Source organism: Pseudomonas sp. App30, from assembly GCF_047947025.1.
Classification (GTDB): Bacteria; Pseudomonadota; Gammaproteobacteria; order Pseudomonadales; family Pseudomonadaceae; genus Aquipseudomonas.
In genome coordinates this window covers 5,527,858-5,584,326 of sequence record NZ_CP133165.1, presented here as the reverse complement: position 1 = coordinate 5,584,326, position 56,469 = coordinate 5,527,858, and the positions used below count along the sequence as shown (strand labels likewise).

Here is a 56,469-nt window from a genome sequence, read left to right as displayed (position 1 = left end):
GCCTGGTAAATCCGCAGCTGGCTATCGGCCGGGCGTTGCCAGGGCTTTAGCAGGACGATAGCCAATATCGCCAGCATCACCAGCAAGCCTGCCGGCAATATCGAGCTGGCCAGGTCCTTGAACCAGCGGTTGAGAAAGTCCAACTGCTGCGCCGCCTGGTAGCCCAGCACCCAGCGCTGCCAGCCATAGTTGAGATTATCCCAGCCCAGGCGCAGCTCGTTGACCCAGGCAAATCGCCGCAGGCGCAGGGGCGAGAACGGTGCATCGCCAAGAAACTCCTCGTCCGCCGCCAGGGCATCCTCGGGGCCCGACTCGATGCGCAGTGGCGACACCGCCGCCGTGGGGTCCACGCTGCGCCAGCCGCGCCCGGCCTGCCAGTACTCGACCCAGGCATGGGCGTCGTACTGGCGCAACGTCAGGTAATGCCCGGCGGGGTTCAGCTCGCCGCCCTGGTAGCCCACCACCATGCGCGCCGGGATGCCAGCGGCGCGCAGCACGAAGGTCATGGCCCCGGCGTAGTGGGCGCAGAAGCCACGGCGGCTGTCGAACAGGAAGCTGTCGATGCTGTCGGCGCCCAGCGCAGGTGGCTTGAGGGTGTAATGATAGTCCTCGTCGCGAAAGCGTTGCAGCATGGCCTGCACCAGTGCGTCGGGCTGGGCGTAGCGAGCCTGCAGTTCATGGGCCCACTGGCGGCTGCGCGGGTCGCCGCCGTTGGGCAGGCGCAGGTCCTGGCGGCGCATGGACTCGCTCAGTTGCAGGTCGCGGATGGCCTGCGGCGACGAGGTCACCTCGTACAGCAGCGGGCGGTCCTGGGGCTGCACCCGCTGCAGGCGGAAGTCGGCCATTTGCCGCGCGCCGGGCAGGTCGGTGCGAGCTACGTCCAGCCCATACAACCAGCGCCCGCCCAGCGGTTGTTGAATGATGCGGTAGCGATATTGCGCGCCACTGGGCTGCCAGGGCGCCACCGGCAGCCCGCGCGACAGCTCCGACTGGCTCCAGCGCGCGCCGTCGAAGCGCTCCAGGGTGAAGGCGCGCCAATACAGCGCCTGGCGTGGCGGCATCGGCCCGTCAAAGCTGACCTGCATCACCAGTTGCGGCGAGCGGCCCAGTTCGGCCACGTCGCCCGGGGTCATGCTTTCCGCCAGGCCCGTCTGCGATTTGTTGCTGGGAATGGGCAACGACCACAGGGGCTCCATGCGCGGGAAGAACACGAAGAACAGCAGCATCAGCGGCAGCGCCTGGGCGAGGATGGTCAGCGCCAGGCGCAGGGTGGCCAGCGGTCGCGCCACCAGGCGCGTCTGCTGCAGGCCGATCATGGCCGTGAGCAGCGCCGTCACCGGCAGCACGCTGTACAGCGCCCACGGCAGGCTGGCGTCGTACAAGTAGGCCACCACCACGCAGAAGAAGCCCAGGTAGATCAACACCCGCGCGTCGCGCGAGCTGCGCATCTCCACCACTTTCAGCATGAAAGTCGCAACCAGCAGGCTGGCCGCCGCGTCCAGGCCAATCAACACGCCGCGGGACAAGAACACCCCGCCGGCAGTGGCCACCACCATGCCCACCTTCAGCAACAAACCCGGGAAGGCGGCACGCATGCGGAAAATTTGCACGCGCCACAGGGTGCAGCCCAGCCACAGGCCAATCATCCAGGGCGGTACGTGGGGCCAGAACGGCACGATCACCAGGCACTGCGCCAGCAGCAGCCACACCAGGCTGATGCGTGGAATGGCCGGCGCCTGGCTCATGGCTTTTGCCCGTACAGCGCCAGCGCCCGCAGGCAGGCCTCGCGGTGGCCGTCGCTGCACTCCACCGGCAGGTACAGGCCGGGCAGGCGCAGGGCGAACGGCCGCTGCTCGCGGGACAGGGCCAGCACCCAGTGGCACAGCCGCGACAGGCGCTGTTCGACGTCGCCGCCCAGGGCCATGAAATCCAGGCACAGGTCGCGGCCACGCAGGTCGGCGAATTCCTTGACCAACAGCTGTGCGCCACGCGAATAGGCCTTCCAGTGCAACCGCCGCCAGGAGTCCCCGGGCTGATAGGCCTTGAGCCCCTGGTAGTCATCCACGCCCTGCCCGGCCACGCGCTGGCCTTCGCCTTCGACGTCCTGCAGGTCGCTGGCCATCACCGGCAGCTCGCCCTCCAGCGGCCGTGGGTAGACCAGCACCTGCTGGCCCAGGTTGCAATAACTCCAGGCGCGCAGCACGCCCAGGGGGAAGGTACTTTGCAGGCGAATGCGCGGCGCCGGCAACCAGCCGCGCGCCAGGGTGGGCAGGTTCAATTCCAGCTCCAGGGCGCTGCGCGCCGCGATGTCGACGCTTTGCAGCTGGTTGGCCGACCAGCCCACGCCGATGGCCTGGTGCTCGCGGTTGACGCTTTCCAGGCGCAGCACGAAGCGTGCGTGCTCACCGGCAAACACCGCTGGCGTGCCGGCGCCGCTGATGCGCAGGCCGCTGAGGTTGCGAAAGGTGTGCAGGATCGCCACCACGAACACCGAGCCCAGCAGGAACACCAACGCGTAGGCCATGCTGTTCTGGTAATTGATGGCCGCCAGCAGGATCAGCAACAGCACCACGCCGAACGCGGCACCGCTGCGGTCGGGCATGATGTAGATCTGCCGCTGCCCCAATTGCACCTGCGCCGCCACCGGCGAGCGGCGTGCCTGCCACCGGACCAGGCCCTGGCGCAGGCGCGCGATCACAGCGCCGCCACCTCTTTGAGCAGCCACTGCACCAGCGCGCCGCCCCCTTGGCCGGTGGGGTCGGCGCGTTCGCGCAGGCGGTGGCTGACCACCGACGGCAGCACCGCCTGCACGTCCTCGGGAATCACGTAGTCGCGGCCCAGCAGCAACGCCCAGGCGCGCGCCGCCGCCAGCAGCGCCAGGCTCGCCCGCGGCGACAGGCCCCAGGCGAACTGCGGCTGGGTGCGGGTGGCTTCCACCAGGCGCAGCACGTAATCCACCAGCGCGTCGCTGACCCGCACCTCGCGGGCCTGCTGCTGCAGCACGGCCAATTCTTCATGGTCGAGTACCGCGGCCATGCGCGGCAGCAGCTCGCGGCGCGACTCGCCCAGCAGCAGGGCCTTTTCCGCCGCCTTGGCCGGGTAGCCCAGGGACAGGCGCATCAGGAAGCGGTCCAGCTGCGACTCGGGCAAGGCAAAGGTGCCGCCCTGGCTGGTGGGGTTCTGGGTGGCAATGACGAAAAAGGGTTGCGGCAGCGGCCGAGTGGCGCCCTCGATGGTCACCTGGCCCTCTTCCATGGCCTCCAGCAACGCGCTCTGGCTCTTGGGCGTGGCGCGGTTGATCTCGTCGGCCAGCACCAGCTCGGCGAAGATAGGCCCGGGGTGGAAGACGAACTGGCCACTGTCCTTGTCAAACACCGAGGTGCCGAGGATGTCACTGGGCAGCAGGTCGGAGGTGAATTGAATGCGCTGGAAGCGCAGGCCCATGACCTTGGCCAGGGTGTGGCTGAGGGTGGTCTTGCCCATGCCGGGCAAGTCCTCGATCAGCAGGTGCCCCCCGGCAATCAGGCAGGTCAGGGCCAGGCGCACCTGGTGCTGCTTGCCCAGCAGCACCTCGTTCACGGCTTCCAGGCAGGCGGATAACTGGCTGTGCATCATGCAACCCCTCCGTATCGAACCGGCCGAAGCCTGCGGCTAACGCACCGGTCAGCGCCCCGCGCGCGACTCGCGAATGTAGAACCGCGCCTTCTCGGCCTTCTCGGTGCAGCCGTCAAAGGCCTCGAACTGCTGCTGGGTCTTGGCGCCGGTCAACAGCGACAGCGCCTTGGAATAACTCACGGTGCCGGCGAAACCTTCGGCCTTGGCCAGGTCCAGCTCGTGCCAGGCGGCATCCAGCTGCGTGGCGCAGGTGTCGCGGTAGGCGGTCTTGCCGGCACAACCTGTCAGAGCCAAGGCAAACAACGGCACGCAGATCCAGGCTTTCATGGAGTGACACCTCAAAAAAATACGGTATTGGATGCTGGCTCAGACGCTGGGCCAGGGAAAAAGTGCCGTGAAAGTAGCGTAGCAGGGCCTTGGAAGCCAGCGTGGTGTTGAGGGTGGGGAAGGTACCGTTCTGATGTCGAACGCCAAAGGCTGGCAACGCCTATCCATCAGGCCATGGCACGTTGCAACAAATGTAGATGCTGCCGCCAGGCTGCGTCGCGCCGCGCGGGCGGCGCTCGATCTGAAGAGCCATGGAAAAACCAAGGCATGCACCTTTGAGCCATGACGCGGTTTCACGGCAGGCGCACCGGGCGTTCTTCGAAGATTCCTATTGGCGACCGCGCCACGGCCTCCAGGTGCCCGCCAATGCTGCGTTGCCGCTCTTGAGATCGAGCGCCGCCTACGCGGCGCGACGCAGCCTTCGGCAGCTGCTACGTTTGGTGGAACGCGGCATGGCCTGAAAGGCTTGCACCGTAGCCGCTGCTGGAGGCTGCGCTGGCCCTGTGCCCCGCTGAAGATCTCCAGCGCACATGAAGGCCAGCGCAGCCAGCTTAGTGCTCGGCGCCAGAGCGGTGTGCGAGCAGGCCTTGAATGGAGGCGTCGACCAGCGCTGCGCTCCACTCCCCAAGGCGCACAGCCGCCCAGCGCAGGCGCCGGTCATCGTGGAAGTCGCCCAAGGCCAACTCCTCGTTGATGGCCGTGGCGCATTGCATGGCCAGGGCGGCTTGCTCCAGCGCTTCCAGCAAGGGGATACCCGCCTGGATGGCGAACAGGTAGTGGCCCTCCTGTTCGGATTTGCCGAAGGGGACGTGTTCGGTGCATGGGGTGTCGTGGTTGTTCATTTAAATCTCCATGTAGAAATGGAGCTGTACGCAGCGTGACGGACCGGCTCCTGAAGAAAACCCGGCGCACGTAAACGTGCCTCGCGCACAGCAACCATTGTGGTTTGCCCAGGCGAACGGATTCGCTGGCAAGCAACAGGTGTTACTGCTTTTCTTCAGAAGGATGAACAGGCCGTCAAACCCGGCCGCAATGCGTTGCGGCGCAGAGAAGATTAGAGACGGTAATCACGCCATACAACCCCTACATTTCATGGCTTGGCTACCCATGCATGCCTAAAGGCCCCGCATTCATTGGCCTGCAGCCATCCCGGAGGAACCACCTCCCTGACTTCTCGGACATTTCCGCCCACCAAAAGCGAATCACCCTACATCCATCCCCACTGCCCCCTTCCATCATCTCCCTCTGCCATTTGCCAGAGGTCACGTCGTGTCCCAGCCCTACGCCTACATCAACGAACCCCTGCAGACCTTCAGTGAACTCAAGCAAAGATTGGGACTGTCCCCCAGCAGCGCCATCAAGTTCGACCAACTCAACAACCACATCCGCAACACAATGGTACTGCCCGGCCAATTGATCATCGTGCCCGACACCACCAGCCTTGCGTGCACAGTAGAAGAGGGGTGGCTGATGCAAAGCGCGCGGGACGTGAAGCAGGCGATGATTGCCAATCAGCTGGGTGGCGATGGTTTCGTGCTGAAGAACTATGATTTTTTGCAGAGTTTGCTCGGCTACTCAGCACTCGGGGTAGGAGCTTCAACCGCTGCCTGGAGCAAACACTTGGCTGAAATCGAGAAAACCCTGAAGGAAGTCGAACGGTTGCACGCGCGGTATCTGCGCGGTGGGGCAACTGAAAGCAGAAACAGATTCATTGCCGAGCGAACCATTCTGTTCAGGAAGCTGGATGGCCAACTGGACGGCATGGCCCGCTACGGGGCTGGAATGAAGAACAGCGGCTCGATTAAAAAGATGCTCAATATCTCCACGCGACGATACAGGCAAAGCGGGGAAATCAAGCAATACGCCCAACGAATGGCGAAAGTTGCCAACGCGGCCAGGCTGTTGAAAAAAGGTACTTATGTGGGATGGTTCCTGGATAGCACATCTACCGCATTGGAAATTCAAGAGGTTTGCAACGCGGGCCGCGAAACCGAGTGTACGGAGGCACAGTTTGTCGAGGCCGGAAAGCTCGGCGCCGGAATTTTGGGTTCGCACTTCGGCGGTACCGTTGGAGCGGTCATGGCCACTGCGGCCTGTGCAGTCGCACTGGGCCTGACCACGGGCCCTGGGGCGCTGGCCTGTGCTGTCATCGGTGGCGCGGGCGGTGGCTTTGCAGGAGGCATGCTAGGCCAGGCTGGCGGCGAGCACGCAGGGCGCTTTTTATACAGGCAGGCAGCGCAATGACCCTGGCCACAATCGAGACGGTGTATTGCATATTCACCCTGTGGCTGCTCATTCACGCCGCTTGCCTATATACCTTCAGCTACAAAAACGTTGTTGCACTGGAGAAGATTTTGGAAACTTCGCAATGGGTGCAGGAAAACAAGCGACACTGGCCCAGCAATGGATTCTTCGACCTGACCTTCAGGGTCGGCTGCATCAATACGCTGTTGTGTTTTCCAAAAAGATGCCATGCACAGGGCATGGTCAACGTCGCGGACCTTGTAAAGATCCCGCGCCGGCAGCGGCTGGTTCTAATGACGATTTTCAACACAGGTTACCTGGGCCTCCTGGCAATGGGCTGCTGGGCTATTTTTGTGCATTACGCAAATTAGCCCTGCCTTACAGATCGCCGCCCAACAAAAAACCAAAACACCCCCGCCCCACCCTTGTCCCGCCCCCACCCAATGGCGCATTGTGAAGCCACCAAGCAACGCCACGCTCCGGGGGGCTCCAGCATGAAGAAACGCGTCGCACTGGTACTGGGCTCGGGCGGCGCCCGGGGGTATGCGCACATTGGCGTGATCGAGGAAATCGAGCGCCGGGGCTATGAGATCGGCTGCGTGGCCGGCTGTTCCATGGGCGCGGTGGTGGGTGGCATCTATGCCGCCGGCAAGCTGGACGAATACCGCAACTGGATCGAGAGCCTGGACTACCTCGACGTGTTGCGCCTGGTGGACGTGAGCTTTCGCCTGGGGGCCATTCGCGGCGAGAAGGTGTTCGGGCAGATTCGCAAGATCGTCGGCGAGCTGAACATCGAGGACCTGCGCATTCCCTACACGGCAGTGGCCACCGACCTCACCAACCAGCAGGAGATCTGGTTCCAGGAAGGCTGCCTGCACCAGGCCATGCGCGCCTCGGCGGCGATTCCCAGCCTGTTCACGCCGGTGATCCAGGGCAACCGCATGCTGGTGGACGGCGGCATCCTCAACCCGCTGCCCATCGTGCCGGTGGTGTCCAGCCACTGCGACCTGATCATTGCCGTGAACCTCAACTCCACCAACCAGAAGCAATACCAGTTGCCGGTGATCGAACGGCCCGCGGCGTTCAAGCAGCGTTTCAACGCGCTGCTCAGCTCCCTGGGCTCGCACCTGCCGTTCCGGCGCAAGCAGGCCGAGGCCTTGCTGCAGCTGGAGCAGGAAACCCTGAAGCCCGCCGCGGCTATCCTGCCCAACCCGTGGCTGGCCGACGCGGCGTCGCCCAACGCCCAGCAGCCAGCCGCCGCGCCCGAGGAAGACGGCGCGCCCAGCTCTGCCACGGGGTCGATCATCGTCGATAACGTCGGCCCGGCGTCGCTGCTGGACCTGATCAACCAGAGCTTCGAGGTGATGCAGACCTCGCTGGCGCAGTATAAGATCGCCGGCTACCCGCCGGACATCCTCATCAACGTGCCCAAGCGCGTGTGCCGGTTCTTCGAGTTCTACAAGGCGCCGGAGCTGATCGAGCTGGGCCGGCTGATTGCCAGCGATACGCTGGACAATTACGAGCGCGAGCGCCATTGACCCGGCCCGTGGGAGCGGGTTCTACCCGCGAAAAGACCGCTGCGTAATTCCTGATGCCACGCGGTGCCCTCTTCGTGGGCAGAGCCCACTCCCACGGAAACACCCGGGCGCACAAAGATTTTACCGCCAGCGTTAGTCCTGCAAGGCCCGGATAGATTAAAGTAATGCCCCCGGCCCGGGCGTTATCTTGACGCACCGGTCACCTTCTCCAGGAACCTTCATCGATGGAACATCGTGAAGCGCTGATCGCGCTGCGAACCTTTCTCTCCACCCAGATCCTCGGCCAGGAAAAACTGATCGACCGCCTGCTGATCGTGCTGCTGGCTGACGGCCACATGCTGGTCGAGGGCGCGCCTGGGCTGGCCAAGACCAAGGCCATCAAGGAACTGGCGGAAGGCATCGAGGCGCAGTTCCACCGCATCCAGTTCACCCCCGACCTGCTGCCCGCCGACATCACCGGCACCGAGATCTACCGCCCGGAAACCGGCAGCTTCGTGTTCCAGCAGGGGCCGATCTTCCACAACCTGGTGCTGGCCGACGAAATCAACCGTGCCCCGGCCAAGGTGCAGTCGGCGCTGCTGGAGGCCATGGCCGAGCGCCAGGTCAGCGTGGGCCGCAGCACCTACGAGCTGTCGCCGCTGTTCCTGGTGATGGCCACGCAGAACCCCATCGAGCAGGAAGGCACCTACCCGCTGCCCGAGGCCCAGCTCGACCGTTTCCTGATGCACGTGAAAATCGGCTTTCCTGACGCCGCCGTCGAACGCCGCATCCTCCAGCAGGCCCGCGGCGAAGCGCTGAACGGCGAGACCAAGCCCGAGCGGCGGGTCAGCCAGCAGGCCATCTTTGCCGCGCGCAAGGAAATCCTCGGGCTGTACATGGCCGACGCCGTGGAGGAATACCTGGTGCAGCTGGTGATGGCTACGCGCACCCCGAGCAAGTTCGACGCCGAAATGGCCGAATGGATCGCCTACGGCGCCAGCCCGCGCGGCTCCATCGCCCTGGACCGCTGCGCGCGGGCCCACGCCTGGCTGGCGGGGCGCGACTTCGTCAGCCCCGAGGACATCCAGGCGGTGCTGTTCGACGTGCTGCGCCACCGCATCATCCTGTCGTTCGAGGCCGAAGCCGCCGGCATCGACCAGGACCGGGTGATACAGCGCATCCTCGACGTCGTCGCCGTCGCTTGACCAACATGTCCGTGCCCGCGCCTACCGCACCCGGCACTCGCATCAGCCTCGCCGAGCTGATCGAGATGCGCCACCGCGTGCGCGAGGTGCAGCTGTTCTCCACCCCCGGCCAGCGCAGCCCGCTGATCGGCCTGCATCATTCCAAGCTGCGCGGCCGCGGCGTGGACTTCGACCAGGTGCGCGTGTACCAGGCCGGCGACGACGTGCGCAGCATCGACTGGCGGGTGACCGCACGCACCCAGGAGCCGCACACCAAGCTGTTCCATGAAGAGCGCGAGCGGCCCATCTACATCCTGGTGGAACAGAGCCAGCGGCTGTTCTTCGGCTCGGGGTTGATGTTCAAGTCGGTGCTGGCCGCCCAGGCCGCTGCGCTGATCGGCTGGGCAGCGCTGGGCCACAACGATCGCATCGGCGGCCTGGTGTACGGCGACGGCGAGTATTACGAGGTGAAGCCGCGGCGCAGCAAGCAGAGCCTGCTGCAACTGCTCAACCGCCTGGTGCGGGTCAACCAGTCGCTGCACACCGACAGCCGCCATGACGACGAAGCCCTGAGCATGGCCCTGCGCCGCGCCCGCGAGGTGCTGCGCCCCGGCAGCCTGGCCTTCATCATCTGTGACGAGCGCGCCCTGAGCAGCGCCGCCGAACAGCAGCTCAGCCTGCTGTCGCGCCACTGTGACCTGCTGTTGCTGCCGCTGTCCGACCCGCTGGACCACGCCCTGCCGGCGGCCGGCCTGCTGCGTTTCGCCCAGCGCGGCGCGCAACTGGAGCTCGACACCCTGAACCCCGAACTGCGCCAGGCCTACCGCGCCCAGGGCGAGGCGCGCATTGCCCGCTGGGAGCGGCTGGCGCAGAAGTTGCGCATCCTGATGATGCCCCTGAGCACCCAGAGCGAAATGATCGAACAGCTGCGCGAATACCTGAACCCGCACAAACCGGGCAAAAGCCAATGAGCAGCCTGGACGACCTGCAACCGCTGATCACCCCGCCGCCGCCCGGCCTGTGGCCGCCCGCCCCCGGCTGGTGGCTGCTGCTGGCCTTGCTGCCGGTGCTGGGCTGGGGCCTGTGGCGCCTGCGCCGCTTTTTGCCCAAGCGCAAGGCCGCAGCGCCGGTGGAGCAGCCACTGGACCCGGTGCGCCAGAACGCCCTGGACGAACTGGCGCGCCTGCCCAAGCCCTACGACGGCGCGCCCGCCGGCGCCTGGCTGCAGCAGATCAACGCGCTGCTCAAGCGCCTGTGCCGCAACCATTACCCCAACGCCAACAGCCACACCCTCAACGGCCGGCAGTGGCTGGCGTTCCTCGACAACCGCTGCCCGGCCGCCGGCCTGACGCGCTGGATGGTGCTGGTGGAAGGCGCCTACAAGCCCGAATGCAAACTCGACGACAAGGCCATCAAGGGCCTCAACCAATCGGTCGAGACCTGGATCCGCAAACATGTTTGAGTTCGCCTGGCCGTGGATTTTCCTGCTGGCGCCGCTGCCCTGGGTGCTGCGCGCCCTGCTGCCGGTGGCCGACAGCGGCGAGCCGGCGCTGAAAGTCAGCTTCCTCGACGAGCTGGAAGGCCTGGCCAAGCGCCGCGCGCGCATGAGCCTGCCCACCTGGCGCCAGCAGGCGCCCTTTGTACTGTTGTGGCTGTTGCTGCTCGGCGCCGCCGCCCGCCCGCAATGGCTGGGCCAGCCGCTGCCCATCGCCGCCAGCGGCCGCGACCTGCTGGTGGCCGTGGACGTCTCCGGCTCCATGGACTACCCCGACATGCACTGGGAAGGCGATGACGTCAGCCGTCTGACCCTGGTCAAGCGCCTGCTCGGCGACTTCCTGGAAAACCGCAAGGGCGACCGCGTGGGCTTGATCCTGTTCGGCAGCCAGGCCTACCTGCAGGCGCCGCTGACCTTCGACCGCCACACCGTGCGCACCTGGCTGGACGAGGCGCGCATTGGCATCGCCGGCAAGAACACTGCCATCGGCGACGCCATCGGCCTGGCGGTGAAACGCCTGCGCATGCGCCCGGCGCAGAGCCGCGTGCTGATTCTGGTCACCGACGGCGCCAACAACGGCGGCGAGATCCACCCCCTGACCGCGGCGAAACTGGCGTTCGAGGAACACGTGAAGATCTACACCATCGGCATCGGTGCCGACCCCTCCGAGGACGGCGCCCTGGGCATGCTGGGCATCAACGCGAGCATGGACCTGGACGAGGCCAGCCTCACCGAAATCGCCCGCCTGACCGGCGGCCAGTACTTCCGCGCCAAGGACGGCGAGCAACTGAAGACCATCGGCGCCAGCCTCGACCGCCTGGAACCGGTGACCCAGCAACCCACCCAGGCCCGCCCTACCCAGGCGCTGTACAGCTGGCCGCTGGCGGCCGCGCTGCTGATGAGCCTGCTGCTGGTGGTGCGCGAGCAATGGCCGGACGCCCGCTGGCAACGCCTGCTGGCACGCCGGCACTTCCTGCCGGCCAGCAGCGACTGGCGTGAACGGCTCAAGCGCCTGCGCTTGCGGAGGCGCCGATGATCGCCCTGTGGCCCCACTGGTTCCGGCCCGCCTGGCTGTTGCTGCTGCCCGTGCTGGGCTGGCTGCTGTGGAAGGTCTGGCACCGGGAAAAACGCGCCGGGCGCTGGCAGGTGCTGCTGCCGCCGGCCTTCCACGCCATCTTGCTCAACGGCGCCCACGGGCGCGGCAGCAAGACCCCGTGGGTCGTCCTCGGCCTGGCCTGGCTGCTGGCCGCCCTGGCGTTGCTGGGCCCCAGCTGGCAGCGGGTGGAACAGACCAGCCAGAAGCCCGCCGACCCGCTGGTGGTGATGCTGGAACTGACCCCGGACATGCTCGCCACCGACGTCGCCCCCAGCCGCCTGGAACAGGCCCGGCGCAAGCTGCTGGACCTGCTGCAGGCGCGCCGCGACTCGCAGACCGCGATCATCGTCTACGCCGGCTCCGCCCACGTGCTGGTGCCGCTGTCCGATGACCTGGCCACCAGCCGCAACCTGCTGGACGCGGTAAAGCCTGCGATCATGCCGCAAAGCGGCCACCGCGCCGACCTGGCCGTGGAAAAGGCCCTGACCCTGCTGCACCAGGCCGGGCTGGGCCAGGGCCGCCTGCTGCTGATCGGCTCGTCGCTCAGCGACGCCGAGCGCGACGGCATTGTCCAGCGCCTGGGCCGCGACGCCCCGCGCCTGCTGATATTGGGCATCGGCACTCGCGACGGCGCACCGGTGCGCGACGAACAGGGCGAATACCTCAAGGACGCCCAGGGCGCCATCCTGCTGCCGCGCCTGGACAACATCGGCCTGAAGACCTTCGCCGGCGAAGTCGGTGGCCTGTACCGCCAGGCGCACCTGGAAGACGACGACCTCGGTGAGCTGGGCCTGCTCGACGGCCCGCTGAGCCTGCGCAGCACCGGCCAGACCGTGCAGCTGGACAGCTGGGCCGACCAGGGCTACTGGCTGTTGCTGCCGCTGTTGCTGCTGGCCGCCTGCGCCGGGCGCCGCGGCTGGTTGTTCTGCCTGCCGCTGCTGCTGTGCCTGCCGCAGCACAGCTTTGCCGCCAGCTGGGACGACCTGTGGCTGCGCCCCGACCAGCAAGGCCAGAGCCTGCTGCAGCAACAGCGCCCGGCCGAGGCCGCGCAGCACTTCGAAGACCCGCAGTGGCAAGGCATTGCCCTGTACCGCGCCGGCGACTATGCGGCCGCCGCCCAGCACTTCGCCCAGGGCAACGAGGCCCAGGACCATTACAACCGCGGCAACGCCCTGGCCAAGAGCGGCGAGCTGGAAGCGGCGCTGGACGCCTACGACCAGGCCCTGGAGCGCCAGGCCGACCTGGCCCCGGCGCTGCGCAACAAGGCGCTGGTGGAACAGTTGCTGCACGAACAGCAACGCAAGGCCCAGGCCGCCGCCGACGCCGCGGCGCAAGCAGCACGGGATGCCGCCAACAGCCAGGCCACGACTGCACCCACGCAAAACGCCCAATCCGACGCCGCCGCGCAACAGGCGCAAAACGCCCAGCAGGCGGCCAACACCGAACAACATCCGCCCCAGGACCAGGCCAAGGCCGGCAACAACCCCACGCCAGGCGATACTGACAGCAATGCGGCCACTAGCCAGACGCCGGACGCGCAAACGCCGATCTTCGCCCCGCCGCCGCCCACCGACGGCGACCTCAACGACGAGCAGCGCCAGGCCTTGGAGCAATGGCTGCGGCAGATTCCCGACAACCCGTCGGAACTGCTGCGGCGCAAATTCTGGTATGAACAGCAACAACATCAGGAAAAGACCCGATGAGTCGCGCAAGCGTCCTGCCCCTCACCCTGCTACTCGCCGTGCTGGCCAGCCAGGCCCACGCCGCCGCGCTCACCGCCAGCGTCGACCGCGCGCGCCTGGCCGTGGGCGAGACCCTGGTGCTGACCTTGGAAACCAGTGACGTCACCCAGTTCGGCAAGCCCGACCTGACCGGCCTGGACGCCGCCTTCGAGGTGCGCGACACCCGCCAGGTCAACCAGCTGCGCACCCTGGGCGGCGACAGCGAGGCCACCACCCGCTGGCTGATTACCCTGGCGCCGCGCCGCGCCGGCACCCTGAACATCCCCTCGCTGCAAGTGGGCGACCTGCACAGCGAAGCCATCAGCGTGCAGGTGCTGGCCAGCCAGGCGCCGGATGCCAACACCGAGGCGCCGGTGTCCATCGAGGCCAGCCTCGACACCAACAGCGTCTACGTGCAGGCCCAGGCCGTGCTCACCGTGCGCGTCTACCATTCGGTGGCGCTGTACGACGACAGCAACATGACCCCGCTGCAGGTGGCCGACGCGCGCATCGAGCCGGTCGGCGACACCCGCACCTACGAAAAGCTCATCAACGGCATTCGCCACGGCGTCATCGAAAGCCGCTACGCCATCTACCCGCAGCACAGCGGCAGCCTGCAGATTCCGCCGCTGACCTTCAGCGCCACCGAGGTCGAACCCGCTGCCGCCGGCCAGGACGCCAACAGCCCGCACCCGGGCAAGCTGGTGCACGTGACATCGGCGCAGCTGGAGCTGACCGTCAAGCCCAAGCCCGCCAGCTACCCCACCGACGCGCCCTGGCTGCCGGCCCACAGCCTGGCCCTGAGCGAAAGCTGGAACCCCGAGCCCGACCACCTGCAGGTGGGCGACTCCATGACCCGCACCCTCAGCCTCAAGGCCGAAGGCCTGTCGGCCGCGCAACTGCCGCCGCTGCCGGGCACCGACAACATTGCCCTGCGCCGCTACCCCGACCAGCCGCAACTGAGCAACCTGGTCAACGAACGCGGCCTGGTGGGCAGCCGCGACGAGCGCGAGGCGCTGGTGCCGGCGCGCGAAGGCAGCATCGAGGTGCCGGCCATCGACGTCACCTGGTGGAACACCCAGGAAGATCACCTGGACCACACCAGCCTGCCGGCGCGCACCCTGCAGGTGGCGCAGAACCCGACCCTGACGGTGGACACCCCGGCCGCCAGCAGCGCCGCCACGCCGCTGCTGTGGCCGTGGCAGCTGAGCACCCTGGTGCTGGCGCTGACCACCCTGGCCGGCTTCGTGCTGTGGTGGCGTGCACGCTCGCAACCCGCCGTGGCCCGCGTCGCGCAGGCCGGTCCCAGCCCGCGCACGCTGCTGGACGACCTCAAGCGCGCCTGCCTTGCCAACGACCCCCAGGCCACCCGCCAGGCGCTCGACGCCTGGGCGCGGCAGCAGCCCGAGACCCTGGCCGACATGGCCGCGCGCTTCGTGCCGCTGTCCGACGCACTGGACGGCCTCAACGGCGCGCTGTACAGCGAAAGCGGCCAGCACTGGCAAGGCCAGGAGCTGTGGCGCGCCATCGGCACCATCCCCGCCAGCGAAGCCGTGCAGGCGCCCGTCGGCGACAACGGCGCGCTGCCGCCGCTCTACCCCAAATAGCCAGCCCCTGCCCCGCGGGCAGGGCCTGCCAAGGAATTTGCGATGCACCTGTTTCACACCTCCGACTGGCACCTGGGCCAAAGCCTGCATGGCCAGGACCGCGACTTCGAACACGCCTGCTTCCTGGACTGGCTGCTGGCCCGCCTGGGCGAGCGCCGGCCGGACGTGCTGCTGATCGCCGGCGACATCTTCGACACCGTCAACCCGCCGGTAAAAGCCCAGGAACGCCTGTACGACTTCATCGTCAACGCCCACGAGCAACAGCCGGCGTTGACCATTGTGATGATCGCCGGCAACCACGACTCCGGCTCGCGCATCGAACTGCCGGCGCCACTGATGCGCCGCCTGCGTACCCACGCCCTGGGCCGCGTGGTGTGGCTGGACGACGGCCAGCTGGACAGCGAGCGCCTGCTGATCCCCTTGCAAGACGCCGACGGCGAAGTGGCCGGCTGGTGCCTGGCGCTGCCGTTCCTGCGCCCGGCCGAAGTCACCGGCGCCACCCTGGGCGACGACTACCTCAAGGGCATCGCCCACGTGCATGAACGCCTGATCGCCGCCGCCGAGGCCAAGCGCCAGCCGGGCCAGGCGCTGATCGCCGTCAGCCACGCGCACATGGCCGGCGGCTCGGTGTCGGTAGACTCGGAGCGCAGCCTGATCATCGGCAGCGCCGAGGCCCTGCCCGCCAGCCTGTTCGGCGAGGCCATCAGCTACGTGGCCCTGGGGCACCTGCACAAGCCCCAGCAGGTCAACGGCGAAACGCGCATCCGCTACAGCGGCTCGCCGATCCCGCTGTCGTTCTCCGAAATCAACTACCCGCACCAGATCCTCGAGATCCGCTGCGAGGGCGAGCAGCTGCTCAGCGTCGAACCGCTGCTGATTCCCCGCGCCGTGGACCTGATCCGCCTGGGCCCGGCGCCCCTGGCCGAGGTGCTGGCCAAGCTGGCCGACCTGAGCGAAGTGGACCTGCTGGCCGACCTCACCCACCAGCCCTGGCTGGAAGTGCGGGTGATACTCGACGAGCCGCAGCCCGACCTGCGCCAGCAGATCGAAACGGCGCTGCAGAACAAGGCCGTGCGCCTGGTGCGCATCGGCGCCGAATACGCCGGCAGCCGTGGCGCCGACGACGGCGACGCGGCGCTGATCGAACTGGACCAGCTCAGCCCGCAGGAGCTGTTCAGCCGCGCCTGGCTGGACAGCTACGGCAGCGAGGTGGACAGCGCCACCCTGGACGACTTCGCCCTGCTGTTGCAGGAAGTGCAACTGGCGGGAGAACAGCCATGAAGATCCTCGCCATTCGCCTGAAGAACCTGGCCTCGCTGGCCGGCCCGTTCGAGCTGGACTTCACTGCCGAGCCCCTGGCCAGCGCCGGCCTGTTCGCCATCACCGGGCCCACCGGCGCCGGCAAGAGTACCCTGCTCGACGCCCTGTGCCTGGCGCTGTTCGGCGCCGTGCCGCGGCTGAGCAAGACCGGCCGCGACGCCAAGGTGCCGGACGCCGACGGCGAGATCAACACCGGCGACCCGCGCACCCTGCTGCGCCGCGGCACCGGCGCAGGCTTTGCCGAGGTGGACTTCGTCGGCATCGACGGCCGCCGCTACCGTGCGCGCTGGGAAGCCAACCGCGCCCGCGACAAGGCCGGCGGCAAGCTGCAGGCCAGCCGCCAGAGCCTGCGCGACCTGGACAACGACCAACTGCTGGCCAGCCAGAAAGGCGAATACAAGACCCTGCTCGAAGGCTGCCTGGGCCTGAACTTCGAACAGTTCACCCGCGCCGTGCTGCTGGCCCAGAGCGAGTTCAGCGCCTTCCTCAAGGCCGACGACAACGAGCGCAGCGAACTGCTGGAAAAGCTCACCGACACGGCGCTGTACACGCGCCTGGGCAAGCGCGCCTTCGAGAAGAGCCGCGACGCCCGCGACGCCCACAAGCAGCTGCAGGACCAGGCCGGCGGCATCGCACCGCTGCCCACCGAGGCTCGCGAAGCCCTGGACCTGGAATACAGCACCGCCCTGGGCCTGTTGCGCACTGAACAGGCGCGCCTCAAGCAGCTGGAACAGCAGCGCCAATGGCACGTGGAAGGCCAGCGCCTGCACGGCGAACACCAGGCCGCCAGCGAGCAGCTGCAACAGGCCGAGCAACAAGCGCAAGCCTTGGCCGATAGCCGCAACACCCTGGCGCGCCTGGACACCCTGGCGCCCCAGCGCCACCTGTTCAGCCGCCAGGCCGAGTTGACCGGCGAACTGCAGCCGCTGGCGGCGCGCATCGCCGGCCACCAGCAGGCTAGCGAACAACTGCACACACGCCAGGCGCAGCTGCAACTGGCCCGCGAACAGGCACAGGCCGCACTGACCGCCGCCCTGGCCGCCCAGGCTGATGCCGCGCCCGCCTTGCGCCAGGCCTTCGACGAACAGAGCCACCTGGCGCGCCTGGATGAACAGGCCGCGCCCTTGCAGCAGGCCGTGGAGGCTGCCGAAGTTGCCCGCGACCAGGGCCAGGCTGCCATCCAGCGCCTGGACCAGGGCCAGCAGGCCAGCACCGCGCGCCTCGAACAGATCACCCAGCAATTGGCCCGGAGCGCAGGCCTTGCGCCGCTGGCCGAGGCTTGGCCGGTATGGCGCCCACGCCTGCAACAGGCGCTGACCCTCAGCGCGCGCCTGCTCAAGGGCCGCGAGGAACTACCGGCGCTGGAACAGCGCGCCAGCGCCGGCCAGGCGCAACTGACCAAGCTGCAACAGGCATTGGACGCGCTGTACCAGCAGGCCGGCTGCGCCCCCCATGAACTGGCCGACCGCCTCAGCGCCCTCACCCGCCAGCTGCAGGACAGCCGCCAGCAGCTGCGCAGCGTCGAGGACCTGCACCGCCACTGGCAGCGCCAGCAGGAACTGCAGGAGCGCCAACACAGCCTGGGCGAACAGGCCCGCGCTGCCAGCCAGCAGCGCGAGGCGCGCACCCGCGAAGGCCTGCAGCTCAAGGGCGAACACGAGACCGCCGTGCAGCAACTGGACGTCACCGTCGCGCTGCTCAACCGCCAGCGCCTGGCCCGCAGCGCCAGCGTCGAGGAACTGCGCGCGCAGCTGCAAGCCGATCAACCCTGCCCGGTGTGCGGCAGTGCCGAGCATCCCTGGCATCAGCCCGAGGCGCTGTTGCAGGCGCTGGCAGGGCACGATGACAGCGAAGAGCGCAACGCCCGCCTGGTGGTGGAAAAACTGGCCGCGCGCCTGGCCGAGCTGCGCGTCGAGGTCATCGCCCTGCGTGACCAGCAGGCGCAGCTCAAGCAACAGGATGAACAGCTGCAAGGCCAGCTGGGCACGGTGCAACCGCTACTGGAAGCTCACCCGCTGTACGCTGCGCTGAGCGATGCCGAGCAACCCGGCCCGTGGCTGGAACACCAGCAGCAGGCCGCCCACCAGCGCATCCAGGCCGAGGAACAGCAGCAAGGCGCGCTGCTGACCCTGCAACAGCAGGCCGGCGCCCAACAGCAGCAACTGCAACAGGCGCAGCAGGCCAGCCAGGACGCCAGCCGCCTGTTGGCCGAGCAAAGCCAGCACCTGCACAACGACCAGCAGCGCCTGGACGAAGAACTGCAAGCGTTCGCCAGCGTGCTGCCGGCCAGCGACCTCGACGGCCTGCTGCACACCCCGGCCGCCACCTTCATGGCCCTTGACAACAGCGTCAGCCAGCGCCTGCAACACCTCGAACAACAGCGCGAAGAGCAGCAGGAGCATGACGAGCGGCGCCAACGCCTGGCCCAGGAGCGCCTGCTGCAACAGGGCCGCGAACAGGCGGCCGAGGCCCAGGCCGAAGGCCTTGCGCGGTACACCCAGCAGCGCCAGGCCGCCAGCGAACGCCTGCAGGCCCTGCTCGGCCAGCATGCCGACGCCGCCACCTGGCAAACCGCGCTGGAGCAGGCCGTGCATCAGGCGCGCACCACCGACAGCGATGCCGCCGCCCAGCAGCAGGACGCCAGCAACCAGGCCCTGCAATTGGCCAGCGAACTCAAGGCCGACCAGCAGCGCCAACAGCAGCTCGACGCGACGCTCGGCGAGCTGACGGCCAGCCTCGACGCCTGGCGCCAGCAGCACCCGCAGCTGGACGACGACGGCCTGGCCGCACTGCTGGCCATCGATGAGCAGCAGGTCAGCCAGCTGCGCCAGCGCCTGAGCCAGGCCGACAAGGCCGTGGAAGAAGCCCGCGTGCGCCTGCACGAACGCGAACGCCAGCTGCAAGCGCACCAGGCCCAGGCCAACGGCGCCGGCACCGTCGACGAACTGGACGCCAGCCTGCTCCAGGCCCAGCAACAGTGCGCCGCCTGCGAGGATACCTGCGCCGAGCTGCGTGCCCGCCAGGTCGAGGACCAGCGCCGCCTGACTGCCCACGGCGAGCTGCAGGCGCGCATCGAACAGGCTTACGGCGAGTTCCAGCGCTGGGGCCGCCTGGCCGCGCTGATCGGCTCGGCCGAAGGGGAAAAATTCCGCAAGCTGGCCCAGGCCTACAACCTCGACCTGCTGGTGCACCACGCCAACGCCCAGCTGCGCCAGCTGGTGCGCCGCTACCGCCTCAAGCGCGGCGGCAGCATGCTCGGCCTGCTGGTGCTGGACACGGAAATGGGCGACGAACTGCGCTCGGTGCATTCACTGTCGGGCGGTGAGACCTTCCTGGTCTCCCTGGCACTGGCCCTGGGCCTGGCGTCCATGGCGTCGAGCACGCTGCGCATCGAGTCGCTGTTCATCGACGAAGGTTTCGGCAGCCTCGACCCCGAGTCCCTGCAACTGGCCATGGACGCCCTCGACGGCCTGCAGGCCCAGGGCCGCAAGGTGGCGGTGATCTCCCACGTGCAGGAGATGCATGAGCGCATCCCGGTGCAGATCCAGGTCAAGCGCCAGGGCAACGGCCTCAGCAGCGTCGAGGTGACGGGATGATTCTGTATTCGTTCCGCCGCTGCCCCTACGCCATGCGTGCGCGCATGGCGCTGCGCTACAGCGGCGTGCCGGTGGACATTCGTGAAGTGAGCCTGAAGGCCAAGCCGGCGGACATGCTGGCAGCGTCGCCCAAGGGCACGGTGCCGGTGCTGGTACTGGCGGATCGGGTGATCGACGAGAGCCTGGACATCATGCGCTGGGCCCTGGCGTGCAACGACCCGGATGGCTGGCTGGAAAGCGACGGCAATGAATTGATCGCCTACAACGACGGCCCGTTCAAGCAGGCGCTGAACCGCTACAAGTACGCCGACCGCTACCCCGAACACCCCATGGCGTGCTACCGGGAACAGGGCTGCGCGTTCCTGCAGGTGCTGGAAGCTCGTTTGCTGGAAAACCAGTGGCTGGCAGGTGAGCGCTTGGGCCTGGCCGATATCGCCATCGCGCCCTTCATCCGCCAGTTCCGCGGCGTAGACCCGGACTGGTTCGGGCAGGCGCCCTATCCGCGCGTGCGCGCGTGGATCGAAGGCATCATCGAGTCTGCGTTGTTCAAGGCCATCATGGCCCGCTGAGTATCAGCCGCCGACGACGAACTGCGTGGCAATGGTGGCCGCCAGCATCACAGCTACATACAGGCCGATGGCCAGGTAGGCACCGTGACGGGCAGACGAAAGAATGGCACTGGCCATGATGAAGGCTCCGTGGCGAAGAATTCAGGCTGACAGGATCAGGTATTGCCGCGCCGAAAACCAGTGACAAACATCAATGAAGGTTATCGGTTTTCTTGATTGTAGCTGATGGCTAGCAACCCGCCGCAGATCGGGCGGGTCTGCTCAGGGCTGCTCAGTGCTGGATCTTGTGGTCCAGGGCTGCATAGAAGTTGGCGCTTTTCTGCAGGTACTGCTGGGTGTAGCTGCTGACGGCGGCCTTGCGTTCGGTGACCTGCACACTGGCGTGGGCTGGCAGCGCCACGGTGGCGGAAACGGCGGAAGCGGCGATCACGGAGAAGAGATTGAAGTTCATGGCGGCGTACCTCGAATAGGGTGGTTTGGCTGGGGCCGGTGAGGCCATGGGTCAAACTTACGCCTGGGGTGCCGCGGGTTGAAATTCATTGGGGTGGTAGCGGATATCATTGGGATTGATATTGAGCGACCTCACCGTAGCAGCGGCCGCAGGCCGCGTCACGCACGCCGCGCACCGCCGCATACCTTGCGGACCGCAGACGCAGCCTTCGGCAGCTGCTACGCAAGTACCCTGTAGCACCGGCCGCCAGGCCGGGTCAGCCCCCCCGGCCGCCCTTGCTGCATCCGGTAACATTTCCGGACCGATGTAGGGGTTGTCCTCCTTGCCAGGTATTCCTATTCTCCCGCTCCACATCCAACGGCCCCCAATCCCGCAGGTCTGCGCAGCTGCGTACACAACAACCTATGGAAATGGACAAACATGACCGAGACCAATCCGGAGACGGTGCAACGCCTTCTCATGGAACGGCAGGATGTATGGATACACCTGCCAGCAAAAACTTCGGTGTTTCGCATCACCAGCCACCCAACGCCCATTTTCTACAACCGCCGCTCGATCTCGAGGTACAGCGACCCCTTCCAGGAGGTAGGGGTTTGCTACGTCGCGGGCAGCCCGGAAGTTGCCATTGCCGAGACTTTCCAGCACGGCCGGAATGGGCTTGGCTCTCCCGTGCTCGTAGCCGAAATCAGCAGCGCGTCACTTCACCAGCTGGAAACGGCTCGGACCCTGCGGCTTGTTGATGTGCAGCGCCTGTGTAGCTACCTCGGGGGCAAATTGGGCGCTATCTGCGAAGGCAGGGGGCAAGGCGGGTCAGGATATCGGCTCACCCAACAGCTCAGCGGTGCCTGCATGAGAAGCGGCGTTGACGCGGATGGCCTTGTGTACAGCTCGGTAGCCTTTGGCCGGGCCCTATCGATGGAGGGCCATAATGTGGTGCTGTTCGAAGGGCGCGGCACCCAGTTGCTAGCCCTCGACGCATCACCTGTTGAGACTGTCATGCTATCCGGGGACACTACAGCGCTTGAGCTTTTACTTCAGCTCAAAGTGCTTGTGGTGTAGCCAAGCAACCTCAACGGCTGCCGGTTACTTCCCCATCTCCAACCGGTTACGGAAGTCGCGCAGAATGATGTCAAACGCCGCCTCATGCTCCAGCAGCAGGTAACGAGGCTGCCAGTTTGCCGGCTTCCCTGGCTCAGAGAAATCCATCGGCTGGGCCAGGAACAAGACCAACACATTGACCAGCGTTTCATCCGCCGGGTCTATGCCCAGCTGTTTGATCAACTGGCCAATCACTGGCGTTTCCCTGCCGTTGCGGAATTGGAAATCGGGGTAGTAGCGGCGACGGTTGTGAGTGTAGGCGACCACGCTGCCCGTCCGGGTTTTCTTGCTCAGCGCCTGCTTGGTGACCCCAAGAATGGCGCACACATCGCTGGCTTCCAAGGCGTCGTAGGCCTTCTGGAAACCTTGCAGGGCATCGGCTTTCATCTGTGCCAGGGCGATTTCATTACGGGCCTGGATGCTCATTGGCCGGGCAGGCTTCTTGAGGACCACCGCAACCGCCTTTTCACCCTTGAGCTTCGCCGCTGCAATAACCGCTGATTCGGGAATGGCGAGGATCAGCGCCTCAAATTCCTTCAGCAGCGCCGCCTTGGCCGCTTCAAACGAAGGGTTCAACGGGGTGGGGTGGACGTTCATGGCAGGTTTCCCAGGATTCAAGAAGCAGTGAATGAAGGCTAAGCCTACAAAAAACAACTGTCAACTTGTAAACCTGACTACCTGTCACCCATAAAGTAAGCAAAAATGTCTACCTCCGCCACCCATAAAGCTCAAACGCCAGGCACGACAAATCCCCCAGAATGCTTATGCACTTGGGAGAAAAAGAATTCAAATACTGGAAGAGAAAATGGCAGGGGCGGCTGGATTCGAACCAACGCATGGCAGGATCAAAACCTGCTGCCTTACCGCTTGGCGACGCCCCTGTAGGTGTTGCGACGAGCATGTTGCTTAGTGCTCGTTGGGTATGGCGCGCAATTTACCAGCAAAATATCGATCTGTGAAGCCCTAGTGTGAAATTTTTTCTTTAAAAACAGCTGCTTGCCCTCTCGAAAGGCCGCAAGGCGGCGCCGGGCCCCGTTTTCCCTGCGGATTGCGGGGGCCAGCGCCGGCGGTGTCAGGCCTTGAAGAATGCCAGCAGGTCCTGGTTGATCACATCGGCATGGGTGGTGCACATGCCATGCGGATAGCCCTTGTAGACCTTCAACGCGCCACGGCTCAGCAGTTTGATTGACAGCTCGGCCGAGTCGGCGATGGGCACTATCTGGTCGTCGTCGCCGTGCAGCACCAGCACCGGCACGCTGATCTGCTTGAGGTCTTCGGTAAAGTCGGTTTCCGAGAAGGCCTTGATGCAGTCGTAGTGGGCCTTGGTGCCGCCCATCATGCCCTGGCGCCACCAGTTGTCCTTGACGCCTTCCGAGACGTCGGCGCCCTCACGGTTGTAGCCGTAGAACGGCACCGGCACTTCCTTGTAGAACTGCGCGCGGTTGGCGGCCAGGGCGCTGCGGAAGCCGTCGAACACCTCGATGGGCAGGCCGCCGGGGTTGCTCGCGGACTTGACCATGATGGGCGGCACGGCGCCGATCAGCACCGCCTTGGCCACCCTGCCCGCCCCGTGCCGGGCCACATAGCGCGCCACCTCGCCACCGCCGGTGGAGTGGCCGACGTGGATGGCGTTCTTCAGGTCCAGGTGCGCCACCAGTTGGGCGACGTCGCTGGCGTAGGTGTCCATGTCATTGCCGGTGGCGGTCTGGGTGGAACGGCCGTGGCCGCGGCGGTCGTGGGCGATGACGCGGAAGCCCTGGTGCAGGAAGAACAGCATCTGCGCGTCCCAATCGTCGGCGCTCAGCGGCCAGCCGTGGTGGAACACGATGGGTTGGCCGGTGCCCCAGTCCTTGTAGAACAGCTGGGTGCCGTCTTTGAGGGTAAACAGAGCCATGTGTCACCTCCAGTGTGCGGAAAGCATGCGCACGCTGCGCAGGCCGAACAGGGAGGTTAGATGGTGGAAGGCGGGGCGATGGTGCCGCTCGTCGTCGGGCACCGCAAAGCAAAACCCCCGCTTTCGCGGGGGTTCTGGTGAATCAACGCAGGAACTTCACATCCGACGGCGAATCGATGTCGAGCTTCTGCACGGTGTCGCCGAGCTTGCCGGTGGCCGGGTCACGCTTGACCACCACGATCTGGTTGCTCTTCTGGTTGGCGATCACCACGAACTTGCCGCTCGGGTCGATGGTGAATTCACGCGGCTCGATACCTTCCACGGAGCGACGCTGTACTTCCTTCAGCTCGCCGCTGGCCTTGTCGATGCTGAACACCAGCAGCTCGCTGGCCTGGCCACGGTTGGTGACGTAGAAGAACTTGCCATCGGCCGAGAAGTGCAGCGCGGCGGTGGCCTTGTGGGCGGCATCGGCGTCGGCAGCAGCCAGGTTGACGGCCTGCTTCTGCACCAGGTTGCCGGCCTTGACGTCGAACACAAACACCTGGCCGCTCATTTCGGTGGTCAGGTAGGCGTGCTTGCCGTCGGCACTGAACAACAGGTGGCGCGGGCCGCTGCCTGCTGGCAGTTGCACCGAGGCTGGCGAGGCGGCGGTCAGCGGCTTGGCCTTGTTGGCGGCGTCATAGTGGTAGACGAACACCTTGTCGGCGCCCAGGTCCTGGACGTAGACGAAACGGCCGTCGGGGCTGGAGACCACCGAGTGCACATGGTCGCTGGCCTGGCGCTCGGCAACCACCTTGGAGGCTGCGTCGTGGATTTCCTGCTGCACCAGTTGGCTCAGGGTGCCATCGGCGCCCACGCCGAACACCGACAGGCTGCCGTTAGGATCCGGGTGCACCGAGTAGTTGGCTACGAACAGGTGCTTCTCACCCTTGGCCAGGCTGGAGAACGTCGGGTCTTCACCCTTGGTCTCGACCTGGTTGATCAGGGTCAGGTCATGGGTCTTGGGGTCGATCTTGAAGCTGCTGACCTTGCCGACTTTGTCGTGGGCCGAGTCAGGGCCGTTTTCGTTCACGGCGAACAGGTGCTTCTGGTCCTTGCTGATGGTCAGCCAGGACGGGTTCTCGGCCTTGGTCACGGCCAGCGGCTTGGCGCTGAGTTGGCCGGTGGCGCTGTCGAAGTGGTAGCGGTAGATACCTTCGCTGGTGTTGTTGGTGTAGGTGCCCACCAACAGGTCGTAGCCGCTGGCGGCCATGACGTGGGACGAGAGCACACTGATTCCGCTGGCGAGCAGCAGGGGCAGGAGATGGCGTTTCATTGTAGTTTTATCCTCGACGGGTCCTGATCAAAAGACCCCGGTCATATTCAGAAGTTGGACGCCAGGAACGCTTATTCCTGTTCGTCATCCTCATCCGTTGCAGAGAAACCACTGAGGCAGACTAGTTGATAGTTGCCGGTGTCGTTGCTGATTTCCCAGGACTGTTGCGCATCGTCGAAGCGCGCCGCCGCCAGTTGCTCGGCGGTGAAGCGCCAGCGCTTGAGCTCGCGCCCATCCATGCATTCGATACGCAGTTCGCCCGCGTCCAGGACAAAATCAAAGGCATGCAGATCATTGATCAGCAGCATGCCGCTTGTTTCTAGTTGTTCTTTAAGGCCGGTCATGACCATCTTTCATAAAGGGGGTGGAGAGGCGCCCATGATATGCCAAATCGGCCAATTTGAAACCGGTTTCCGCTTCAAACTGTCGCACCCCCATGCCTGAAAACGCCGCGTCCCTGCGACGCAAAATCCTGTAGCCGCTGCCGCCAGGCTGCGCTGGCCCCTGAGTACACTGGAGATCTCCAGCGGGGCATGGGGCCAGCGCAGCCTGCGGCAGCGGCTACGGGGTTGTTGCGGGTTGTCGAGTTTATGTCACAAGGCTTCGCGGCTGGGGGCGCCGTCTACCAGGCGGGTGAGGCCCAGCGGGTTGGCGTTGCGCAGCGCCTCGGGCAACAGCTCGTCGGGGTAGTTCTGGAAGCACACCGGGCGCAGGAAGCGGTCGATGGCCAGGGTGCCCACCGAGGTGCCGCGCGAGTCCGAGGTGGCCGGGTATGGCCCGCCGTGGACCATGGCTTCGCAGACCTCGACGCCCGTGGGGTAGCCATTGAGCAGGATGCGCCCGACCTTCTGTTCCAGCAGCGCGGTCAGCTCGGCGTGGTGGCGGAAGTCGGCCGGCTCGCCAATCAGCGTGGCGGTCAGTTGGCCATGCAAGGCCTCGAGCGCGGCGTTCAGCTGGTATTGATCGGCAACCTCGACCAGCACAGTCGTCGGGCCGAAGACTTCTTCCTGCAGCACTTCATCACCGTCCAGCAGCAACTGCACGTCGGCCTGGAACAGCTGCGGCTGGGCCTGGGCGCCCTGCTGGGTGCTGCCGGCCAGGTGGCGAATGCCGGGGTGGGCGTGCAGTGCTTCCAGGCCCTTGGCGTAGCTGCGCAGGGTGCCGGCGTTGAGCATGGTCTGCGCCGGTTGCGCGCCCATGGCGGCGGCCAGTTGCTGGACGAACACGCTGAAACCAGGCGAGCGCAGGCCAATCACCAGCCCGGGGTTGGTACAGAACTGCCCGCAGCCTTGCACCACCGAGGCGGTCAGCTCGCGGGCCACGGTTTCCCCGCGCAGTTCCAGGGCCTGCGGCAGCAGGATCACCGGGTTGATGCTCGACATTTCGGCGAACACCGGGATCGGCTGCGGCCGCGCCGCCGCCATGTCGCACAAGGCCCGGCCGCCCTTCAACGAACCGGTGAAGCCCACGGCCTGGATGGCCGGGTGCTTGACCAGCGCCTCCCCTACCCCGGCGCCGTAGATCATGTTGAACACACCGGCAGGCATCTCGGTGCGCTCGGCGGCTCGGATGATCGCGTCCGCCACCCGCTCGGCGGTGGCCATGTGGCCGCTGTGGGCCTTGAACACCACCGGGCAGCCGGCGGCCAGGGCGGCGGCGGTGTCACCGCCGGCAGTGGAGAATGCCAGCGGGAAGTTGCTGGCGCCGAACACCGCCACCGGGCCGACGCCGATGCGGTACTGGCGCAGGTCCGGGCGCGGCAGCGGGGTGCGCTCGGGCAGCGCACGGTCGATGCGCGCGCCGTAGAAATCGCCCCGGCGCAGCACCTTGGCAAACAGCCGCATCTGCCCGCTGGTGCGGCCGCGCTCGCCCTGGATGCGCGCCGCCGGCAAGGCGGTTTCCTGGGTGACCAGGGCGACGAAGTCATCGCCCAGCGCGTCCAGCTCATCGGCAATCGCTTCCAGGAACTGCGCGCGCCGCTCGCTGCTCAGGCGCCGGTACAGCGGGTACGCCTGCCGGGCCGCACGGGCGGCGGCGTCGACCTCTTCCGGGGTGGCCTGGTGAAAGTCGAACGGCAGTTCGGCGCCGGTGCTGGCGTCGACGCTCTTGACCACCACCGTGCCCTGGGCGCTACGGCGCCCGCCAATGTAGTTATGACCACGAATCATGGAACCTCCTCAAAGCTTGCCGATGCTGCCGGGGGCGAACGCCGCCTCGCCACGGCCGACACGGTTGTTCAGCGGCGCGCCGAACTCGTCCAGGCTGATCTCGAAACGGTCGCCCAGCTGGGTGCTGATGCCGTCGGCGAACGACAGCGTCGCGGTGCCGAAGAAATGGATGTGCACATCGCCCGGGCGCAGGAACTGCGCGTACTTGAAGTGGTGATACTCCAGGTTGTCGAAGCTGTGGCACATGTTGCCTTCGCCGCTGAGGAACTCTTTTTCCCACAGCAGCTTGCCGTCGCGCCAGATGCGGCTGGTGCCCGCCAGGTGCGTGGGCAGCTCGCCCACCCGCAATTCCGGGCCGTAGGAGCAGTGGCGCAATTTAGAGTGCGCCAGGTACAGGTAGTTCTTGCGCTCCATCACGTGGTCGGAGAACTCGTTGCCCAGGGCGAAGCCCAGGCGGTACGGCTTGCCGTCGCGGCCGATGACGTACATCCCGCCCAGCTCCGGCTCTTCGCCGGCGTCTTCGGCGAACGGCGGCACCGGGAACTCGCCACCGGGGCGCACGACGATGCTGCCATCGCCCTTGTAGAACCATTCGGGCTGCACCCCGGCCTGCCCCGCCGCCGGCTTGCCGCCATCCAGGCCCCACTTGAAGATTTTCATGCTGTCGGTGACCGCCGCTTCCTCGCCCACCTGCTGGTGCATCTTGTCGCGGGTGGCGGCGCTGCCCAGGTGGGTCAGGCCGGTGCCGGTGATCAGCATGTGCGCCGGGTCCGGGTGGTCCAGCGGCGGCAGGATGCGGCCCTCGTCCAGCAGTTGCAGGTAATCGTGGTGCTGGCCCAGGCCCAGGTCATCGACATGGCGCGCCAGGCCAATGCCGGCCTCGATGGCCGCCAGGGCCAGTTCGCGCACGCTGTTGGCGCCGCGCACTTCGTGCACGCGGTCGCTGTCCACCAGGCCCACGCGGCGCTGGCCATCAATCAATTGGAATTGCACTAGACGCATGGTTGCTGCTCCCTTTTGTTGTCAGGTACGTGCGCTGGGTTGCGCGCTGCGGGCACTGGCGGCGAACTGCTCGGCTGGCAGCGCGTGGCGGCGCTCCAGCAGGCGGTAGACCACCGCGGTCAGCAGCAGGCCGAACAGCATCACGCCAGTAAGGAAATACAGGCCGCTGGCCAGGTTGCCGGTGTACTCCTTGAGCGCACCGATCACGAACGGGCCGATGTAGCCGCCCAGGTTGCCCACCGAGTTGATCAGGGCAATGCCGGCGGCCGCGCTGGCGCCGGCGAAGAAGCGCCCCGGCAGGGTCCAGAACACCGCCGTGCAGGAGAACAGCGAGAACGCCACCAGGCTCAGGGCCGCCAGTTGCAGCACCGGCACGCTGAGCCAGGCGCTGAAGAACAGGCCGGCGGCGCCCAGCACGTAGAGCACGGCCAGGTGGCCGTAGCGGTCGTTGAGGCGGTCGGAGCTACGCGGCACGATCAGCAGGCCGACGATGCCGAAGATGTACGGCACCGACGAGACGAAGCCGGTCACCAGGTCGCTGCCGCCGAACTGCTTGATCAGCGTCGGCAGCCACAGGCCCAGGCCATAGATGCTCAGGGTCACAGGCAGGTAGAACAGCGCCAGCAACAGCACGCGGAAATCCTTCAGGGCGTGCAGCGGGTTGCCGTGGCGGGTCTGGCCGTAGGTGTCGAGGTCTTTCTGCAGCTCGGCGGCCAGCCAGCCTTTCTCCACGGCGCTCAGCCACGTCACCTGCGCCGGGCCGTCGGGCAACCACTGCAGCACCGGCCAGGTGAGCAGGATGGCCGGCGTGCCGATGGCGATGAACAGCCACTGCCAGCCGTGCAGGCCCAGCACCCCGTCCATGCCCAGCAGGCCGCCGGACACGGGCCCGGTAATCATCATGGCGATGGGCTGCGAGAGGATGAACAGGCCGAGGATCTTGCCGCGGTGGCGCACCGGGAACCACTGGGTGATGTAGTACAGCACGCCAGGGAAGAAGCCCGCCTCCGCGGCGCCCAGCAGGAAGCGCATCACATAGAAGCTGTTGGGCCCCTGCACGAACGCCATGCCGATGGTGATGGCGCCCCAGGTGATCATGATGCGCGCGAACCAGCGCCGCGCGCCGAAGCGGGTCAGCAGCAGGTTGCTAGGGATTTCCAGCAGGAAGTAGCCGATGAAAAACAGCCCGGCGCCCATGCCATAGGCGGCATCGCCGATGCCCACGTCGCTGCCCATGTGCAGCTTGGCGAAGCCCACCGCCGAGCGGTCCACGTAGGCCACCAGGTACAGCAGGATCAGGAAGGGGATCAGCTTGAGGGTGATACGCCTGACCAGGCGCAGTTCTTCGCTCATGGCAACGGTCTCCAATTGTTCTTGTTATGGATGGGGATCGGCAGGCCGTCCTCCGTTGCGAACGACTATATAGTATTACTATTTAACGAACAACGACTTCACATGTTGGGATTTTAGGCCTATTTTAGCTATCAGCGCCGTCATTAAGTCTTACAATAAGAGAAGCCCCCATGTCTGAGAAGAAACCTGCACTGCGTTCGGCCCAATGGTTTGGCACCGCCGACAAGAACGGCTTCATGTACCGCAGCTGGATGAAGAACCAAGGCATCGCCGACCACCAGTTCCACGGCAAGCCGATCATCGGCATCTGCAACACCTGGTCCGAGCTGACGCCCTGCAACGCCCACTTCCGCACCATCGCCGAACACGTCAAGCGTGGCGTGCTGGAGGCCGGTGGCTTCCCGGTGGAGTTCCCGGTGTTCTCCAACGGCGAGTCCAACCTGCGCCCCACCGCCATGCTCACCCGCAACCTGGCGAGCATGGACGTGGAAGAGGCCATTCGCGGCAACCCCATCGACGGCGTGGTGCTGCTCACCGGCTGTGACAAGACCACCCCGGCCCTGCTGATGGGCGCCGCCAGCTGCGACGTGCCGGCCATCGTCGTCACCGGCGGGCCGATGCTCAACGGCAAGCACAAGGGCCGCGACATTGGCGCCGGCACCATCGTCTGGCAGATGCACGAATCGCTGAAGGCCGGGCAGATCAGCCTCGACGAATTCCTCTCCGCCGAGGCCGGCATGTCGCGCTCGGCGGGCACCTGCAACACCATGGGCACGGCCTCGACCATGGCCTGCATGGCCGAAGCCCTGGGCACCTCGCTGCCGCACAACGCCGCCATCCCGGCGGTGGATTCACGCCGCTATGTGCTGGCGCACATGTCTGGCATGCGCGCGGTGGAGATGGTCAAGGAAGACCTGCGCCTGTCGAAGATCCTGACCCGCGAAGCCTTCGAAAACGCCATCCGCGTCAACGCCGCCATCGGCGGCTCCACCAACGCCGTGATCCACCTGAAGGCCATTGCCGGGCGCATCGGCGTCGACCTGGAGCTGGACGACTGGACCCGCATCGGCCGCGGCACCCCAACCCTGGTGGACCTGCAACCGTCCGGGCGCTTCCTGATGGAAGAGTTCTACTACGCCGGCGGCCTGCCCGCGGTGCTGCGGCGCCTGGGCGAAAACCACCTGATCCCCAACCCCGAGGCCCTCACCGTCAACGGCAAGAGCCTGTGGGACAACGTGCGCAACTCGCCTATCTACGGCGACGACGAGGTAATCCGCGCCATCGACAACCCGCTGGTGGCCGACGGTGGCATCTGCGTGCTGCGCGGCAACCTGGCGCCGCTGGGCGCGGTGCTCAAGCCCTCCGCCGCCACCCCGGCGCTGATGAAACACCGTGGCCGTGCGGTGGTGTTCGAGAACTTCGACGAGTACAAGGCACGCATCAACGACCCGCAGCTGGACGTGGACGCCGACTCTATCCTGGTGATGAAAAACTGTGGCCCCAAGGGCTACCCGGGCATGGCCGAGGTGGGCAACATGGGCCTGCCGGCCAAGCTGCTGGCCCAGGGCGTGACCGACATGGTGCGCATCTCGGACGCCCGCATGAGCGGCACCGCCTACGGCACCGTGGTGCTGCACGTGGCGCCGGAAGCGGCGGCCGGTGGCCCGTTGGCAGCGGTGAAGGAAGGCGACTATATCGAACTGGACTGCAGCACCGGGCGCCTGCACCTGGACATCAGCGACGCCGAACTGGCGGCGCGCCTGGCCGACTGGCAGGCACCGGCGCACAACCTGCTGGCCGGCGGCTACCGCCAGCTGTACGTGGACCATGTGATGCAGGCCGACCAGGGCTGCGACTTCGACTTCCTGGTAGGCTGCCGCGGCGCCGAAGTGCCCCGCCACTCCCACTGACACCCCACCCGTAGCAGCGGCCGCCAGGCCGCGTCCCGCCGCGCCGCGCACTCCTCACGGTACGCGGCGCCCGGGACGCGGCCTGGCGGCCGCTGCTACGGGAGGCGAGACGCCTTGGGAATGCTATGATCGCGCCAACCATCGCTCAGGACCTCCCCGCCCCCCATGGACTACCGCAAACCCTCCGACCGCAAGAGCATGCACGCGCGCATCGTGCAGGAAATCGGCATGCAGATCGTCTCCGGGCGGCTAAAGCCCGATGACAAGCTGCCCGCCGAGGCGCTGTTGTGCGAGGAATATGCGGTCAGCCGGCCGGTGCTGCGTGAGGCCACGCGGGTGCTGGTGGCCAAGGGGCTGGTGTATTCCAAGCCGCGGGTGGGTACGGTGGTGAAGGCACGGCGCGAGTGGCACCTGCTGGACCCGGACGTGCTGCACTGGCTGATGCAGAGCAGCCCGCAGAACGAGTTCTTCGCGTTGCTGACCAGCGTGCGGGCGATCATCGAGCCGGCGGCAGCGGCCCTGGCGGCGCAGCACGCCACCGCCGAGGACGTGGCCTCAATTGCCGAGGCCTACCAGCGCATGGAAGCGGCGCCCACGCCTGAGGCTTTGCTGCAGCCGGACCTGGACTTCCACAGCCGCATTGCCGAAGCCACCCACAACGACCTGCTGGCACACCTGTGCAACATGCTGGCGCTGGCGCTGCGCGAGGCGTTGAAGCATTCCAACCAGCGGCCCAACCTGCATGAACTGGCGATGCCACGGCACAAGGCGATCCTGACCGCCATCGAGAACCGCGATGCCCTGGCAGCGCGGCAGGCGACGCTGGTGCAGCTGGATGATGCGCGCAATGCGTTGGGGATGGTGTTGGGGTCGGAGTTGACTCTGTAACCCCCTCCCACCGCGTAACGCCCGGACGCAGCCTGCGGCAGCTGCTACGCGAGGTCCGTCGTAGCAGCGGCGGGGCGGCCATCCGCCGCAGGCCGCGTCCCAGGCCGCGTCAATGCGCGAATATCGACCCCCCCGCCTTGCCCGCCATCTTCTCCGGCTTGATCAGGAACCGCGCCAGCGCCGGCAACAGCCACAGCGCACCAAACATGTTCCACAGCAACATGAACGTCAGCATCAGGCCCATGTCGGCCTGGAACTTGATGGCCGAGAAGATCCAGGTGCACACGCCGATCGCCAGGCACAGGCCGGTGAACAGCACCGCCTTGCCGGTGGATTTCAGCGTCTGGTAATAGGCTTCCTGCAGCGGCAAGCCGGCGCGCAGGAAGCTTTCCAGGCGGCTGTAGATGTAGATGCCGTAGTCCACCCCAATGCCCACGCCCAGCGCCACCACCGGCAGGGTCGCGACCTTGACGCCGATGCCCATGAACGCCATCAGCGCGTTGCCCAGCACCGAGGTCAGCACCAGTGGCAGCACGATGCACAGCGTCGCGGCGAACGAGCGGAAGGTGATCAGGCACATCACCGCCACGCAGATATACACCAGGATCAGGATGGTCAGCTCGGCCTGCTTGATCACCTCGTTGGTGGCCGCCTCGATGCCGGCGTTGCCCGCCGCCAGCTGGAACTGCAGGCCGTCGCTGTCATGGCTGGCGGCGAACTGCTTGATTACCGCCACGGCGCGGTCGAGGGTCTCGGCCTTGTGGTCGTTGAGGAACACCAGCAGCGGCGCCAGCGAGCAATTGCCGTTGTACAGGCCATCGGCGCGGGCCACCGAGCTGTTGAGCACCTCGGGGTTGCGCGACAGGCTTTCCCACTTCAGGTTACCCTCGTTCATGCCCTTGATCACCTGCTTGCTCACGGTGACCAGCGACACCGTCGACTGCACCCCGGCGGTGTTGTCCAGCTGCCACATCAGCTCGTCCATCGGCTGCATGGTCTCGTAGCGCGAGCAGCCTTCGGCGGCGGTCTGCACCATCACCACCAGCACGTCGGAGCTGGTGGCGTAGTGGTCGATGATGAACTGGTTGTCCTGGTTGTAGCGCGAGTCGGGGCGCAGCTCCGGGGCGCCCTGGTCGAGGTCGCCGATCTTCAGGTTGTGGCCGTACCACAGGCCGCCGCCCAGGGCGATCAACGCCAGCGCGACCGACACCGGCGCCACTTTCGGGCTGGCAAAATTCGACAGCGCGCGCCAGAACGGGTGCTCGCGCACCGCGTCCTTCTTGCTGCGCTCGATGGCGCGTTTGCTGATGCCCACGTAGGAAATCGCTACCGGCAGCAGGATCAGGTTGGTGAACACGATCACCGCCACGCCGATCGAGGCGCCGATGGCCAGCTCGCGGATCACGCCGATGTCGATGATCAGCAGGGTGATGAAGCCCACCGCATCGGCCAGGATCGCGATCATGCCCGGCAGGAACAACTGGCGGAAGGTGCGCCGCGCCGCCGTCAGGGCGTTGTCGGCGTCGCTGGACTGCAGGGCGATGCCGTTGATTTTCTGTACGCCGTGGGAGATGCCGATGGCGAAGATCAGGAATGGCACCAGCATCGAATACGGGTCCAGGCCGAAGCCGAAGGCGTGCATCAGCCCCAGCTGCCAGACCACTGCCACCAGCGTGGTGCTGAGCACGGCGATGGTGCTGCGCAGGCAGTTGGTGAAGAAATACAGCAGCACCAGGGTGATGACGAAGGCGACGCCGAAGAACATCACCACCATGATCAGCCCGTCGATCAGGTCGCCGACCTTCTTCGCGAAGCCGACGATGTGCACCTTGACGTTGGGGTTCTGCGCCTGGAACTTGTCGCGGATCTTTTCCTCAAGGCTGTGGGAAAACTTTTGGTAGTCCAGGCTCAGCAGCTTGCCCTGGTCGTTGGGGTCGGGGTAGGACTCCAGCAGCGGGATCTCGACGATGCTCGACTTGAAGTCGTTGGCCACCAGCCGCCCCACCTGGCCGGACTTGAGGATGTTGCTGCGCAGCAATTCGAGGCTGTCGGCCGAGCCGTTGTAGCTCTGCGGGATCACCTCGCCACCGGCGAAGCCCTCCTCGGTGACCTCGGTCCAGCGCACGCTGGGGCTCCACAGCGACTTCATGCCCGAACGGTCGACGCCGGGAATGTAGAACGCCTCGTCGTTGATCTGCCGCAGGGTCTCCATGTAGTCCTTGTTGAAGATGTCGCCGTTCACCGCCTCCACCGAGATGCGCACGGTGTTGCCCAGGTTGGCCAGGTCATTGCGGTGCTCGAGCATGCGCTGGATGAACGGGTGCTTGAGCGGGATCATCTTCTCGAAGCTGGTGGAGGGGCGGATCTGCGTGGCTTGCCAGAACAGGAAGAGGCTGGCCAGCAGGCAGAGGATGATGACCGAAGGACGGTTGTTGAAAATCAGGCGTTCAAGGAACGTGGCCTTGTCCTGGTGGTGGCTGCTCATGGAAATCTGCTCCCGGACGGTCATGGTTGGCCCACCTTCTGAAGGCTGGCCTGTTGCTGGCCGAGGTCGGCGCCGTTGGCCGCAGTGACCCGCACGCCGCCCTGCCCGGCCACCACCAGGGTGCCGCCGGCACCGCCGGTAACGGCCGACAGCGACAGGCGGTCGGGGCGGTTGAACAGGCTGAAGGTCTTGCCGTCATCTTTGCTGCGCAGCACCGTGCCGCTGTTGCCCACCAGCACCAGGGTGCCGTCGTCCAGGCGCGTGGCGCCCGACAGGGCGAACTCCAGCGGGCCGCGCGGGCCTTGCAGGGGCACGTTGGCCCAGGTGTCGCCAAAATCGGTGGAGCGGAACAGGTTGCCACGCAGGCCGTACACCAGCAGGGTCTGCGGTTCGCCGGTGGCCAGCAGGCCGAACAGCGAGCCCTCGTAGGGCCCCTGGACCTTTTCCCAGCTTTGCCCCCAGTCGCGGGAACGGAACAGGCTGCCCTGCTCGCCGACGATGAACAGGCCGGCGTCCTTCACCGCGCCGATGGCGTTGAAGTGGAACTGGTCGGGATTGTCGACGCGGTCGCTGACGTCCTGCCAGTGCTGGCCGCCGTCGGTGGTGGTGAGCAGCGCGCCGTAGGCGCCGATGGCGAAGCCGGTGCTGGTGTCCTTGAACCACAGGTCGAGCAGCGGCGCCTGGCGCTTGAGTTCTTCGAACTGCTTGGTCCAGGTGGCGCCGCCGTCGGCCGTGGCGAGGATCTGCGCGTCATGGCCCACGGCCCAGCCATGCTGGGGGTCGACGAAGAACACCGCCGTCAGCAGCTGGCGGCTGGGCACCTTGGCCTGGGCCCAGGTCACGCCCTGGTCATCGGAGTACAGCACGTGGCCGCGGTCGCCCACGGCCACCAGGCGCTTGCCGGCGCTGACCACATCCAACACCAGGCCGCGCACGGCCTTGGCCGACTCCACCGACCACACTTGTGCATCTGCGCTGGGGTCGGCAGCCCGGGCCATGCCCGCCATGCCGCCCACCCCCAGCCCCACGGCCATCGACAATGCCACCCATGGGCGCCACGCGCCCTTCCCTGTGGCGTGCTTGCCACCACGCCTGACCGGCTCGCTCATAGCGCACTCCCATTATTGTTATTTGACCAGCCTGGGTGGGGGTTGGCTGAAACCAGCACGCCAGAGCCCCGCGAAAGCTGGTCTATCCTAGCCAGCCCGGAAACGGGCTGACAACGCGCGCGGTGTGATCTTTCATTCGCCGGTGGCCCGCACGGCGCTTCCCCAACCCTAGCAGAAGGCCGCGCAGCTGCAGGCCAGAGCCTTGCAGGGCCAGCCGCCAGCCGCGGCGGGCCGGGCTGCGCAGGCAAGGCTGAATGTCGGGCCATCATCCGCCGTTATCGGGTACTTCTTTATCGAGTACCTATTTACCTCGTACCCATGCGCCGCAGCGCCGCCGGGCTGAAATCCGCCGCCGCAGGTATCGGCCGGCTGAAGTCCACGGTGCTGGCTTCCTCGTTGTCCAGGTGCTGCACGTGGTAGCGCCGCGCCTGCAGGTCATGGAACACGTCCAGCGCCGACCAGGTGGTGGGCAACTCGTAGAAGTTCTTCAGGTAGGCCATGGACACCCGCCACAGCTCGCCGCGGCCGTCGTACTGGTCCACCACCGCGGCTTGCCAGCTGTCTTCGTCCAGGTACAGCCGACGCTTGGCGTACAAGTGCCGCGCGCCGGGCTTGAGGGTGCCCTCCACCACCCACACGCGGTGCAGCTCGTAGCGGGTGAATTCGGGGTTGAGGTGGCCGGGCTTGATCAGGTCGGCGTATTTCACCGAGCGCTGGCCCAGGCGGTAGTTGTTGTAGGGGATGTACAGCTCCTGCTTGCCCACCAGCCGCCAGTCGTAGCGGTCGGGCGAACCGTTGAACATGTCGGTGTCGTCGGCGGTGCGCAGGCCGTCGGCGCTGCTGATGGGGGTGTCGTAGGCCAGGCTCGGTGCACGCCGCACGCGGCGCTGGCCGGGGTTGTAGATCCAGGCCTGGCGCGGCTCGCGCACCTGGTCCAGGGGCTCGTGCACCAGCACCACGCCACCGGCCAGGCGCGCGGGGCTGCGGATCTGGTTCAGGTAGTAGAACAGCATGTTGTCATTGGTGTCTGCCGCAGGCTGCGGGTCGTAGAAGCGGAACAGGCCCTGCTGCTCGGCGACGATGGGCACGTAGCTGCCGTTGCGCTGCACCGCCACCTCGGCGGCGCGACGCTCCACGTAGATGCCACGGTAACGGGCAATGTGGTTCCACAGCGCCTCCACGCCGCTGGCCGGAACGGGGAACGGAATGCCACCCTGGGCGCCGGTGAAGCCGTTGCCGTCCGGCGCCAGCACGGCGTTGGCGGCGTTGTGGCGGGTGTTGTCGTACAGCCACTGGGGCGCGGCGCCGGTGCGCCGACTCACGTACACCGGCATGCGGAACGTGTCGGGGTAGGTCTTGAACAGCGCCAGCTGGCCGGGGCTGAGGTGGTCACGGTACTGCGCCAGGTTGGCGGCAGTGATGGTGAACATCGGCTTGTCGGCGGGGAACGGGTCGACATGCGGGTGGCCGGAGCCGGGGTAGCCGGCAGGCGGGGTCACCAGGCCGCCGGTCCACGGCGGAATGGTGCCAGCGGCGTTGCCGGCCTTCTGCGCGCCCAGCGGGGTCAAGGTCACGCCCAGTTGCACGCCGCCCTGGGGGTCGGCCGCCAGCACCGGGGTGGCGAAACAGGCGAGCAGCACGGCCACGCCTGGCCATCTCGAAAATGTGAGCATGGTGGTTCTCCCTTAGAACGAGTACTTGACGTTGAAACCGATGTTGTCGCGGTCGCGCACGGCGTTTTTCTGCCCGCCGCCGTAGAACTCGGTGTATTGCAGCTCGGCTTCCAGGCTGTTCTGGTAGTTGGCCCGCAGCCCCGCCGAGTAGGCCTTGCGGCCCTCGATGAAGTTGCCGGTGAGGTGCGAGTTGCCGCTGAAGTCGTCCTTGTAGGTCAGGAACGGCGAGACGTTGACGCCGCCCAGCAGGTTGTTCCAGGTGCCGATCACCATCAGCGTGGCGCCGTAGGCGTCCGGGGTAACCTGCGCGTCGCGGCCGAAGCCGACGCTGTAGCCGGCGTTCGCGCGGCTGGCGTAGTAGCGGCGGCTGCCGTCGAAGGCGGTGTACTGCAGGCTGCTGCCGCGCAGGTGCTCGGACGCCACCTCGGCCACGGCGTTGATGCCATCGAAGCCCCAGCGCGGGCCGAAGCTGTAGAGCGTCCCGATGGAGGCGTTGAACATCTGCACCCGCTCGCTGCTCTGCACCTCGTCGCCCAGGCGCACGTGCTTGCCGCCGATGTTCACGGTCTTGCCGTCGGCCAGCGGCCCGGCCTGGGCCAGCAGGTCGCCGACCAGGTCGCTGGTGGAGGCCATGCCGATGGGCATGTTGGGGCGGTAGGTGAATTCACCGAACAGCGCGGCCTCGCCCAGGCGGGTGTTGAAGCTTGCACCGAACATGCGGATGTCCTCGGCGAACTCGCGGCGGCCACGCACCTGGTTGGCGACGTCGAGGGTGGCGACGCCGTTGGCGGCCTGGGTCAGGGCGGCGTTGTAGGCAGCGGCGACTTGCCCGGTGGGGTTGGCGGCGATCGCTGCCTGCAACTGCTCGCGGGACATATCCATCTGTTGCGCCACCTGCTGCTGGATGGCCGGCGCCGAAGCGGCCTTGATCTGGGTCAGGTTCAGCCCCTTGTAGGCCCCCAGGTCGGCATGGATGGTCGGCTCCTTGCTGTGATAGTTGACGAAGTAGAAGCCGAACTCGGTGTTGTTCAACTGCTCGGCGATGTACCGAAATGCCACGCCGAACTGGCCGTCGTTGCGGGCATTGATGTCGGGGCCGATGCTGGCGGCCTTGAGGTTGCCGTAGCGGTCGATGCCCCCGCCGCCCTGCAGGCCGCCAACGCCCAACGCACTGAGCCCCTGGTACAGGCCGGTGACCGCGCGCAGCGCCGGTACTTCGGCGTAGGCGGTGTGGCCGCCCTTGGCGAACAGGTCGGTCTCGGCGAAGTAGGTGCCCACCGGGTCGATGGCGGTTTCCTTCCAGTTGAACTGGTAGAAGCTTTCCACGGACAGGTTGTCAGTGAGGCCGACGCTGAAATTAATCGCCTCCACCGGCATCAGCACTTCCTTGAGCTCCGAGCCAGGCAGGCGGAACTTGGCGGCGTCGATGGGGTTGGTGGTGTTCACCCCGCCCCGGTAGAAGATGCCCTCGCCCCAGTTGAACACCTGCCGCCCCAGGCGCCCGGACACCGGCATGCCGGCCATGTCCCAGTCGCCGCGCACGTAGGCGTCGAGGATTTCCACGTTGCTGCCGGCGTGGTCGCGGGTGGCGCGGCTGAAATGGCGGTCATCAGGGAAATTCTGGCTGGGCTGGACCGGGTTGTTGTTGCGGTTGTAGTCGGTGTGGCCGTCCATGATGCGGCTGTCATAGAAGCCGCTGGCGCGCAGGAACAGCCCGTAGTTCCTGTAGGAGGTCTCCAGTTCACTGGTGAACTTGTAGACCGAGGAAACCAGCCCCGGATCGAAGTTGCGATTGCCGTCGTTGGCGTTGATGTCGTCGTTGCCCTTGTCCCGCCCCTGGACGCGCCACAGCTGCCCGTAGGACAGGGTGGTGTCCAGCGAGCCACGCACTTCATCCTCTAGAAAGCTGAATTCCACGGCCTCGGCGGGCACGCAGGCCAGGAACGGCAAAAGCCCCGCCAAGGTGTAGCCGGCGCGTGCCGGTGCCAGGCTTGGGGGTACCGCGACTGCATGGTTACGCATGGTGATCTCCCTGAAAATCTTATTGTTTTCCGAACCCGCAGGGTCAATCCGTAGGACATTTCCCAAGGTATGAAAAAAAGGCGGGTGCTGACCGGCAGATGAAGGTCAGGGAGGCAGAGTGCCAAGGGTAACGAGGGAGCGATAGCGCTAATGCGCCGGGAAGCGGATTTTCAGGAATACCCTACGCAGCAGGGTAAAACCTCCTACAAATCCAGGGTTTTCCTGGCGGGAACAACGCGGTGCTTGAGGACGCGGCCTTTGGCCGCTGCTACATCCTGTGGGAGCTGGCTTGCCAGCGAGCTGTTGGGGCCATAAAAGCTCGCTGGCAAGCCAGCTCCCACAAGACAGTTGCGGCTACGGGAGGGTGCGTGCGCCTTACCGGGGCCAACGCGGTGTGCCTGGAACACCGCGGCGCCTGGGGACGCGGCCTTTGGCCGCTGCTACGGGAGGGTGTATACCCCGGTGTTACTGGCCGTGCAGGCGGCCCAGGCCGGGTGGGACGCCGCCGGTGTCGGTGGCCTGCCAGGGGCCATCGAGGCTGGTGGCCCAGGTCCAGCCGCCGTTCCAGCGGTAGTAGGTGCGCTGGCGGTAGTAGGTGTCAGCCTGCCCTTCGAGCACGTACACGCCCAGTTTCGGCTCCCAGTGGCTGGCCCCGCCCGGTGGCGGCGCGAAGCTGGCCGAGGTACGCGGCGCAGGCTTGCTGGCCGGGTTGCCGGGGGTGACCGGCAGGGGTCGGCCAGGCTGTGGCGCCGGGCGGGTCTGGGGCAGCGACGGGATGGTCGGGGCGCTGGGCTGCGGCTGCGGGTGTTGCACCGCACAGGCGCTCAGGCCCGCAATCAGGGTTAACAGGGAAACACGGGCAATGGCGTGCATGATCAGAGATCCGGGCTGTCGATGGTCAGGTTTTGCGGCGCGGTGGTGCTGCTGGCCAGGGGCTGGCTGCGGCCGACCCACTCGCCCTTGGTCGGCTGGCCGGCACGGGAGATGCGCGCGACAAGTTGGACCTCGGGAAAGTTCGACAGTTTCAGCTGCGGCATCATTGCATCGCCATCAGTAAGCTCGACGCTGGCCGGCAAGTCGGCCACGGTGAGGCGCTTAACCGCCAGCGGCATCGGCGGCCCGGAGGCGGCGCGGGCGAAGATGAACACGCTGTCGCCCGGCTGCACCTTGGCCTTCAGCTCGGCGCCCAGGTCGACGTGCACCTTGAGCAGCGCCGCGGCCTTCTCCGCCGGGGCCGCCGCCACGCTGCCACCGCCGGCGGTGATCTTGCCGGCGGCGCGCTGGATGCCACCCTGCAGGGCGGCGCGGGACGGATCGTCCGCCGGCAGCAGCACCAGCAGGCGTTGCCAGTAGTCCACGGCTTCCTGGTAACGCTGGCCCTCGAAGGCGGCGATGCCGCGCAGGCCCAGGCTGGTGACTTCCTTGGGGTCGGCCTTCAGCGCTTCGTCGGTCAGCGCCTGGATCTCCGGCGACCACTTCTTGTTGCTGGCGAAATACTCGGCCTGGGCCAACTGGCCCAGCACTTCGGGCTCGCGCCCGGCCACCGCCAGGGTGCGCTGGAACAGCCGCGCCGCGTCCGCCGGACGGTTCTGCGACATGTAGGTACGGCCGAGGAAGAACAGCCCCTGGGCCGAATCCGGCTGCGCAGCCACCGCACGCTCCAGGCGCTGGGTCATCTGTTCCATGGACGTGGGCGGCGTGGCGAACTCGCGGGTCAGTTCCACCTTGTCGCTGGAGCCAAAATGCAGGTACAGGCCCAGGCCCAACGCCGGCACCAGCAGCGCTGCCAGCAGCGGCAGCGGCCGGCCCAGGCGCGACACGCGGGCGCCGTCGGCCCCCTCGGTGTCGGCCAGCAGCTCGCGGGCGGCCTCGGCGCGGCCGGCCTCCAGCTGTTCGGCAGTGAGCACGCCCTCGACCTGTTGCGCCGAAAGTTCAGCGATGCGCTCCTGGTACAGGGCCACGTTCAGGGCGGTACGGTCTTCTTCCTGCTGGGCGCGACGGCCGCGCACCACGGGGATCAGCAAAAAGCCCAGGGCCACCAGCAACAGCAGGCCCACGGCAAGCCAGAAATCAATCATGGGTGTTCTTTATCCAACAAGGTGGCGAGGCGCGCGCGCTCTTCGGGGGACAATTCGGGTTCAGCGTCGGTGCCGGTGGCACGGCGGCGGCCGACGATCAGCAGGATCACGCCCACGCCCCCCACCAGCAACACGCCGGGGCCGAACCACAGCAGCCAGGTGCGGGCGGTGAGCGCCGGCTTGTAGCGCACGAACTCGCCGTAGCGGTCGACCATGAAGTCGATGATCTGCTGGTTGTCCTTGCCCTCGCCCAGCATGCGGAAGATCTCCCGGCGCAGATCGGCGGCGATGGGCGCGTTGGAGTCGGCGATGTCCTGGTTCTGGCACTTGGGGCAGCGCAGTTCCTGGGTCAACTCGCGGTAACGGTCACGCTCGGCGTCGTTGGCGAACTGGTAGGTGTCGATGGCCGCCTGGGCCACTCCCGCCAGGCCCAGCGCCAGGCCGGCGGCGGCCAGCCAGCGCTTCATGGCCGGGCCTCGTCGACCAGGCCCTGGTACTGGCTGGCCAGCTGCTCGCGCCACACGGTGTCGTCGATCACGCCCACGTGCTTGTAACGGATCACGCCCTTCGCGTCGATGAGGAAGGTCTCCGGCGCGCCGTACACGCCCAGGTTCAGGCCCAGGCCGCCCTGCTCGTCGTTGATGTTGATCTGGTAGGGGTTGTGGAAGTCCTGCAGCCACTTCAGCGCGGCGGCGTTGTCATCCTTGTAGTTGACCCCGTAGATCACCACGCCCTGCTGGGCCAGCTTGGTCAGCACCGGGTGCTCGACACGGCAGGAAATGCACCAGGTGCCCCAGACGTTGACCAGTGCCGGCTTGCCTTTCAGGTCAGCCTCGGTCAGCGGCTTGCCATCCTGTACCGATGGCAGCGCGAACGCCGGAAACGGCTTGCCGATCATGGCCGACGGCAGCTCCGAAGGGTCCAGGTACAGGCCGCGGTAGAGGAACACCGCCACCACGAGAAACAGTGCCAGGGGCACCAACAACATCCAGCGCTTCATGCGGCCGCTCCATCCAGACCCAATACATCACGCACCTTGGCGCGCACTTTCACCCGATACCGCCGGTCCATGGCTGCCAGCGCGCCACCCAGGGCGGTCAGCAGGCCGCCGAACCAGATCCAGCGCACGAACGGCTTGACGTGCACACGCACCGCCCAGGCGCCATTTTCCAGCGGTTCGCCCAGGGCCACGTAGAGGTCACGGGTGAACCCTGCGTCGATGCCGGCTTCGGTCATCATCGACTGCTGCACGGTGTACAGGCGTTTTTCCGGGTACAGCACGGTCACGTCCTTGCCGTCCTTGCTGACGCGCAGGGTGCCGCGGTCAGAGGTGAAATTCGGCCCGCGGTAATGCTGCGCGCCGTCGAAAATGAAGTGGTAGCCGGCCAGGTCCACGGCGTCGCCGGGCGCCATGCGCAGGTCGCGCTGGGCGCTGTGGCTGCTGGACAGCACCACGCCCAAGGCGCACACGGCAATGCCCAGGTGCGCCACGTGCATGCCCCAGTAGCTGCGGGTCAGGCTGCGGGCGCCGTTGAGCAGGCCCTTGTGGCGGGTCTTGTCGAGCAGGTCACGCACGCCGGCCAGCAGGACCCAGGCGGCCAGGGCGAACACGGTGAGAATGGCCCAGTCGAAGTTGTCCACCAGCAGGCCGCCGATCGGCGCCAGCACCACGGCGCCGATCAGCACCGGGGTGAGCATGCCGCGCAGCCACTGCAGCGGCGTGTCCTTCCAGCGCACCAGCACGCCCACCGCCATCACCACCATGAGGATGGCCATCAGCGGCACGAACAGCGCGTTGAAGTACGGCGGGCCCACCGACAGCTTGGCGCCGCTGATGGCGTCGAGCACCAGCGGGTACAGGGTGCCCAGCAAAATCATCGAGGCCGCCACCACCAGCACCAGGTTGTTGCCCAGCAGCAGCGTCTCGCGCGACCACAGGCCAAAGCCCACGTGGCTCTTGACCACCGGCGCACGCACGGCGAACAGGGTCAGCGAGCCGCCGACCACGCACAGCAGGAAGATCAGAATGAACACCCCGCGCGCCGGGTCCGAGGCGAACGCGTGCACCGAGGTCAGCACGCCGGAACGCACCAGGAAGGTCCCCAGCAGGCTCAGCGAGAACGCGGCGATGGCCAGCAGCACGGTCCAGCTCTTGAACACCCCGCGTTTCTCGGTGACCGCCAGCGAGTGAATCAGCGCGGTGCCCACCAGCCACGGCATGAACGAGGCGTTTTCCACCGGGTCCCAGAACCACCAGCCGCCCCAGCCCAATTCATAGTAGGCCCACCAGGAGCCCAGGGTGATGCCGAAGCCCAGGAAGCTCCAGGCAACGATGGTCCAGGGCCGCGACCAGCGCGCCCAGGCGGCGTCCAGGCGCCCGCCAAGCAAGGCGGCGATGGCGAAGGCGAAGGCCACCGAGAAGCCCACGTAGCCCATGTACAGCATGGGCGGGTGGATGATCAGGCCGGGGTCCTGCAGCAGCGGGTTGAGGTCGGCGCCGTTGGCCGGCACCTGCGGCAGGATGCGCGCGAACGGGTCGGAGGTCAGGATCAGGAACAGCAGGAAGCCGGTGCTGATCATGCCCATCACCGCCAGCACCCGCGCCAGCATCACCTGTGGCAACTGGCGCGAGAACACCGACACCGCGAAGGTCCAGCCTCCGAGGATCAGCACCCACAGCAGCAGCGAGCCTTCATGGGCGCCCCACACGGCGCTGAACTTGTAGTACCAGGGCAAGGCGCTGTTGGAGTTATTGGCCACGTAACCGACGGAAAAGTCGTCGGTCATGAAGCTGTAGGTCAGGCTGCCAAAGGCGAACGCCAGGAAGAAGAATTGCCCCCAGGCCGCCGGCTGGGCCAGGCCCATCCATTGGCGGTCGCCGCGCCAGGCGCCAAACAGGGGGACGGTGGCCTGCACCAGGGCAAAGCACAGGGCCAAAATCATGGCCAGGTGGCCGAGTTCGGGAATCATGGTCTCAACCTTCCTTGCCGGGCTGCGCCGGGGCGCCGGCAGCGGACTGGCCGCTGTCCTTCAACGCCTTGGTGACTTCCGGCGGCATGTATTTCTCGTCGTGCTTGGCCAGGATCTGGTCGGCCACCACCACGCCATTGGCGTCCAGCTTGCCCAGGGCGACGATGCCCTGCCCTTCGCGGAACAGGTCCGGCAGGATGCCGCGGTAGGTGATGGTGACGTGCTTGTTGAAGTCGGTGACCACGAAGCGCACGTCCAGCGAGTCCGCCGAACGCACCAGCGAGCCCTTCTCCACCATGCCGCCGGCGCGGATGCGGGTGTCCACCGGCGCTTCGCCGTTGGCGATCTGGGTGGGGGTGTAGAACAGGTTGATGTTCTGTTGCAGCGCGCTCAGGGCCAGGCCCACGGCCACGCCGAGGCCCACCAGCAGGCCGACGATGATCAACAGACGTTTCTTGCGCAGCGGATTCACTTGCCTTTCTCCCGGCGCAAACGGCGCGCCTCTTCCTGCAAATAGCGCCGGCGCGCCAGCAGCGGCGCGGCGACGTTGTTGGCCAGCACCACCAGGCAGATGCCGTAGGCCGACCACACATAGGCACCATGATGGCCCATGGCGAGGAAATCGCCGAATGAAGCGAAATTCATACGCGACCCTCCAGCGCCTGCGCCACTTCGGCCTTGGCCCAGCTGCTGCGCGCCTCGCGCTTGAGCACTTCCAGGCGCATGCGCATCAGCAACACGGCGCCGAAGAAGCAGTAGAAGCCCAGTGCCGTGAACAGCAGCGGCAGCCACATTTCCGCGGGCATGGCCGGCTTTTCGGTCAGGCTGAAGGTGGCGCCCTGGTGCAGGGTGCTCCACCACTGCACCGAGTACTTGATGATCGGGATGTTCACCACGCCCACCAGCGCCAGCACCGCGCAGGCCTTGGCGGCGCTGTCGCGGTTAGTAATGGCATGGCCCAGGGCGATCAGCCCGACGTAGAGGAACAGCAGGATCAGCATCGACGTGAGGCGCGCGTCCCACACCCAGAACGTGCCCCAGGTGGGCTTGCCCCAGATGGAGCCGGTGAGCAGCGCCAGGGCGGTCATCCAGGCGCCGATGCGTGCGCCGCACTGCAGGGCGATGTCGGCGATCTTCATCTTCCACACCAGCCCCACCAGGCCGGCGACGGCGATCATCACGTAGCAGGACTGCGCCAGCATGGCCGCCGGCACGTGGATATAGATGATGCGGAAGCTGTTGCCCTGCTGGTAGTCCGGCGGCGCGAAGGCCAGGCCCCAGACTACGCCAATGGCCAGCAGCAACGCCGCGGCGATGCTCAACCACGGCAGCAGGCGCCCGCTGATCCCGTAGAACCATTTGGGCGAGCCGAGTTTGTGAAACCAAGTCCAACTGATCACGCTGCTATTCATCACGGTGCATCCTGAATCTTCGCCAGCCCTCATGGGGGCTGGCATCATTATTCGCCGACGCTGATCTTCAGGCCAGCGGCTATCGCAAAGGGTGTGAGGGTGACAGCGAGGGCTGTCAGGCTACCCAGCCAAAGCAGGTAGCCGGCGGTCGGCATGCCTTGCAGGGCCGCCTGCAGGGCGCCACTGCCGAGAATCAGTACCGGTATGTATAAAGGCAGGATCACCAGCGCCAGCAACAGGCCGCCGCGCTTGAGCCCCACCGTCAGCGCCGCGCCCACCGCGCCCAGCAGGCTGAGCACCGGGGTGCCCAGCAGCAGCGAGGCCAGCAGCACCGGCAGGCACGCCACCGGCAGGCCCAGCATCAGCGCCAGCAGGGGTGACAGCAACACCAGCGACAGCCCGGAGAACGCCCAGTGGGCCAGCACCTTGGCCAGCACCAGCAACGGCAGCGGGTGCGGCGACAGCACCCACTGCTCCAGGGAGCCATCTTCGAAATCACTGCGGAACAGGCCATCGAGCGAGAGCAGCACCGACAACAGCGCTGCTACCCAGACTAGCCCCGGTGACAGCGTGCGCAACAATTGCGCCTCCGGGCCTACCGCCAGGGGAAACAGGGCGATCACTATGGCGAAGAATACCAGCGGATTGATCAGTTCGGCAGGCCGGCGCACCAGCAGCCGCGCTTCGCGCTTGAGCAGTTGCAGGAATACGCCGCTCATGCTGCCCACCGCCCCAGGTCCAGCTCGCGGTAGCCCGCCGGCATCACCGTCAGGGTGTGGTGGGTGGTGAGGATGACCATGCCGCCGTTGTCACAGTGGGCGGCCAGGTGCGCCTCCAGCTGGGCCACGCCGTGCTTGTCGAGGGCGGTGAAGGGCTCGTCGAGGATCCACAGCGGCGGCGCCGGCAGGTACAGGCGCGCCAGGGCCACGCGGCGCTGCTGGCCGGCCGACAGGGTGTGGCACGGCACGTCCTCGAAACCGTGCAGGCCCACTGCCGCCAGGGCTTCCCAGATGGCGGCGCGGGAGGCCGGCTGGTGCAGCGCGCACAGCCAGGTGAGGTTTTCCTCGGCGCTGAGCACGTCCTTGATGCCGGCGGCGTGGCCGATCCACAGCAGCATCCACGCCAGCGCCGCGCCCTGCCCGGCCAATGGCTTGCCGCCCAGCAGCACCTGGCCGGCAGTAGGTTGCATCAAACCGGCAAGCAGGCGAAGCAGGCTGGTCTTGCCGCTGCCGTTGGGGCCGCTGACCTGCAGCATGTCGCCGGGGCCGACGGCCAGCTCCAGCTGCTCGAACAGCATCCGCCAGTCACGCTCGCACGCCAGGGCCTGGGCTTGGAGATGAGGAATCAAACGAAGACCTTATCAATCGGATAAAGGGTACAGGCGCCGTTCAAGTGCGCGCCGCCGTTGCCGTTAAACTGGCATCGGCGTACTTTTTGCAAGCGTTCGACGTGCACTGTATACAAGCTTCGAAAAAGTTGGTGCCGCATTATACATATCGCCCCCCACTGCCATCATGGCAATTTCCGCAGGCCAGGCCTCCATGACTGATATCACCAGCCTTCCCACCCAACTGCCGTCGGCCAGCGCGTTGCGCGCCAGCGTCAGTAGCGGCGACGTGCTGAAGCTGCTGACCTCGCTCGACGGCCTGCTGGACGTGGGCGACAGCGCCAGCGGCCAGGTGCTGTCGAGCAAGGGTGGCGCTGGCCAGCCGTTCCAGGTGGTGCTGTCGCTGGTCACTGCCAACGGCGACAAGGCTACGGTGCAGGCCACCAGCCAGCAACCCCTGGCCCAGGGCGCCCAAGTGACGGTCACGCAGCTGGCCTCGGGCAATCTGGCGGTCACGGTGCAGCAGGCCAAGGCCAGCAGCGTCAGCACCCTCACCCAATTGGATACCCAACAATTGCCGGTGGGCACCCTGGTGCAGGGCAAGGTGCTGAGCAGCCAGTTCCAGCCGCAGACTGCCAATTACCGCTCGCTGGTGACCCTGCTCAACACCGCCATGGCCGGCAGCACCCTGGAAATCGACAGCCCCGGGCCGCTGCGGCTGGGCAGCCTGCTCAGCGCGCAGGTGCAAGGCAGCCAAAGCCTGAGCTTCCTGCCCCTGGGCGGGCGGTTGGAGCAGCTGGCGGTCAGCCAGCAGCTGCAAACCCAGCAAAGCCGCCAAGGCTCGCTGGAAGGCCTGCTGGCGGCGCTGCAGAACCTGGGCGACAGCAGCGAGGTGGGTGACGACCTGCGCGCCAGCGCCAGCCGCCTGCTGGCCAGCCTGCCGGACATTCGCCAACTGACCGACGCCCGCGGCGTGGCCCAGGCCCTGAACGCCAGCGGCCTGTTCCTGGAAGCGCAACTGCTGACCCCGCAGAACGGCGCCCAGCCCGACGACCTGAAAAGCAGCCTGCTGCGCCTGGTGGCGCAAATTCTGCCCAACCTGCCGGGCAATGCCCCGTTCAACCCTGCCGACGCCGCCAAGGCGCTGGCCAACGCCCTGCCCGGCTACGTGCGCACTGCGCTGGGCACGCTCGGCCAGATCGGCGACAAGCCCGACACCAGCAGCTTCCCCCTGCCCGCGCGGTTGCTGGGCGGCGCCGAGGGTGAAAACGACCTGCAGAATTTGCTGCGCCTGGCCTCGGCGGCGGTATCGCGGCTACAGAGCCACCAGCTGTCGAGCCTGGCCCAGAGTGGCATGAGCGAGGACGGCAAGGTGCTGACCACCTGGCAGTTGGAAATCCCCATGCGCAACCAGCAGGACATCGTGCCCCTGCAGGTGCGCGTGCAGCGTGAGGACGAACCCCAGGAGCAGGCCGCGCAACCCCAGGAACGGCGGGAAAGTAAAGACCCCTTGTGGCGCGTGGACCTGGCCTTCGACCTGGACCCGCTGGGCCCCTTGCAGATCCAGGCGCAGCTGTTGCGCGGCAGCCTCAGCGGCCAGCTGTGGGCACAGTGGCCTGCCACCGCACGGCTGATCGACAGCGAGCTGGGTAACCTGCGCCAGCAGCTGCTGGCCGCAGGGCTGGCCGTCAGCGACCTGCAATGCCACCAGGGCACGCCGCCCCAGGGCCCGAGCACGCAACTGGAACAACGCTGGGTGGATGAAACCGCATGACTGCCAACCCCCCCCGTCAGGCCATCGCCCTGACCTACGACGGCCAACAGGCCCCGACCCTCACCGCCAAGGGCGACGATGAACTGGCCGAGGCCATCCTGGCCATCGCCCGGGAATACGAGGTGCCGATCTACGAGAACGCCGAGCTGGTGAAGCTGCTGGCGCGGCTGGAGCTGGGCGACAGCATCCCCGAGGCGCTGTACCGCACCATCGCCGAAATCATCGCCTTCGCCTGGAACTTGAAGGGCAAGTACCCCCAAGGGTTTGACCCCAACCCGGCGCCGGTGGAACGCGATATCACCCCACCCTCATGACGCGCCCCTTGTGGGAGCTGGCTTGCCAGCGAGTTGTGGGGGCCCGAAAAACTCGCTGGCAAGCCAGCTCCCACTAAAGATCAGACATTCAGCAAACGCTCGCGCAACTTGCCAATCTCGTCGCGCATCTGCGCCGCCGCTTCGAACTCCAGGTCGCGGGCCAACTGGTACATCTTCTCTTCCAGCTGGCGAATACGCTTGTTGATCTCGCTGGGCGAGCGCAACTCGTTCTCGTACTTGGCGTTTTCTTCGGCGGCCTTGGCCATGCCCTTGCGTTTCTTGCTGCGCGAGCCGGGCACGGTGGCGCCTTCCATGATGTCGGCGACGTCCTTGACCACGCCCTGGGGGACGATGCCGTTGGCTTCGTTGAAGGCCACCTGCTTCTCGCGCCGGCGCTCGGTCTCGCCAATGGCGCGCTCCATGGAACCGGTCATGCGGTCGGCGTACAGAATCGCCCGGCCGTTGAGGTTCCGCGCGGCGCGGCCAATGGTCTGGATCAGCGAACGGTCAGAGCGCAGGAAACCTTCCTTGTCGGCGTCGAGAATCGCCACCAGCGACACCTCGGGCATGTCCAGGCCTTCACGCAGCAGGTTGATACCCACCAGCACATCGAAGGTCCCCAGGCGCAGGTCGCGAATGATCTCCACCCGCTCCACGGTGTCGATGTCCGAGTGCAGATAGCGCACCTTCACATCGTGGTCGGCCAGGTAATCGGTGAGGTCCTCGGCCATGCGCTTGGTCAGCACCGTCACCAGCACCCGCTCCTCGATGGCCACCTGCTTGCGGATCTCCGAGAGCAAATCGTCCACCTGGGTCAGCGCCGGCCGCACTTCCACCAGCGGGTCCACGAGGCCGGTGGGGCGCACCACCTGCTCGATCACCCGGCCGGCGTGCTCTTCTTCATACTTGCCCGGCGTGGCCGAAACGAAAATGGTCTGCGGGCTCACTCCTTCCCACTCGTCGAAGCGCATGGGCCGGTTGTCCAGCGCCGACGGCAGGCGGAAGCCGTACTCCACCAGGGTTTCCTTGCGCGAACGGTCGCCCTTGTACATCGCCCCCACCTGGGGAACGCTGACGTGGGATTCGTCGATCACCAGCAGCGCATCGGGCGGCAGGTAATCGTACAAAGTGGGCGGCGGCGCGCCCGCCGGGCGGCCCGACAGGTAGCGTGAGTAGTTTTCGATGCCGTTGCAGTAGCCCAGCTCCAGCATCATTTCCAGGTCGAAACGGGTGCGCTGCTCCAGGCGCTGGGCCTCCACCAGCTTGTTGGTGTCGCGCAGGTAGTCCAGGCGCTCCTTGAGCTCTTCCTTGATGCCTTCGATGGCCTCCAGCAAGGTCTCGCGCGGGGTCACGTAGTGGCTCTTGGGGTAGAAGGTGAAACGCGGCAGCTTGCGGATGACCTCGCCGGTGAGCGGGTCGAACGCCGACAGGCTCTCCACCTCGTCGTCGAACAGCTCGATACGGATGGCTTCCAGGTCCGACTCCGCCGGGTACACGTCAATCACGTCGCCGCGCACCCGGAAGGTGGCGCGGGCAAAATCCATCTCGTTGCGGGTGTACTGCAGGTCGGCCAGGCGGCGCAGCAGCGCGCGCTGGTCGAGCTTGTCGCCGCGGTCTACGTGCAGCACCATTTTCAGGTAGGTCTCGGGGCTGCCCAGGCCGTAGATGCACGACACCGTGGTGACGATGATGGCGTCCTTGCGCTCCAGCAGCGCCTTGGTGGCCGACAGGCGCATCTGCTCGATGTGGTCGTTGATCGACGAGTCCTTCTCGATGAAGGTGTCGGACGACGGCACGTAGGCCTCCGGCTGGTAGTAGTCGTAGTAGGAAACGAAATACTCCACGGCGTTGTTGGGGAAGAACGCCTTGAACTCGCCGTACAGCTGCGCCGCCAGGGTCTTGTTCGGCGCCAGCACCAGGGTCGGCCGCTGCACCTGGGAGATCACGTTGGCGATGCTGAAGGTCTTGCCCGAGCCCGTCACGCCGAGCAGGGTCTGGTGCGCAAGGCCGGCTTCGATGCCCTCCACCATCAGGCGGATGGCCTCGGGCTGGTCGCCGGCGGGCTGGAAACGGGTGACGAGCTGGAACTCGGACATGGCGAACCTCTTGGTCATCGGCAGGACGCGCCCTGCAGACGAAAACGATCACGGGCGGCAACCGACGCCTGTATTTATAGACAGTATCTTATACCCCAAGTGGTGTTTTGCGGTGTCAGTTTCAAGATAAGGCCTACAAGGTTATTGGACCGCGCCCACATCGAAATGACTAACGGTGTAAAAAAAAAGCGAAATTGGGCCGGAAAACCTGCATCAAGCTGTCGCAGGTGCAAGCAAGGATCTCTATACTGACTCCCCGTTTGTGCACCGCTCTAGTGCATTTTTGGAGCGGTGTACCCCCATTACCCTCCAATCAGAGCTACGGTAAAAATGAGCCTGTTTTCTGCTGTCGAATTGGCACCCCGCGATCCTATCCTGGGCCTGAACGAAGCGTTCAACGCTGACACCCGCACCGACAAGATCAACTTGGGCGTGGGCGTTTACAGTGATGAACAAGGGCGAATTCCCCTGTTGCGTGCCGTCGTCGAAGCCGAGACCGCACGTGTTGCCCAGCACGCCGCCCGCGGCTACCTGCCGATCGACGGCATCGCCGCCTACGACCAGGCCGTGCAGAAACTGCTGTTCGGCGCCCAGTCGCCACTGTTGGCCGAAGGCCGCGTGGTCACCGTGCAGGCCGTTGGCGGCACCGGCGCACTGAAAATCGGTGCCGACTTCCTCAAGCAGCTCTCGCCCAACGCCGTCGTCGCCATCAGCGACCCAAGCTGGGAAAACCACCGCGCCCTGTTCGAAACCGCCGGCTTCCCGGTGCAGAACTACCGCTACTACGACGCCGCCACCAATGGCGTCAACCGTGCCGGCCTGTTCGAAGATCTGAACGCCCTGCCCAACGGCTCCATCGTCGTGCTGCACGCCTGCTGCCACAACCCGACCGGCGTCGACCTGACCCCCGAAGACTGGAAGCAAGTGCTGGAAACCGTCAAGGCCAAGGGCCATGTGCCGTTCCTGGACATGGCCTACCAGGGCTTTGGCGACGGCATCGACGAAGACGCCGCCGCCGTGCGCCTGTTCGCCGAGTCGGGCCTGACCTTCTTTGTCTCCAGCTCGTTCTCCAAGTCGTTCTCGCTGTACGGCGAACGCGTTGGCGCGCTGTCGATCGTCACCGAGTCCAAGGAAGAAAGCACCCGCGTGCTGTCCCAGGTCAAGCGCGTGATCCGCACCAACTACTCCAACCCGCCTACCCACGGCGCCATGATCGTCGCCACCGTGCTGAACAGCCCTGAGCTGCGCGCCATGTGGGAAGCCGAACTGGCCGAAATGCGCCTGCGCATCCGTGGCATGCGCAACCAGATGGTCGAAGGCCTGGCCGCCGCCGGCGCCAACCGCGACTTCGGTTTCGTCGGCCTGCAGCGCGGCATGTTCTCCTACTCGGGCCTGACCGCCGCACAGGCCCAGCGCCTGCGCAGCGACTTCGGCATCTACGCCCTGGACACCGGCCGCATCTGCGTGGCAGCCCTGAACCAGAGCAACATCGACCGCGTGATCAAGGCGATCGTTGCCGTGCTGTGATGCCGTTCAGCGGGAGAAGTTAACAAAAGGTGTTGACTTCTCCTTTTGAATCAGTAACATAGGCACCAGATTCCGCGATAGCTCAGTTGGTAGAGCAAATGACTGTTAATCATTGGGTCCCTGGTTCGAGTCCAGGTCGTGGAGCCAAAACATAACGAAGCCCCTCTTTTAGAGGGGCTTTGTCGTTTCTGGGATTTGGTGGAATCAATCCTCGGGCGGCCCCCTCCCGATCATCATCAAGACACGCAGCTGGCATGAAGCCTACTTTCAGGTTGCCCTGGCAACCCCGAAGACGTACATTATCTAAAATTTTAGATAACTCGGTGCTAACGCCATGTCCATCCGATATTACGACAGCCCATTCCACGTCACCCACGACGAAGAAACGGCCAGCAAAATGGCCTTGAAAATGGACCTTTCCATTTTCATCACCGACTGCCTCAAGCAAATGAAACTCAACCAAACCGAGGCCGCTGCCCGCCTCGAAGTCACCCAGTCGCGCATTTCGGAACTGGCCAACGGCAAAATAGAGAAATTCACGGTCGACGCGATGATGGACATGCTCGACAAGCTGGGCTTCCGGACCCACTTCACGATGTCGAGCGAGGGCGATCGCCCCCACCCCTGCATTGTCATCTCACAGAACGCGGAGCACTAAAGGCGCTGCTCACGCAGTATGCATAGCAACTCTTTCAAGCGTTCCTGGGCCACACTCATTGCATGCCGATCCGTCCGGTTCGTGGTCTTGATGAAGGAATGCAGCACAAATAACGTGTCGGCGTACTTCACGATGTAGACACACCGGTAAGCAGGGCTACCGTTGATCACCAGTTCCAATGCCCCAGCACCCACGGATTCAGCCAGTGGCTTACAGACCAACCTTGGCTCATCCGCGTATTGGATACGACGCAAGTCCTTCCCGAATTCATCCTGGATTTCGCCAGGCAGGGCTTTGTATTCGCGTTCGGCTGCTGCGCTGACAAAAGCGAACCGTCTCATGAAAGGCTTCCCCTGAAATGGCGCCCATAGTCGGGGGGAAACGCAGCCTTCGCCAGCCGAAATCCATTACTGTTTGTAATCGCGCCCCGTAGCAGCTGCCGTCAGGCGGCGTCCGGCCACGGCGCGGTGCGGTGCGGTGCGGGTCAGGCAGACGCCGTTCTCATCCGCAGGCACAAGGCCAACCCCAGCACCGGCAGCACCACGTAGCTCACTCCCAGCAGCGTCACCACGTCATTCCCCGCCGCCGACACCAGGCTGTTGACGCCGAACGCCAACCCCATCTGCGAGCAGCAATACAGCGCCCCCGCCGCCCCGCGCCGGGTGGGGAAGCGGTTGATCGCCAGCGCCGAGGCGCACAGGACGATGAAGGAGTAGCTGAACGAGATGCCCGCCACGCAGGCCAGGAACACCCACGCTGACATCAGCCCCAGTTGCGCCACGATCAGCAGCGCTGCGCCGCACAGCAGGGTGATGGCAAAACCCACCGCCATGGTCGCGTGCATGCCCAGGGTGCGCACCAGCCAGGGGAACGCCAGGCGGCTGATGATCAGGCCGCTGCCCACCAGAGCCGTGGCCCAGCCGTAGTCGGTGGCGCTGAAGCCGAAGCGCTGCTGCAGCACGAAGGGGCTGGAGCTGGTGTACAGCACGAAGCAGGTCATGCCGATGCCAGCCATGACCGTGGTGGCCAGGAAGGTCGCGTCGCCCAGCACCACGGCGTAGCTGGCGAACACGCCGGCCACGCTGATGGACGGGTCCTTGTGGGTATTGGTTTCCCGGCTACGGCCGTAGGCCAGGAAAATCACCGCCAGCAACAGGGCCATGAGCACGAAGTTGGCCCGCCAGCCGAACCAGGCTTGCACCAGGCTGCCCAGCAAGGGCCCGAGCACGAACGACAGGCCCGTGAACAAGGTGATGTAGGAACTGGCGATGGCATAGCGCGGGCCCTGGACGATGTCCGACAGCACCACCCGCGACAGCGCCAGGCACACCCCGCTGCCAATGCCCTGGACAAAGCGGGCTGCCAGGAACACCGAAGCCTTGGCGGCATACACCGCCCACAGGTTGCCGGCGATGGCCACGGCGATGCCGATGAGGATCACCGGCTTGCGCCCGTATTTGTCGCTCAGTGGCCCGTACACCAGCGCGCCCACGCCAGTGCCGAACAGGAAGATCGAGATCGAGGCCTGCAAGGTGGCACGCGACACCTGCATGACACTCATGATTTCCGGCAGCGACGACAGGTGGATGTCGGTGCCCAGCAAGCCGATGAACAGCAGCACGGTGACCATGGCGACGATTTTCAGCTCGTCGCCGGTGAAACGAATTTGCGTTGATGTGGACACAGCCCATCCTTAAAAACGTCCAGGGGTTGCCCTGCAAGCCAGGCCTGCAGGGCGTTGACGGCGGGTCAGCCGCGACCATCCAGGTGGCGTTGCAGCTGCGCCACGATGGCCGCGACGTTGTCCCTGGCCATGATGCTGTGGTGGTCGCCAGGCACCCAGGCCAGGTCCAGTTGCGCGGCCAGCACGCCCCAGCCCAGGTCGGGCTCGGCGAACTGCCGGGCAAAGCCCTGCTCGCCGCAGCACAGCAGCACGGTGCCGGCGTAGGGAACCGGCTGGTAGCTGCGCAGCGCTTCGTCGTTGGCATCGGTCACCGTCAGCACATGGCGCAGCTGCGCCTCGCCGGACCCAGCGGGCAGCAGGCCCTGGCCGGTGGCAGCTGCCAGCACCTGCAGCCACTGCGCCTGGGCCGGCACGCCTTGCAGGCTGTCCCAGTCGAAGGCCAGCTTGGGCATGAGGATGCCAAGCATCACCGCGTCGTCGCTCAGCCAGTGCCGCTTGGCCATCTGCCCGTAGGTGCCGTTGCGGTACAGCGGCTGGGCGCTGGCGTTCTGCGCGCGCGAATCCAGCAGCGCCAACAGCGCCACGCGTTCACCGCGCGCAGTGAGCTGCTGGGCCATCTCGTAGGCGATGCAGCCGCCCATGGAATGCCCCACCAGGTGATACGGCCCCTCGGCCTGCACCGTCTTGACCAGCGCGATATAGGCCGTGGCCATGGCCTCGATCCGCCGCAGCGGCGTGGCCTCCCCTTGCAGGCCCGCGGCCTGGATGCCATACACCGGCTGCTCATCTCCCAGCATCCGCGTCAGCTCCAGGTAGTTGGTGGTGTGGCCGCCATAGGGGTGAATGCAGAACAGCGGCGGCAGTTCGCCGCCGGTGTGCATGCCCACCAGTTGCGGGCTGCGCGGCGCCTGCTGGCGCTGCAGCGTGGCCGCCAGCGCCTTGGCCGTGGGGTTTTCCAGCAGCGCGGCGG

The 56,469-nt window shown here is 66.2% G+C and carries 51 protein-coding genes and 2 tRNA genes (2 of these 53 cut by a window edge); 21 read left to right on the top strand and 32 right to left on the bottom strand.

Annotated elements, in window-relative coordinates:
• The 4 genes in view from RAM80_RS25715 to RAM80_RS25700 are tightly spaced (at most 51 nt apart) and all read right to left on the bottom strand, a layout consistent with a single transcriptional unit that may run on beyond the window.
• Window positions 1-1,745, bottom strand: partial view of a transglutaminase TgpA family protein gene (locus tag RAM80_RS25715; RefSeq protein ID WP_416423206.1) — the 5' portion only. It extends 247 nt beyond the left edge of the window; 1,745 of the gene's 1,992 nt are visible here — the first part of the coding sequence; its start codon is at window positions 1,743-1,745; its stop codon lies beyond the left edge, outside the window.
• Window positions 1,742-2,725, bottom strand: a complete 984-nt coding sequence (locus RAM80_RS25710; protein WP_416423205.1) for a DUF58 domain-containing protein — start codon at window positions 2,723-2,725, stop codon at window positions 1,742-1,744. Before RAM80_RS25710 ends, RAM80_RS25715 begins: the two co-directional genes overlap by 4 nt.
• On the bottom strand, window positions 2,695-3,612 hold the full coding sequence (locus RAM80_RS25705) for an AAA family ATPase (RefSeq protein WP_416427561.1): 918 nt from the start codon (window positions 3,610-3,612) through the stop codon (window positions 2,695-2,697). The genes RAM80_RS25710 and RAM80_RS25705 overlap by 31 nt, the downstream gene beginning before the upstream one ends.
• Before the next feature lie 51 nt (window positions 3,613-3,663).
• Window positions 3,664-3,942, bottom strand: a complete 279-nt coding sequence (locus RAM80_RS25700; RefSeq protein WP_416423204.1) for a hypothetical protein — start codon at window positions 3,940-3,942, stop codon at window positions 3,664-3,666.
• Between the two features lie 133 nt (window positions 3,943-4,075).
• Here RAM80_RS25700 and RAM80_RS25695 point away from each other — a divergent pair, with 133 nt between their 5' ends.
• Complete coding sequence (locus RAM80_RS25695) at window positions 4,076-4,228, top strand: hypothetical protein (protein WP_416423203.1); 153 nt, start codon at window positions 4,076-4,078, stop codon at window positions 4,226-4,228.
• A gap of 265 nt (window positions 4,229-4,493) precedes the next feature.
• On the opposite strand, the gene RAM80_RS25690 is transcribed toward RAM80_RS25695, so the two are convergent.
• Window positions 4,494-4,784, bottom strand: a complete 291-nt coding sequence (locus RAM80_RS25690) for a DUF3077 domain-containing protein (RefSeq protein WP_416423202.1) — start codon at window positions 4,782-4,784, stop codon at window positions 4,494-4,496.
• 427 nt (window positions 4,785-5,211) lie between these two features.
• Between RAM80_RS25690 and RAM80_RS25685 the strand changes: the two genes are divergently transcribed.
• The 12 genes from RAM80_RS25685 to RAM80_RS25630 all read left to right on the top strand — a co-directional run bounded on the left by RAM80_RS25685 (window position 5,212) and on the right by RAM80_RS25630 (window position 20,291).
• On the top strand, window positions 5,212-6,186 hold the full coding sequence (locus RAM80_RS25685; RefSeq protein ID WP_416423201.1) for a hypothetical protein: 975 nt from the start codon (window positions 5,212-5,214) through the stop codon (window positions 6,184-6,186).
• On the top strand, window positions 6,183-6,557 hold the full coding sequence (locus tag RAM80_RS25680) for a hypothetical protein (RefSeq protein WP_416423200.1): 375 nt from the start codon (window positions 6,183-6,185) through the stop codon (window positions 6,555-6,557). Before RAM80_RS25685 ends, RAM80_RS25680 begins: the two co-directional genes overlap by 4 nt.
• 123 nt (window positions 6,558-6,680) lie before the next feature.
• A complete protein-coding gene (locus tag RAM80_RS25675) occupies window positions 6,681-7,724 on the top strand; it encodes a patatin-like phospholipase family protein (RefSeq protein WP_416423199.1) in 1,044 nt (347 codons plus the stop codon).
• 224 nt (window positions 7,725-7,948) lie between these two features.
• On the top strand, window positions 7,949-8,908 hold the full coding sequence (locus RAM80_RS25670) for an AAA family ATPase (RefSeq protein WP_416423198.1): 960 nt from the start codon (window positions 7,949-7,951) through the stop codon (window positions 8,906-8,908).
• 5 nt (window positions 8,909-8,913) lie between these two features.
• On the top strand, window positions 8,914-9,858 hold the full coding sequence (locus RAM80_RS25665) for a DUF58 domain-containing protein (RefSeq protein ID WP_416423197.1): 945 nt from the start codon (window positions 8,914-8,916) through the stop codon (window positions 9,856-9,858).
• Entirely contained in the window at window positions 9,855-10,349 is a 495-nt protein-coding gene (locus tag RAM80_RS25660) for a DUF4381 domain-containing protein (protein WP_416423196.1), read from the top strand. The genes RAM80_RS25665 and RAM80_RS25660 overlap by 4 nt, the downstream gene beginning before the upstream one ends.
• On the top strand, window positions 10,342-11,418 hold the full coding sequence (locus RAM80_RS25655) for a vWA domain-containing protein (protein ID WP_416423195.1): 1,077 nt from the start codon (window positions 10,342-10,344) through the stop codon (window positions 11,416-11,418). The genes RAM80_RS25660 and RAM80_RS25655 overlap by 8 nt, the downstream gene beginning before the upstream one ends.
• Window positions 11,415-13,181 carry a VWA domain-containing protein gene (locus RAM80_RS25650; RefSeq protein WP_416423194.1) on the top strand — a complete coding sequence of 589 codons (1,767 nt, stop codon included), beginning with the start codon at window positions 11,415-11,417 and terminating at the stop codon, window positions 13,179-13,181. Before RAM80_RS25655 ends, RAM80_RS25650 begins: the two co-directional genes overlap by 4 nt.
• Window positions 13,178-14,806: a BatD family protein gene (locus tag RAM80_RS25645; RefSeq protein WP_416423193.1), complete on the top strand. Its 1,629-nt coding sequence runs from the start codon at window positions 13,178-13,180 to the stop codon at window positions 14,804-14,806. Before RAM80_RS25650 ends, RAM80_RS25645 begins: the two co-directional genes overlap by 4 nt.
• 42 nt (window positions 14,807-14,848) lie before the next feature.
• Window positions 14,849-16,087 carry an exonuclease SbcCD subunit D C-terminal domain-containing protein gene (locus RAM80_RS25640; RefSeq protein ID WP_416423192.1) on the top strand — a complete coding sequence of 413 codons (1,239 nt, stop codon included), beginning with the start codon at window positions 14,849-14,851 and terminating at the stop codon, window positions 16,085-16,087.
• The gene (locus RAM80_RS25635) at window positions 16,084-19,722 is read left to right on the top strand and encodes an AAA family ATPase (protein WP_416423191.1); all 3,639 of its coding nucleotides are present in this window, start codon (window positions 16,084-16,086) and stop codon (window positions 19,720-19,722) included. Before RAM80_RS25640 ends, RAM80_RS25635 begins: the two co-directional genes overlap by 4 nt.
• Entirely contained in the window at window positions 19,719-20,291 is a 573-nt protein-coding gene (locus tag RAM80_RS25630) for a glutathione S-transferase (protein ID WP_416423190.1), read from the top strand. Before RAM80_RS25635 ends, RAM80_RS25630 begins: the two co-directional genes overlap by 4 nt.
• A 271-nt stretch (window positions 20,292-20,562) precedes the next feature.
• Here the strand turns inward: RAM80_RS25630 and RAM80_RS25625 are convergent, their stop codons facing one another.
• Window positions 20,563-20,742 (bottom strand): hypothetical protein, encoded by a 180-nt coding sequence (locus RAM80_RS25625; protein ID WP_416423189.1) that lies wholly within the window; start codon window positions 20,740-20,742, stop codon window positions 20,563-20,565.
• A 420-nt stretch (window positions 20,743-21,162) separates the two neighbouring features.
• Here RAM80_RS25625 and RAM80_RS25620 point away from each other — a divergent pair, with 420 nt between their 5' ends.
• Window positions 21,163-21,801, top strand: a complete 639-nt coding sequence (locus RAM80_RS25620) for an RES family NAD+ phosphorylase (RefSeq protein WP_416423188.1) — start codon at window positions 21,163-21,165, stop codon at window positions 21,799-21,801.
• Window positions 21,802-21,825: 24 nt separating this feature from the next.
• Here RAM80_RS25620 and RAM80_RS25615 read toward each other — a convergent pair whose 3' ends face one another.
• The 8 genes from RAM80_RS25615 to RAM80_RS25580 form a co-directional block, all read right to left on the bottom strand.
• Window positions 21,826-22,437, bottom strand: a complete 612-nt coding sequence (locus RAM80_RS25615; protein WP_416423187.1) for a hypothetical protein — start codon at window positions 22,435-22,437, stop codon at window positions 21,826-21,828.
• Window positions 22,438-22,646: 209 nt separating this feature from the next.
• Window positions 22,647-22,721: transfer RNA gene (locus tag RAM80_RS25610), tRNA-Gln, on the bottom strand.
• A 191-nt stretch (window positions 22,722-22,912) separates the two neighbouring features.
• On the bottom strand, window positions 22,913-23,734 hold the full coding sequence (locus tag RAM80_RS25605; protein ID WP_416423186.1) for an alpha/beta fold hydrolase: 822 nt from the start codon (window positions 23,732-23,734) through the stop codon (window positions 22,913-22,915).
• A gap of 142 nt (window positions 23,735-23,876) precedes the next feature.
• Window positions 23,877-25,049 (bottom strand): lactonase family protein, encoded by a 1,173-nt coding sequence (locus RAM80_RS25600; protein WP_416423185.1) that lies wholly within the window; start codon window positions 25,047-25,049, stop codon window positions 23,877-23,879.
• A gap of 71 nt (window positions 25,050-25,120) precedes the next feature.
• The gene (locus tag RAM80_RS25595) at window positions 25,121-25,393 is read right to left on the bottom strand and encodes a DUF5629 family protein (protein WP_416423184.1); all 273 of its coding nucleotides are present in this window, start codon (window positions 25,391-25,393) and stop codon (window positions 25,121-25,123) included.
• 249 nt (window positions 25,394-25,642) lie between these two features.
• Window positions 25,643-27,217 carry an aldehyde dehydrogenase (NADP(+)) gene (locus RAM80_RS25590; RefSeq protein ID WP_416423183.1) on the bottom strand — a complete coding sequence of 525 codons (1,575 nt, stop codon included), beginning with the start codon at window positions 27,215-27,217 and terminating at the stop codon, window positions 25,643-25,645.
• A gap of 9 nt (window positions 27,218-27,226) precedes the next feature.
• The gene (gene araD1, locus RAM80_RS25585; protein WP_416423182.1) at window positions 27,227-28,219 is read right to left on the bottom strand and encodes an AraD1 family protein; all 993 of its coding nucleotides are present in this window, start codon (window positions 28,217-28,219) and stop codon (window positions 27,227-27,229) included.
• 21 nt (window positions 28,220-28,240) lie between these two features.
• The gene (locus RAM80_RS25580; RefSeq protein WP_416423181.1) at window positions 28,241-29,572 is read right to left on the bottom strand and encodes an MFS transporter; all 1,332 of its coding nucleotides are present in this window, start codon (window positions 29,570-29,572) and stop codon (window positions 28,241-28,243) included.
• A 170-nt stretch (window positions 29,573-29,742) separates the two neighbouring features.
• Here RAM80_RS25580 and RAM80_RS25575 point away from each other — a divergent pair, with 170 nt between their 5' ends.
• Together RAM80_RS25575 and RAM80_RS25570 are read left to right on the top strand one after the other, a co-directional pair.
• Entirely contained in the window at window positions 29,743-31,482 is a 1,740-nt protein-coding gene (locus RAM80_RS25575; protein ID WP_416423180.1) for an IlvD/Edd family dehydratase, read from the top strand.
• Between the two features lie 165 nt (window positions 31,483-31,647).
• Window positions 31,648-32,370: a FadR/GntR family transcriptional regulator gene (locus tag RAM80_RS25570; protein WP_416423179.1), complete on the top strand. Its 723-nt coding sequence runs from the start codon at window positions 31,648-31,650 to the stop codon at window positions 32,368-32,370.
• A gap of 109 nt (window positions 32,371-32,479) precedes the next feature.
• On the opposite strand, the gene RAM80_RS25565 is transcribed toward RAM80_RS25570, so the two are convergent.
• From RAM80_RS25565 to ccmA, 14 genes are all read right to left on the bottom strand, one after another.
• Complete coding sequence (locus tag RAM80_RS25565; RefSeq protein WP_416427560.1) at window positions 32,480-34,855, bottom strand: efflux RND transporter permease subunit; 2,376 nt, start codon at window positions 34,853-34,855, stop codon at window positions 32,480-32,482.
• Between the two features lie 20 nt (window positions 34,856-34,875).
• Window positions 34,876-35,862, bottom strand: coding sequence for a WD40/YVTN/BNR-like repeat-containing protein (locus RAM80_RS25560; protein WP_416427559.1), 987 nt, complete (start codon window positions 35,860-35,862; stop codon window positions 34,876-34,878).
• 407 nt (window positions 35,863-36,269) lie between these two features.
• The gene (locus tag RAM80_RS25555) at window positions 36,270-37,637 is read right to left on the bottom strand and encodes a DUF1329 domain-containing protein (RefSeq protein ID WP_416423178.1); all 1,368 of its coding nucleotides are present in this window, start codon (window positions 37,635-37,637) and stop codon (window positions 36,270-36,272) included.
• Window positions 37,638-37,649: 12 nt separating this feature from the next.
• A complete protein-coding gene (locus tag RAM80_RS25550) occupies window positions 37,650-39,659 on the bottom strand; it encodes a DUF1302 domain-containing protein (RefSeq protein ID WP_416423177.1) in 2,010 nt (669 codons plus the stop codon).
• A gap of 465 nt (window positions 39,660-40,124) precedes the next feature.
• Window positions 40,125-40,532 carry a hypothetical protein gene (locus tag RAM80_RS25545; RefSeq protein ID WP_416423176.1) on the bottom strand — a complete coding sequence of 136 codons (408 nt, stop codon included), beginning with the start codon at window positions 40,530-40,532 and terminating at the stop codon, window positions 40,125-40,127.
• 2 nt (window positions 40,533-40,534) lie between these two features.
• Window positions 40,535-41,737 (bottom strand): c-type cytochrome biogenesis protein CcmI, encoded by a 1,203-nt coding sequence (gene ccmI / locus RAM80_RS25540; RefSeq protein WP_416423175.1) that lies wholly within the window; start codon window positions 41,735-41,737, stop codon window positions 40,535-40,537.
• Window positions 41,734-42,204: a cytochrome c-type biogenesis protein gene (locus RAM80_RS25535; protein WP_416423174.1), complete on the bottom strand. Its 471-nt coding sequence runs from the start codon at window positions 42,202-42,204 to the stop codon at window positions 41,734-41,736. The genes ccmI and RAM80_RS25535 overlap by 4 nt, the downstream gene beginning before the upstream one ends.
• A complete protein-coding gene (locus RAM80_RS25530) occupies window positions 42,201-42,737 on the bottom strand; it encodes a DsbE family thiol:disulfide interchange protein (RefSeq protein ID WP_416423173.1) in 537 nt (178 codons plus the stop codon). Before RAM80_RS25530 ends, RAM80_RS25535 begins: the two co-directional genes overlap by 4 nt.
• Window positions 42,734-44,707, bottom strand: coding sequence for a heme lyase CcmF/NrfE family subunit (locus tag RAM80_RS25525; protein ID WP_416423172.1), 1,974 nt, complete (start codon window positions 44,705-44,707; stop codon window positions 42,734-42,736). Before RAM80_RS25525 ends, RAM80_RS25530 begins: the two co-directional genes overlap by 4 nt.
• A 4-nt stretch (window positions 44,708-44,711) precedes the next feature.
• Entirely contained in the window at window positions 44,712-45,179 is a 468-nt protein-coding gene (gene ccmE, locus RAM80_RS25520; protein ID WP_416423171.1) for a cytochrome c maturation protein CcmE, read from the bottom strand.
• On the bottom strand, window positions 45,176-45,352 hold the full coding sequence (ccmD, locus tag RAM80_RS25515; RefSeq protein WP_416423170.1) for a heme exporter protein CcmD: 177 nt from the start codon (window positions 45,350-45,352) through the stop codon (window positions 45,176-45,178). The genes ccmE and ccmD overlap by 4 nt, the downstream gene beginning before the upstream one ends.
• Window positions 45,349-46,107: a heme ABC transporter permease gene (locus RAM80_RS25510; protein ID WP_416423169.1), complete on the bottom strand. Its 759-nt coding sequence runs from the start codon at window positions 46,105-46,107 to the stop codon at window positions 45,349-45,351. The genes ccmD and RAM80_RS25510 overlap by 4 nt, the downstream gene beginning before the upstream one ends.
• 59 nt (window positions 46,108-46,166) lie before the next feature.
• Window positions 46,167-46,838 carry a heme exporter protein CcmB gene (gene ccmB / locus RAM80_RS25505; RefSeq protein ID WP_416423168.1) on the bottom strand — a complete coding sequence of 224 codons (672 nt, stop codon included), beginning with the start codon at window positions 46,836-46,838 and terminating at the stop codon, window positions 46,167-46,169.
• Window positions 46,835-47,467: a cytochrome c biogenesis heme-transporting ATPase CcmA gene (gene ccmA / locus RAM80_RS25500; protein ID WP_416423167.1), complete on the bottom strand. Its 633-nt coding sequence runs from the start codon at window positions 47,465-47,467 to the stop codon at window positions 46,835-46,837. Before ccmA ends, ccmB begins: the two co-directional genes overlap by 4 nt.
• 193 nt (window positions 47,468-47,660) lie before the next feature.
• On the opposite strand from ccmA, the gene RAM80_RS25495 reads away from it, so the two are divergent.
• Entirely contained in the window at window positions 47,661-49,220 is a 1,560-nt protein-coding gene (locus RAM80_RS25495; protein WP_416423166.1) for a flagellar hook-length control protein FliK, read from the top strand.
• Complete coding sequence (locus RAM80_RS25490; protein WP_416423165.1) at window positions 49,217-49,534, top strand: EscU/YscU/HrcU family type III secretion system export apparatus switch protein; 318 nt, start codon at window positions 49,217-49,219, stop codon at window positions 49,532-49,534. Before RAM80_RS25495 ends, RAM80_RS25490 begins: the two co-directional genes overlap by 4 nt.
• A gap of 80 nt (window positions 49,535-49,614) precedes the next feature.
• Here RAM80_RS25490 and uvrB read toward each other — a convergent pair whose 3' ends face one another.
• Window positions 49,615-51,630: an excinuclease ABC subunit UvrB gene (gene uvrB, locus RAM80_RS25485; RefSeq protein ID WP_416423164.1), complete on the bottom strand. Its 2,016-nt coding sequence runs from the start codon at window positions 51,628-51,630 to the stop codon at window positions 49,615-49,617.
• 330 nt (window positions 51,631-51,960) lie between these two features.
• On the opposite strand from uvrB, the gene RAM80_RS25480 reads away from it, so the two are divergent.
• The 3 genes from RAM80_RS25480 to RAM80_RS25470 all read left to right on the top strand — a co-directional run bounded on the left by RAM80_RS25480 (window position 51,961) and on the right by RAM80_RS25470 (window position 53,815).
• On the top strand, window positions 51,961-53,157 hold the full coding sequence (locus tag RAM80_RS25480; protein WP_416423163.1) for an amino acid aminotransferase: 1,197 nt from the start codon (window positions 51,961-51,963) through the stop codon (window positions 53,155-53,157).
• Window positions 53,158-53,228: 71 nt separating this feature from the next.
• Window positions 53,229-53,304 (top strand) — tRNA-Asn (locus tag RAM80_RS25475).
• Between the two features lie 187 nt (window positions 53,305-53,491).
• On the top strand, window positions 53,492-53,815 hold the full coding sequence (locus RAM80_RS25470; protein WP_416423162.1) for a helix-turn-helix domain-containing protein: 324 nt from the start codon (window positions 53,492-53,494) through the stop codon (window positions 53,813-53,815).
• On the opposite strand, the gene RAM80_RS25465 is transcribed toward RAM80_RS25470, so the two are convergent.
• The 3 genes from RAM80_RS25465 to RAM80_RS25455 form a co-directional block, all read right to left on the bottom strand.
• Entirely contained in the window at window positions 53,812-54,156 is a 345-nt protein-coding gene (locus RAM80_RS25465; RefSeq protein ID WP_416423161.1) for a type II toxin-antitoxin system RelE/ParE family toxin, read from the bottom strand. The genes RAM80_RS25470 and RAM80_RS25465 overlap by 4 nt on opposite strands.
• A gap of 143 nt (window positions 54,157-54,299) precedes the next feature.
• Window positions 54,300-55,499 (bottom strand): MFS transporter, encoded by a 1,200-nt coding sequence (locus tag RAM80_RS25460; protein WP_416423160.1) that lies wholly within the window; start codon window positions 55,497-55,499, stop codon window positions 54,300-54,302.
• Between the two features lie 65 nt (window positions 55,500-55,564).
• Window positions 55,565-56,469, bottom strand: the 3' end of a protein-coding gene (locus RAM80_RS25455; RefSeq protein WP_416423159.1) for an amino acid adenylation domain-containing protein. 5,989 nt of this gene lie beyond the right edge of the window; only the last 905 of its 6,894 coding nucleotides appear in the window; its start codon lies off the right edge, out of view — the gene reads right to left on this strand; the stop codon is at window positions 55,565-55,567.

Bases quoted from the DNA above. Each gene is read 5' to 3' on its own strand.
- RAM80_RS25705 (WP_416427561.1), bottom strand. From the start codon at position 3,612: ATGCACAGCCAGTTATCCGCCTGCCTGGAAGCCGTGAACGAGGTGCTG.
- RAM80_RS25700 (WP_416423204.1), bottom strand. From the start codon at position 3,942: ATGAAAGCCTGGATCTGCGTGCCGTTGTTTGCCTTGGCTCTGACAGGT.
- RAM80_RS25695 (WP_416423203.1), top strand. From the start codon at position 4,076: ATGTCGAACGCCAAAGGCTGGCAACGCCTATCCATCAGGCCATGGCAC.
- RAM80_RS25690 (WP_416423202.1), bottom strand. From the start codon at position 4,784: ATGAACAACCACGACACCCCATGCACCGAACACGTCCCCTTCGGCAAA.
- RAM80_RS25680 (WP_416423200.1), top strand. From the start codon at position 6,183: ATGACCCTGGCCACAATCGAGACGGTGTATTGCATATTCACCCTGTGG.
- RAM80_RS25675 (WP_416423199.1), top strand. From the start codon at position 6,681: ATGAAGAAACGCGTCGCACTGGTACTGGGCTCGGGCGGCGCCCGGGGG.
- RAM80_RS25670 (WP_416423198.1), top strand. From the start codon at position 7,949: ATGGAACATCGTGAAGCGCTGATCGCGCTGCGAACCTTTCTCTCCACC.
- RAM80_RS25665 (WP_416423197.1), top strand. From the start codon at position 8,914: ATGTCCGTGCCCGCGCCTACCGCACCCGGCACTCGCATCAGCCTCGCC.
- RAM80_RS25660 (WP_416423196.1), top strand. From the start codon at position 9,855: ATGAGCAGCCTGGACGACCTGCAACCGCTGATCACCCCGCCGCCGCCC.
- RAM80_RS25655 (WP_416423195.1), top strand. From the start codon at position 10,342: ATGTTTGAGTTCGCCTGGCCGTGGATTTTCCTGCTGGCGCCGCTGCCC.
- RAM80_RS25650 (WP_416423194.1), top strand. From the start codon at position 11,415: ATGATCGCCCTGTGGCCCCACTGGTTCCGGCCCGCCTGGCTGTTGCTG.
- RAM80_RS25645 (WP_416423193.1), top strand. From the start codon at position 13,178: ATGAGTCGCGCAAGCGTCCTGCCCCTCACCCTGCTACTCGCCGTGCTG.
- RAM80_RS25640 (WP_416423192.1), top strand. From the start codon at position 14,849: ATGCACCTGTTTCACACCTCCGACTGGCACCTGGGCCAAAGCCTGCAT.
- RAM80_RS25635 (WP_416423191.1), top strand. From the start codon at position 16,084: ATGAAGATCCTCGCCATTCGCCTGAAGAACCTGGCCTCGCTGGCCGGC.
- RAM80_RS25630 (WP_416423190.1), top strand. From the start codon at position 19,719: ATGATTCTGTATTCGTTCCGCCGCTGCCCCTACGCCATGCGTGCGCGC.
- RAM80_RS25625 (WP_416423189.1), bottom strand. From the start codon at position 20,742: ATGAACTTCAATCTCTTCTCCGTGATCGCCGCTTCCGCCGTTTCCGCC.
- RAM80_RS25620 (WP_416423188.1), top strand. From the start codon at position 21,163: ATGACCGAGACCAATCCGGAGACGGTGCAACGCCTTCTCATGGAACGG.
- RAM80_RS25615 (WP_416423187.1), bottom strand. From the start codon at position 22,437: ATGAACGTCCACCCCACCCCGTTGAACCCTTCGTTTGAAGCGGCCAAG.
- RAM80_RS25605 (WP_416423186.1), bottom strand. From the start codon at position 23,734: ATGGCTCTGTTTACCCTCAAAGACGGCACCCAGCTGTTCTACAAGGAC.
- RAM80_RS25600 (WP_416423185.1), bottom strand. From the start codon at position 25,049: ATGAAACGCCATCTCCTGCCCCTGCTGCTCGCCAGCGGAATCAGTGTG.
- RAM80_RS25595 (WP_416423184.1), bottom strand. From the start codon at position 25,393: ATGACCGGCCTTAAAGAACAACTAGAAACAAGCGGCATGCTGCTGATC.
- RAM80_RS25590 (WP_416423183.1), bottom strand. From the start codon at position 27,217: ATGATTCGTGGTCATAACTACATTGGCGGGCGCCGTAGCGCCCAGGGC.
- araD1 (WP_416423182.1), bottom strand. From the start codon at position 28,219: ATGCGTCTAGTGCAATTCCAATTGATTGATGGCCAGCGCCGCGTGGGC.
- RAM80_RS25580 (WP_416423181.1), bottom strand. From the start codon at position 29,572: ATGAGCGAAGAACTGCGCCTGGTCAGGCGTATCACCCTCAAGCTGATC.
- RAM80_RS25575 (WP_416423180.1), top strand. From the start codon at position 29,743: ATGTCTGAGAAGAAACCTGCACTGCGTTCGGCCCAATGGTTTGGCACC.
- RAM80_RS25570 (WP_416423179.1), top strand. From the start codon at position 31,648: ATGGACTACCGCAAACCCTCCGACCGCAAGAGCATGCACGCGCGCATC.
- RAM80_RS25565 (WP_416427560.1), bottom strand. From the start codon at position 34,855: ATGAGCAGCCACCACCAGGACAAGGCCACGTTCCTTGAACGCCTGATT.
- RAM80_RS25560 (WP_416427559.1), bottom strand. From the start codon at position 35,862: ATGGCGGGCATGGCCCGGGCTGCCGACCCCAGCGCAGATGCACAAGTG.
- RAM80_RS25555 (WP_416423178.1), bottom strand. From the start codon at position 37,637: ATGCTCACATTTTCGAGATGGCCAGGCGTGGCCGTGCTGCTCGCCTGT.
- RAM80_RS25550 (WP_416423177.1), bottom strand. From the start codon at position 39,659: ATGCGTAACCATGCAGTCGCGGTACCCCCAAGCCTGGCACCGGCACGC.
- RAM80_RS25545 (WP_416423176.1), bottom strand. From the start codon at position 40,532: ATGCACGCCATTGCCCGTGTTTCCCTGTTAACCCTGATTGCGGGCCTG.
- ccmI (WP_416423175.1), bottom strand. From the start codon at position 41,737: ATGATTGATTTCTGGCTTGCCGTGGGCCTGCTGTTGCTGGTGGCCCTG.
- RAM80_RS25535 (WP_416423174.1), bottom strand. From the start codon at position 42,204: ATGAAGCGCTGGCTGGCCGCCGCCGGCCTGGCGCTGGGCCTGGCGGGA.
- RAM80_RS25530 (WP_416423173.1), bottom strand. From the start codon at position 42,737: ATGAAGCGCTGGATGTTGTTGGTGCCCCTGGCACTGTTTCTCGTGGTG.
- RAM80_RS25525 (WP_416423172.1), bottom strand. From the start codon at position 44,707: ATGATTCCCGAACTCGGCCACCTGGCCATGATTTTGGCCCTGTGCTTT.
- ccmD (WP_416423170.1), bottom strand. From the start codon at position 45,352: ATGAATTTCGCTTCATTCGGCGATTTCCTCGCCATGGGCCATCATGGT.
- ccmB (WP_416423168.1), bottom strand. From the start codon at position 46,838: ATGAGCGGCGTATTCCTGCAACTGCTCAAGCGCGAAGCGCGGCTGCTG.
- RAM80_RS25495 (WP_416423166.1), top strand. From the start codon at position 47,661: ATGACTGATATCACCAGCCTTCCCACCCAACTGCCGTCGGCCAGCGCG.
- RAM80_RS25490 (WP_416423165.1), top strand. From the start codon at position 49,217: ATGACTGCCAACCCCCCCCGTCAGGCCATCGCCCTGACCTACGACGGC.
- uvrB (WP_416423164.1), bottom strand. From the start codon at position 51,630: ATGTCCGAGTTCCAGCTCGTCACCCGTTTCCAGCCCGCCGGCGACCAG.
- RAM80_RS25480 (WP_416423163.1), top strand. From the start codon at position 51,961: ATGAGCCTGTTTTCTGCTGTCGAATTGGCACCCCGCGATCCTATCCTG.
- RAM80_RS25470 (WP_416423162.1), top strand. From the start codon at position 53,492: ATGTCCATCCGATATTACGACAGCCCATTCCACGTCACCCACGACGAA.
- RAM80_RS25465 (WP_416423161.1), bottom strand. From the start codon at position 54,156: ATGAGACGGTTCGCTTTTGTCAGCGCAGCAGCCGAACGCGAATACAAA.